The sequence below is a fragment of the Caulobacter sp. GW821-FHT12D05 genome, assembly GCF_058807295.1.
Window position 1 is genome coordinate 170,941 of record NZ_JBXAQO010000002.1, and the last position, 53,962, is coordinate 224,902.

The window sequence follows — 53,962 nt, forward strand, 5'->3', positions numbered from 1 at the left end:
TGGCCGCGCGCAGCCGCTCGTCGATTGAGTAGTGAATCTCGAGCTCACGCGCGATCTCGGTGCTGGAGTGGCTAAGATGGTCGCGTTGAGGCCAGCGCACGACCGTGCGTCCCACCACATAGCGTCGCCCCTCTACCTTCAATTGTGCGATCTCGTGCTCAACGAGAAGGCCATCGAGCTTTGCTGCGGCAAGATCTGGGCAGGTAGCTTCGCCGGATTTGAGGTGCCAGTCGCTGCGTCGTCCGTCGTAGACGTCATACACCGTCCGCCCAAAGGCGCGTTGGCCGTCGACGTCGAAAGCATAACGCATCGCGGGGATCCGAGAGGCCTCGGCATGCTTGCGCATCGCCGCGACAGAGAGCGGACGATTGGAGTTGGACAGCTGGGTCAGTTCGCCACAAACCAGTAGAGCCGCCTCGCGCTCCTGATCCTCATAGAGGTTCTCTCGCAGATCGATCATCTGGCCAATGAACATGGCGGCCAGAGCGATCAGCCCAACCAGCAGCAAAGGCGTGATGGACAGCGCTGGCGGCCGCGGCAGGATTGAACGCATGAGTACGCAGGTTCCCCTTTCCGCGTAGAGCCTCAATTTACAGCCGGGCCGCGTGGTGGCAACCTGTGCCTGCGAGGGGGCTCGTATGCACGGAAAACGGATTAGTCGCCGAACACTTGCCGTCCTGGCCGTCGCGGGTCCGGTGCTCGGCGCACAGACCTGGGCGCAGGAGCGAGCGCCCGATCCAGACGATCAGGCCGAAGACTTCAGCCTGATGCGCGATCTGGTTGATGAAGGGCGCGACCAAGCCGATCCTCTGGCTCTGTTGGCCGGCCTGCGGGCCGCCCGTTGGGCCGGCTTGGCCGGCGCTCCGATCACGCCCTACGACTTCGCAGCCGTGCAGGCTGAAGCACGCGGGCTGGTTGACCCGCACTCGCGCCTGCGAGGGGCGGTGGATGCTTTGAACCTGCCAGGGCGGAAAGGTGTTCTCCAGGGCAGCTACGGCAGTTGCATTCGGCTGGCGGCGAAAGGTTCTAGCCGCATCGGGCCGATCTTTTTCGAGCCGAAAGTCGCCGTCACGCTTAATGCCTGGTTGGAGCGGCCGCGGTTGCGTGAGGTCAGGCCTGGCGGTCCAGGGGCCGCCCTACGTGTGCGGCTCGAAAGCCGCAGCCTGACGCGCGACATCAGCGGCCCTTTGGTCAGTATCCCACCCTTTACGCCACGGGGCGGGGAGCCATTCCATCTGACGCTATTCAATCTTTGTACTCGGCCTGTCGACGCATGCTGGCAGGCCGAATGATGGAAGACCACCCAATCGCCGGGCGCCAGCCCGCAACGTCCCTCGAGCGCCTGGATCTGGCAGCTCGCGCCGCGTTGGCCGGGCGGCGTCGGCGTGATCCGATTTTGCTGGCGGCGGCCGCCAACATTGTCTGGCGTCTGAACCCGCGGTTCGTTCCTGCGCCGGCGGGTCTGCGTGGCAAGGGCCCACGGCGCGCCGCCGCTCCTCCAGAGGGCAACGCCCTGCTCGACTGGTCCAACTTGTTCGCTGAAGCGCGGGCAGTGTCTGCCGGGGAAGCGGCCCTGCTCGGCGAAGCGGGCGGGGCGTTGTTGCGCACGCCGCCTCAGGTGCAGGGGCCTACGATCTGGAGAGGCGAGGTCGCCGCGGGCGAGAGCCTGACTTTTGTTCGTCATGCCAAGGCTGGAACGGCTTGCGAACTCTGGGCCGCCAGCGACGGCGGGGTGAGGGTTGAGGTTGCGCGGGGCCTTCGCGAGCTCGTCGATCCACGCGGCTTGGCGACCACCTACCTTTGGTGGCGTGCCGGCCGATGGCCGCGCTATGCGACGAGATTGATCAATACGAGCACGCGGATCGCCCGCTTCGAACTGGCGATTGTCGATGGGGCAGAGCAATGACAACCGTGGGACAGCGCCTCGTGCTTTGGGCGATCGTTATGGTTCTGGCCGCACCAAGTTGGGCGCTGGGCGCCGAGCGGCGGCTGGCCTTGGTCATCGGGGTCGGCGACTACGCTAAAAGCGCGGCCCTGAAGAACCCGGTGGCCGACGCCACGGCCGTTGGAGACGCGCTGGGCGCCATCAAGTTCACGGTCACGCCCGTCATGGATCCGGGCACGCGCGCGGATCTTGGGCGGAGCGTTGACAAGTTCGCCGCTGACGCGCGCCAAGCCGTGGCGGCGGGTGACGATGTCACGCTCTTTGTCTATTTTTCGGGCCATGGCGTGGCCGGCGCGCGCGATCAGTTTTTGATCCCGGCCAAGAGCAGTCTCTTCGACGGCGCCAGCAAGGACGATTACGACTACGAAGCCCAGGCCTATGGCGCCGGCGTATTGCGCAACAAGTTGATGGAGACCAATGCGCGCCGGATCGTGCTGGTGTTTGACGCCTGTCGCACGCCGCCGATCGCCACTGGCCGCAAGGACGCGCCGCCACAAGGAGTTCAGGCGCTGCCTCTGGCCCCGAGTTCGGCCACCTCTGTGATGGTCATCTACGCCGCCCAACCGGGACGAGCGGCGTTGGACGATGTCAACGGTGACAACATCTTCGCCAAGACCCTGGTTCGTCTGCTCGCCAGCGCCACGACCCTCGCTGATCTCTATGGGGAGCTCGAAAGCGCCGTGCAAGCGGGCACGCAAGGTCGCCAGAAGCCCGATGTTCAGGGCTTCGTGAGGTTTGTTCTGGCGCCGACGGGAAGTTTGGCCGTCAAGGAAAACGCCGGTGTCACGGCCGGCGCGCCTGCGATCGAAGGCCGCGCGGTTCGAGACATGCCTTACGTGGACGCGATCAAGGAGACGCGCCAGTTTATCCAGGCCAACGGTGTTGCGGAGCTGCGCCGCCGCGCTGAGGCGCGTGATGCACGCGCCAGCTACTACCTGGGCTTGGCGCTTGTCGAAGGCATCGAGATGCCGATCGACAAAACGGAATCCGCGCAATGGCTGCGCCGAGCCATAGTTTTGGGCGAAGACCGCGCGCTGAACAGTCTAGGATACATGTATTACAACGGCGAGCTTGGGCCCAAGAACGAGGCCGAGGGCGTCAATTGGTTCAGGCTTGGCGTCGAACGGGGCGTGCCCGGGGCTATGAACAACCTCGCCCTGTCTTATCGAGACGGCGACACGGTCGTTAAACGCGATCCCAAAAAGGCTGCGGAGCTCTTCCGGCGCGCGGCGGATCTCAATCATATCGGCGCGATAACGAACTTGGCGATCATGCTACGCGGAGACGTGCTTGGCTCGCCAGATCCGACCGCGGCGCTGCGGCTCTATGATCGTGCCATCGCGCTGGGAGATGCAAGTTCCGCGGAGGCAAAGGCGCGGATGTACGCGACCGGCGACGGTGTCCAGGTCAATCCGGTGGAAGCCAACACGCTCTACGCGCAGGCGGCGAGTCTAGGTTCGGCAGCGGCCGCGAGGGCTCTGGCCGAGCGCTACGATCTGGGTTTGGGGGTGGCTGAATCGTCTCCCGCCATGGCGTTTAAATACTATGCTTTGGCCTCCGATTTGGGCGACTTGGACGCCACGCGCCTCTATGCGCTGCGTCTGCAGAAAGGACACGGCGTGGCCGCCTCACCGACAGCCGCCTTCTCTGTGCTCGAAAAGGGCGCGGCTGGCGGCAGCGTGGCGATCCGAAGCAGCCTCGCCGAGGCCTATTTCAAGGGCTTGGGCGTGAAGAAGGATACGGCGCACGCCTTGAATCTCTATTTCGAGATTATCGATGAGGAGAATGCGGGCGCCAAGCCAGCGGTTTGGCCGATGTACTACTATGAGGCTGGCCGTATGCTGTTGAAATTGCTGGACGAAGAACCGGGTGTGGCCCTGCCGCGTGACCGCAGTCTGAAAGATCTTGAAAAGCGCTATGGACGGGGAAAAGAAAGAAACTTCAATGTGCCGATCGACTGCTCGCCCCGAGGGTCAGGCGCGCCACCCTTCCTGTTTGACGTCTTCGTGTTTGATTGGTCACGCGAGGTTGACCCAACCTTGGCGCAGCTGGATTGGGTTGAACGCGAACGCGGGTGCCGCGCGCCCAAGGACGTCAAGGAAAGCTTCGCTAAGCTTTACAAGATCGCTGGCGAGAACAAGGTCAACTATGTTGATCTGGCCATATACGCGCTCGGTAATACTGAATCTTTAGAGAAGTTCAAAGCAGAAAACAAAGATATTGATACGAAGCCGATCGAAAAGACTGTCGCGACGCAGATGCCGATAGATGAGGCGCTCCTTCAGGAGAAAGTCGTCTTGCTTTTACAGGGAAAGAGCAGCGCGGGCGCGCCCATATTTACCTATCTTCAGCTTTCACTCGCCCAACTTGTCGGTTTGCGCGATACGATGCGCTCGCAGAAGGATTTCGAGCCAAAGGATTACGGAACGGTGCTGGCGGAAGGCGACGGTGATCCGTCGCCGGAGCTGGTCGAGCGCATGAACAAGCAATATAATATGCAGGTCGTGCCTAAGAAGGCTTCGCCCCCTCCGCAAGCAACCTCAACCGCCCCACCCTCCTAAGAAGGCGCGCTAGAACGAACCGGTCGACAAACCCTGCAATAGGCCCGCGTCCAGGCCCCAGCCGCGGTCAAGTTCGCGGGCCAGTTTCGCATCGTCTTTGTCCAGGCCGGAAAGGTCGCCGGCCGCCCCTTCGATCGTCCGCGTGACGATGACGCCATCCAGGCCCTTGTCTTTGAGTTTGCCGCGTAGTCGCGCCAGAGTGACATCGACAACGCCGCCGGGATTGAAGACGCGAGTCTGACCGTCTGGCCACACGCGCGTATTGTAGCGCCAAACCTTCAGGAGCAGTTCGCCCAGGGTGACTGGTTCGGGATGCCGTAGCACGAGCAGACTGAGGATGCTGAGCGGCGCAAGCGCCAATTCGAGATCGCGCCCGCGAAAGAACGCCTTGTCATGCGCAAAGTGGATTTCCAGGCGCCCAAAGTGCAACACGTCGCTCGCCTCGGCGCGACGCATCACCGCTTCCATGCGCGCCTGCATTTCGGCAGGTCGGAAGGGCTTCACCACGTAGTCGTCGGCGCCGTTGCGCAAGCCGGTGACCATGTCGGTTTCGCCGCCCATCGCCGTCAATAGAATAACCTGAGTGACAATGCGCTCGGCCCTCAGGGCGGCCAGGATTTCAAGGCCATCGTCGGGACCAAGTCCGCGATCGAGGATCACAAGGTCGAAACGGCGCGCGCCCAGCAGATGCTCTGCAGTCTCACGGTCTGGGGCGAGGAAGGCTTGCCAGCCATCGGTCTGGCCAATGAGGCCAAGGATCGCCTCGGCGTAGACGGGTTCATCCTCGACGACCAGAACCTGGCGGATTCGCGCGCGGCGCAGATCGTCGAGCTCGCGGAGCGAGCTGAGCGGTTGGCTCTTCATGAGACCCATGATCGTCAAGCATACCCTCGGCGTCCAGCTTCGGAACCGACTTACAGCCAACGTAAATTGAGACGAGCGTCGTTCTGGGGACCTCTGTCGCGGCGGGACACAACCCGCTTGCCCGCGCCGGGGGCCATGCCGGGCCAGAGGATGCCAGCCATGTTCAAGAAGCTCGTTTCCACCACCCTCGCCGCCCTGATCTTGCTCGCGTCGCAGACGTCGGCTCAGGCCTCCAGCGGTTGCTACGGCTGCAACATCGCCGATGAAGTCGGCGTCTCCAGCGCCCTCGTTGGCCGTACGATTTATTTGAACCGCACGCGTTTCGTGGTCCGCCAAGTCGACCTGAACAGCGGGCAAATCTACGTCGTCGGCGAAGATGGCCGGGTCGGTTGGGCCAATCCACGTGAGTTCTATTCGCCAGAGGCGCGCGGTGAGCGTGACATTGGCTGGGGGGCGGTGGCGTTGGGCTTTCTAGGCTTGCTGGCGGGCGGCTCTAGCAGCAGCGCGAACACCTCGTCTTCATCGGCAGACAGCGGTTCGCGAGCAGCCTCGCAGCCCGATCCGTATACTGTACGCTGCTACATGCGCCAGAACGGAACCAACGCCTGTTGAGCATGCTGGTTGGCCATACGAGCAAGCCCCAACCGCCGCTCGAGGCCATAGACGGCCGACTTTGACCGCCGACGTTTGGCTCTTTCGTCCAGATGCGCAATCGGGCCAGCGTACTTTTTTGTGAAGGATCGGCGACGGGCCGGATCTTACCCCATGAGACCCGCGAACGGCGGGCGCAGGAGGGGTTTGGAATATGGTCGGTTCTCGTGGTCTGGGGGTTCGGGCGTGGATGTTGGCGGGGGCGGCGGTCGCGGTGATCGGCGCGCCCGCCTGGGCAAACGAGATCCGGCGCTTTGACATTCCCAGTCAGGCTCTGTCGGGAGCGCTGGAGACCTTCGGGCGTCAGAGCGATCAGGACATCGTTTTCGATGCGGGGCTCGTGCGGGGCAAGCGCGCGCCGGCGGTGATCGGACCCTATCGTCCCGACGACGCTCTGCAGCGTCTGCTCTACGGCAGCAGCCTTGGCGTTCGGCGGATCAACGCCACCAGCGTCATCGTGGAGGCCGCCGCCCCCCAGGACGTCGCGCCGGCCGCGTCCGCTGAGCCGGCGATCGTCGCCGAGGTGGTCGTCACCGGCTCGAGGATCCGCGGCGCACCGCCGGCCGCGCCGGTGATCGAGATCACCGCCAAGGACGCACGAGTCGCGGGCCAAAGGGATCTCGGCGAGCTCATCCGCAGCGTGCCCCAGAACTTCACCGGCGGACAGAACCCCGGCATCGGCTCGGGCGCCCAGGCCTTTGGATCCCAAGACCTCAACGCCGCCTCGAACGTCAATCTGCGCGGCCTTGGTCCGTCGGCCTCCCTGACGCTGCTGAACGGTCGCCGGCTGGCCTACGGCGGCGCCAACCAAGGCGTCGATATCTCCGCGATCCCCCTGGCGGCGATCGAGCGTGTGGAGATCGTCGCCGACGGCGGCTCGGCGCTCTATGGTTCGGACGCCATTGGCGGCATCGCCAATGTCATCCTCAAGCGCGACTATGACGGCGTGCGGACCGATGTCTTGGTCGGCGGGGCCACCGAAGGTGGCTATTTCCGGCGTCAGGCCAGCGGCACGGCCGGCGACGCTTGGGGCTCGGGCGGCGTGGTGGTGTCGGGCGTGGTCGATCGTTGGAGCGACGTGACGGCTGGGCAGCGCGACTATGCGCGCCCGCTCAACGCTTCAGCCATTCTTTATCCGGCGGTCAGGACCTGGGGCGCCCTGGGCAGCGCGCACCAGGATCTCGCCGCCAGCGTAACGCTCAACCTGGACGCGCTCTACAATCATCGCAAGAGCACCAAGGCCGAACCCTCGACCACGACCGGCGCCGCCTCCTTCAACGGCAGCGTCTCGCGCATCGACACCCGCTCGTTCCTGCTCTCGCCGCACCTGGACTTCACCTTGCCTGGACGCTGGCAAGGCTCGATCGCCGGCACCTACGGCGAGGACAAGACCGCCACGGACGCCACCTTTGCTTCGGCGGGCGTCACCTCCCGCACCAAGCTCGACTATGCGAACCGGACGCGGGTCATCGAAGCCAATGCCGAAGGACCGCTGTTGACATTGCCTAGCGGCGACGTGCGCCTGGCGCTCGGCGCGGGCTATCGCGATGTTGAGCTGACGCGCACCAATCAGAGAATCCCGCAAGCCGGCGTCGTCAATGCCTGGTCGCGCGGCAGCGCCTACGGATACGGCGAACTCTTCGTACCCCTGGTTTCGCCCCAGCAGGCGATGCGCGGCGTCGATCGCCTGACGCTCAGCGGCGCGGTCCGGTATGAAGACCACGACGGCATGGGGGCGGTGACCACTCCGAAGGTCGGGCTGATCTACGCCCCCATCCAGGATCTTCAGTTCAGCGCGACCTGGGGCCGGTCCTTCAAGACCCCCACCCTATTTGAACAGTATCAAGGCTATCGCGCCGTCCTGCTGTCGCCGGCCGTCTTTGGATCGCCGCCGTCGACGCCAGGCGCGACCGCGCTTTATCTCGAAGGCGGCAATCCGGCGCTAAAGGCCGAACGCTCGACCAATTGGACGGCGACACTCACCTACAAGCCGGCGGTCGTTGATGGGCTGCGGTTGCAGGTCAGCTATTTCGACATCGCCTATCGCGACCGGATCATCGCGCCGATCTCGTCGATAGGCTCTGCCCTGACCAATCCAGTTTATGCGCCCTTCATCGTCCGCGCCCCCACCGTCGCACAACTCGACGCCGGCATTGCCGGATCGACGAGCGGCCTGCAGAACGCTAGCGGCGGAACCTATGTCCCGGCCAATGTGACGGCGATCGTCGATGCCCGTCTTGAGAATGTCGCGCGGCAATGGGCCCGCGGCGCGGATTTCCTGCTGGCCTATCAGGCCGATCTGGCTGACGGCCAGAGCCTCCAGACCTCGCTTGGCGCGACCTATCTCGATCTGAGCAACCAACTGCGGCCGGCCGATCCAACGATCCAGCTCTCGGGCACGCTGTTCAATCCGCCCCGTTGGCGCGGCCGCGGGGCGGTGACCTGGGCGTCGGAACGCACGACGCTCGGCGCCTTCGTCAACTATGTCGGCCCGCTCGATGACGTGCGCCCAGGGTCACTGCGCAAGCACATCGGCTCGCAAATGACCCTGGACCTGTCGGCCTCGACGCGGCTGCCGGCGATCAAGCTGGCGCAAGAGGTCGAGCTGCGATTGGCGGCGACCAATGTCTTCGACGCCAAGCCCAAGGCGATCTGGACGACGAGCGCGATCTCGACGCCGTTCGAGTCGGTCAACTACTCGGCCCTGGGACGGCAACTGACGCTTTCGCTCGGGATCACGTGGTGACGAGGGCGAGACGTATGCGCCAGAGCGTGATGATTGCGCTCTGGAGCCTCCTGGGCGCGGGCGGTGCGGCGCAAGCTGAGGAGGTCTGCGCGGACCTGCTGGCGCCGGTAGCGCCCGCCGAGCCCAGCCAAGCGCGGCACGCGATCACGGCCGATGACATCCTGCGCCTGCGCGACTTTGGCCAGCTGCCGTTTTCGACCATGCCCTCCCCCTTCGCCCTGTCGCCGGATGGACGGTCGATCGCGCTGATCGTCCGCCGCGCGGATCCGCGGGCCAACGCCCTGTGCATCGGCGTGGTGGTGATGGCCGCTGATGGCTCGGGAGGGCGAATCGTCGACCGGCAAAGCGCCACCGACACAACGGACGCCGGTTACGCCTTCAGCGCCCGTGCGGCGTTTCGCAACCCCTTCTATCTGACGACCACCCAGGTTCCCCGCTGGTCGCCCGATGGCGCCAGCGTCGCCTTCCTGAAGCGAGATGGCGGGGCGACCCAGATCTGGCTGGCCAAGGCCGATGGGGCGGGATCACGGCGCCTGTCGACGTCCCCCGTCGATATCGAGACCTTTGCGTGGACCAGCGACGGACGGGCGCTGATCTACGCTTCGCGGCCAGCCTTGCTCGAGGCCAATCGTAAGATCGCCGACGAGAGCCGCGCGGGCGCCCATGTCGACGCGGAGTTTCGCGCCTTGCCGCCGAACGGCGCTCGCCGTGTTCCCCCCACCACCCTGCCCTTGGCCTATACCGCCGTCGAGGCCCTGACGGGGGGCGAACGTCCCGCCGCCCCGGCTGAACGCCAAATGCTCATCGACGCTGCCAGCGTCGATCCGCGGCTGGGTCCGGCGCGGGTGCGAAACGATGGCGTGACCGCCCAGGTGGTCCGCGACGCGACAGGCTTTCTGGCCTCGCCCCGCCGGCTGAAGGTTACGACGGCCGCGGGCGCGCCGATCGCCTGCGACGCGCCCGCCTGCCGCGATGTGTCTGGCGTCTGGTGGATCGGTGAGGATCTCTATTTCATGCGCCTGGAAGGCTGGGCGCTTAGCAAGACAGCCCTCTATCAATGGCGACCGGGCCGGCAGACGCCTCGACGGATCTTTGCGACCGACGACGTCGTCGCCGGATGTCAGGCGCTGGACAGGCGGCTACTCTGCGCGCGCGAAGGCGCCACGACACCGCGCCGGTTGGTGGCGATCGATCCGGCCAGTGGTCGCATGACGGTGCTGTTCGATCCCAATCCTCAGGTGGGTCAATGGGATTTCGGGGCGGTCGAGCGCCTGACATGGTCAAGCGACCGCGGCACGCCGGCCTTTGGCGATCTGGTGCTGCCGCGGGGACATCGCCCCGGGCAGCGCCATCCCCTGATCGTGGTGACCTACGAGTCCCGGGGTTTTCTGCGCGGCGGGACGGGCGATGAGTATCCCATCCACGCGTTCGCCGCCCGTGGCTTTGCGGTCTTGAGCTTCGAGCGTCCCAAGGACGTTGGGCTGACCGATCGCGCCACCAGCGTCCTGGAGGTCGAACGCGCCAACCTCGCCGACTTCGCCGATCGGCGAAATGTCCAATCGGCGCTTGAAAACGGCGTACGGCTGGCGGTCGCGCGTGGCGTGGTCGATCCCGCGCGGGTCGGCGTCACGGGGCTGAGCGAAGGCAGCGCCATCGCCCAATGGGCGCTGATCAATTCGAAGCTCTTCGCCGCCGCCGCGATCAGTTCAGGGCCAATGGGGCCAGGCGTGCTCGCTCTGAGTGACACCCGTAGCGCCGAGGCGTTTCATGGCTTCGGCTATCCCAAGCTCGCCGACGATGACCGCGCCTTCTGGCGCCCGCTGTCTCTGGACATGAACATCGAGGCAATCCGCACGCCGGTTTTGTACAATCTTCCGGAGTCGGAATATTTGCTCGCCATGCGCGCCGGCGCCCTGGCGCGTGAGCTTGGCCGGCCGCTGGATCTCTTCGTCTTCGCCAATGAACAACACTTCAAGTGGCAACCGGCGCATCGTCAGGCGATCTATGACCGTAACCTGGACTGGTTCGATTTTTGGCTTCGAGGCGTGGCGTCGACGTCTCCCGAGAGAACGGCCGATCTCACGCGTTGGCGCGCCTGGCGCGCGACCCTGGACGGTTTAACGAGCGACCGCGCGCAGTAGGGAAGGAGTCTGGGACGCGCGATCGGTCCAGGTCCGCGCCCAGACCTCGGCGTCCAGCAACTGCAGCAGCCGGACATAGTCGGAGTCGCGATAGCTCCCAGATCCCGAGACATAGGCGGCGACCGCGGCAGCGTCGACGATGCCGTTGGCGGCCAGCAGGCCGTCCGACAAGGTCTGGGCGATAAAGCCTCGAGCCCCGTCGAAGACGCGATACATCTCCTCGTCGGGACCGCCTTTTGACGAACGGTCGATAACGCCCTTGGGCAGATGATCTTGAAAGGCCATCCGGGCCAGGGCGCGATCGCGCCCATCGGCACACCACATCCAGGTCGGAAACCGCGCGCAAAGCTCGACGATCGGCTGGGAAAGCAGCGGTGAAACCGTGGAGACGCCGGGCGCGACACTGGCTTCGGTGAAATTGTGGATGGTCTCGATCATACGGATATGAGCGATCTTGCCGGGCAGCCGATCGCCCGCAGAGTGCATCCAGCTCGTCGCCGGTACTGGCGGGCGCAGCGCCTTGACCTCCGAAGACAGGAAGCGATCGTCGACGCCCAGGCGAGGCGATCTGGCTTTGCGCAGGCGCCGCACGGTCTGGCTTATCGCCTGACCATAGGTGCAATGGGTCAAGGTCACGATGTCGTTGAGCGTGGTCCAGGCGCCCAAGGCGGGGCCTTGGACCCTCAGCCGATCGACCAGCGGCAGGACCGAGGTCATGGCGCAGAAGACGTTGTCGCCGCCGCCGCCGGTGAAAAGAGCGTCAAAGCCCTCCGTGTCCCGCAGCTCCGTGAGTGTCTGTCCGAAGGCCTGAGCGATGGCCCGGCCGTTGGGACGGGGCTGCAAGGCGGTATTGGTCTTTGACAGATCGATCCGGTCGAGCGGGTAGGCGCGCGCGACGAGCGGCAGGTTACACCACTTTGCCACCGCTTGGGCAAAGACGCGCTCATCGCCGATCGGATCATCCGACACCATGGTCAGGGCTGTGGTCGGTTTTGGCGGGTCGGCCAGGCAGGCGGCGATGATCGAAGAGTCCAGCCCGCCCGAGAGGCTCAACAGAATACGATCATGCGCCGACGCCCAGGCGCGGACGCAGCGCCGTGTCACAGCCTGCAAGGCTTCGGCGGCCTCGGCGGACGTGCGACTCCAGCCGCGATCGGCGAAGTCCCAAGGCGACCACAGGGGCGTGACCTGGGGAGCGGCGCCGGTGTCCAGACGCAATCGGCAGCCACGCGGCAGTTCGCGCACGCCAAGCAGACAGGTGGCGTCGCGCCAGGCGCCGGGCGTTTTCAAACGCAAGGCCAGATGATGCCAGTCGATCGATGGCGTTGCGCAACCAGCCCTCACCATCAGGTCGGGATCGGAGGCCAGGACCAGAGACCCGCCATGCCATGTCCAATAGCAGGGCATAGCCGCCGAAGGGTCGCGTACGACTGTGACAGCCTGATCATGGGTCTGGAACGCGACGTATCCGCCCCAGAAGCGTTCGAGCAGGGATCGGCCGTCCGACCGCCGCATTTCGAGCGTTTCGGGGCGTGGTAGGGTTTCGAGCCGCTCGCCCGCCGCGTCGAAGAGCGATCCCAGGATGACGCCCGAACCATCGGCGAGACGGCAAGGCGGTCCAGGAGCCTGACCGTACACCGATAGCGTAGGGTCATGATGAAGCAGGTCCATGCCCGCGGGCGGCCGTAGCGGCGCGGCGCGCTCGGGTCGGTGAATGGCCAAATAGCGCCACATCGTCAGACCGCCAGAATGGGCGTGTAGGCCCGCACATTGCTCCAGCTGTCGGTCAGGACGTAGCCGCAGGCCTGCACCCAGCTATGGGCCATGAACGGGTTTATGCGCACGCCGATGACCAAGGTCGCGGGGCAGCCGCGCTCACCCAGCGCCTCCATGACCGCCAGCGATCGTTGCAGGCAGCGGCCATTGGCGCTGGCCAGCCGATCGGTCCATCGGAACGCCCAGGCTGTTTCGAGCGCAATTTGGCGCGTCTGGACCTCTTCCAGCCTGGCCCGCGCCTTGCGTTGACCCGCGCGGGCCAGAAGGCTCTTGAGCGGGCGCGCGCGAAGCTGGCGGCCCGCGGCGAGATGATGGCGCAGGGTCCAGAATATCGACAGGAGATCGGTCTTGCGATCGGGCGACGGGAGCGTTGTGGCGGGGGCGAGAATGTCGACCGCGCGGATGCCAGATCCGTCGCGTTGGGATGGTCGCAAGACGCCTTGTCTCACCAAGGCCGCGAACGCTGGGTGATCTTCATCGGTCAGCGGTCCTCGCGACGCTAGGGCGCCGAACGCGGCGTTCGCCTCCGGCGGCAGGCAGAAGTAGCGATCCTGATCCACGTCCAGAAATACGGCCTGGGACCCGACAAAACAGACATGAAGGCCTGGGCGAAGGTCAAAGTTCATGAGGGGGGTCCGCCACAAGGGGATGGGCGCCGGCGAGCGTCGGCGCCCATCTGAGCCTTAGTCTTGGCTGAGGCCTTCGGGCGTGTTGCGCTCGCCGACCAGCGGGCTGTCGCTGAAGATGGCGACGTCGAGCGGGCCGCGGGTCTCGACGCTCGCGGCGCCCAGGTCGATCAGGTCTTCGGTGCGTTCCATGACAAGTCCTCCTTCTGAACATCGCGAACATTCGCGACATCATCAGGTTGGTCTCGGCATTGTCGAACGACAACGATGATAATCTAATAATAATCTTAACATCTTTGTTTATAATCAGATTATAATCTTAAAGGGATTGAGGGGACGGCAAATCGCCCAGCTGGAAGCTTGGCGATAGCGGCGCGGCAGGCTATACCAAGGGTAGTATTTTGGTCCGCCCTTTTCACGCGAGCCGGGTATTTCAGTGCGCCCCGCCCTAAAGTCCGATCCAGCTGCGCCACCAGCCGACACCGAGGCGGCCGCCACCTACTGGTCGGCTCGCCGGCGGTTGGGCCTCAATGATGCGGTCGATGAGGAAGCCTTCGCCGCCTGGCGCGCCGATCCGCGCCATGCCCACGCCTTTCAAACTGTGGAGGCGACCGTCGAAGCGGCCGGCGCCCTGGCCGATGATCCTGAGGTGACGCGTCTGCGGCGTAGAGCCCTGCGGGTGGCGGGACGTCGACGCCGCTGGATTGGGTTGGCCCTGATCTTGACGGGCCTGATCTTAGCCGCAGCCTTGATCAGGGTGACCCTTCACTAAGTTGTGAGCTGGCAAGGATGGCTGGCAGACGGCGCGGGATGCGCTTGAGCATCGCGCCCCTGTTCCGATCGCGATGAATTCTACCGAGGGTGATGGATGCGAGGCCTTCGCATTATGACCAAATGTGAACGCCGTTACGCGGGCGGGCATTTGGGGTGTGGGCTAAACAACCATCGGTCGAAAATGGTTTTCCGGCGCTGAAGTGCGCCGTGCTCGATGTCTGGATTGAATATGCCGCAAGACGAGATATTCGATTTGGTCATTTCAACTTAGCGGCGAAATCTGTGCTGCTTTTTCAAGCCGAAAACAACCACCTGCATGATCGCGGGGACACATGGCATTGACAGGCGTCGCACCGGCGCAACTCATGCCCGCTCGGATTCACGCCTGAACGACCGCCAATACAACTATGCCCAATACGGCTCTCGATGACCGCGCCCGGCTAGAACAGCTGGCCGGTGACTATGGCGCGCCGGTCAAGGTCTACTTCCGGCGCCGGGTGACCAACCCTGCGGACGTCGAGGATCTGGCCCAGGAAGTTTTCGCGCGCCTGCTTCGCCGCGCGGATCTGGGGGCGATCGACAATATCGAGGGCTATATCTTCCAAACGGCGGCCAATGTGCTGCGCAGACACTACGAGCGTGATCAACGGCGGACGGCCGTCGGGTCCGACGCCTTGGCCGAACTCGACGAAGATGTTGCACGCGGCGATGAGGATTTCTCGCCGGAGCGGATCTTACTCGGTAGGGAAGCCTACGGTCAGCTGCTCAGTGGCTTGCGTGCGCTTCCCGAGCGCGCTCGTATGATCTTCGTTCTCAACCGCTACGAACAGCTGCCCGCCCGCGAGATCGCCAAGCGGATGGGTCTGTCGATCAGCTTGGTCGAGAAAGAGATGATGCGAGCGGTGGCGTTTTTGCGCGACCGGGTGAAATAGAGGGCATGACCCTTTTGTGGTTCGACAAACGGCGGGGCCAGCCCGCCGCGCCGCGTGACGTGGCCGTTCAATGGGCGGCGCGACGGCGCCTGGGCCTGACCGCCCCATCCGACGAAGCGCGCTTCCAGACCTGGCTGGCCGATCCGGCCAACGCTGCGGCCTATGCCGAAGCCGATGGCCCTGCGGAGATGGCCGGTGACCTGGCGGGCGCCGACGAGATCCTGGCCCTTCGTAACATGGCGCTGACGCGCTATCCGGCTCGCCGCAGCGCGCCGGCCTGGGCGCTGGCGGCCGCAACGCTGCTCGCCGTCGTCGGAGCGGCGGGAAGCTGGGCCTGGATGCGCGAGCGGCCGGCGACCTTGACGCCACCCCCCACGCCGGCGAGTGCGGAGGCGCCTGCAAATGGACGCCGATACGCCAGCCGGGTCGGCGAACGACTGAGCGTACGTCTGGACGACGGCTCACGGGTCACGCTCAACACCGCCAGCCTGATCGAGGTGTCTTATGACGACCGCCAGCGTCTGGTGCGGCTGCTGCAGGGTCAAGCCTTGTTCGAGGTCGCCAAGCATCAGGCGCGCCCGTTCGTGGTCGCCGCTGGCGATCGTCGCATCACCGCCACCGGCACGGCCTTCGATGTCCGTCTCGACCACGACCGGGTCAAGGTGCTGTTGATCGAGGGCCGCGTGGTGGTCGATCCGCTGCGGCGCTCGGGCCTGGCCGGCCTTGTCCCGCTCGATCGGCAGGTTCTTGAGCCTGGTGAGGCGCTGAGCGCCGCCTCTGGACAGGCCATCAGCGTCGCCGCTGCCGATATCGACCGTGAAACCGCCTGGAACCGTGGACAGCTCGTCTTCCGCGATGAGCGTTTGGCTGACGCCGTTGCCGAGATGAACCGCTACGGCGCCCCCCTGATGATCGAGGATCCCCGCATCGGCGACCTGCGGATTAGCGGCGTCTTCGCCACCGCCCGCCCGGAGAACTTCCAGGCGGTTCTTACCGCCTACTATCCCCTGACCGTCACGCCCCGCGGCGCGTACGCGCGCGTCCTGGCCTGGCGCGACGATGCGGCTGGCCAGGCCAGGCCCTAGGAGCCGTTGATGAGTTTGCCTGCGAAGACATTGGGCCCCAACCCTGTGGATATCCACGTCGGCGCCCGCCTGCGCATGCGCCGCAAGATGCTGGGTCTTAGCCAAGACCAGTTGGCAACGGCGCTCGGCCTGACCTTCCAGCAGGTGCAGAAATACGAGCGCGGCGCCAATCGTGTCAGCGCCAGCAAACTCTACGAGACGGCTAAGGCCCTTCAGGTCCACCTGTCGTTCTTCTTCGAGGGGCTGGCCGACCCCTGCGCCGAAAATCCCGATCCCGCCGCCGAGGAGGCCGGACGCATGATCCAGGCCTTCCTCTCCACCCCCGAGGGCCTGGAACTGGCCGAACTCTTTCCACGGATCGGCCGCAACACCGTTCGTCGGCAGATCCTGGACCTCACCCGCGCTCTGGCGGCCGAGAGCGAACAGGACTGAACCAGCGGCCCACATAGTGCGGCCGCCCACCGTTTTCGCTACAGCCCAGCGCCATCGGCCCGGTCCTCCGGGATCTCCGTACGCAGCAATCTGCCAGCCGCCAAGCGCCGCCCAAGCGCCTCGAGAAACCCCCGATACCGCTCCTGGCCTTTGGCGGTCTGGGCCTTTTGGTCAGCCTCGGCCAGGACCGGCGTGGCGCTGAGCCAGGCCTTGATGAACAGGGCCGTCGCCTCATTGGTGATGGTCACATCGCGCTGAATGCGCTCGAGTTCGCGCGCCATGCGATCCAGCCGACGACTGATCGCCGCCTCACTGGCTTCGGCGCTGTCGGGTGAAAGATAACTGGCCAGCGCCGCCTGCATGACTTCCGACTTCGAACGCCGAAGGCGTTTGGCTGCCCCATCCAGCGCCAGGACGAGATCGCGCGACAGGAAGACCTTAGTCTGAACCTTCATGGGTGGACCTCAAAGCGGAATGCCATCGTCGGGATCCAGAGCCGCCTGGCGGGCGAGCGCGCTTTGGCGTTGGGCTTCACTGGCCTGCGAGGTCTCATCGCCCCCCTCCTCGACCTCGTCCCACGGCGTCTCTTCCACCGCTGTTTTCGGCGCGACCGCCTCGTCGCCCAGCAGCATCGGCTCCAGTTTCAGTCCGCCTTCGTCCCGCGGTCGCCCGCCCGTCTCAGGACGGCTGGCGCCGCCCGTGACCTTGGTCCAAGGACTGCCGACATCGCTCGCGATCGCCGCGAGCGCCTGTGGCGGCGCAAGCACCCGCTCGGCCAGACGCGCGTCGGTCCAGTAGCGGATCTTGTGGGCGCGGATGGGCGGCAGTCCCGAGACCAGCACCAGCGCCTGATCGGCCGACAACTGCATCACCTCGCCCGGGGTGAGCAGCGGCCGCGGCGTCTCCTGGCGGCTGACCATCATATGGCCCAGCCAGAGCGCCAGCCGGTCCCCGGCATAGTTCTTCATCGCGCGGAGCTGTGTCGCCGTGCCGAGCATGTCGCTGACGCGCCGCGCGGTCCGCTCGTCATTGGTCGCGAACGCAACCCGGATGTGACAGTTGTCGAGGATGGAATTGTTCTCGCCATAGGCGTCGGCGATCTGATTGAGGCTCTGGGCGATCAGAAAGGCCTTGATCCGATAGCCCGCCATGAAGGCCACGGACTGCTCGAAAAAGTCCATACGCCCAAGCGCCCGAAACTCGTCGAACATGAGCAGGAGATGCTGGCGCCTTGACACGTCCGCCAAGCCTTCGGTCAGGCGACGCCCGATCTGGTTCAGGATCAGGCGGATCAGCGGTTTGACCCTGCTAATGTCGGACGGCGGCACCACGAGGTAGAGGCTGACGGGCCGCCCCAGCCCCACCAGATCCTCGATGCGCCAGTCGCAACGCGAGGTCACGGCGGCCACCACCGGGTCGCGATAGAGCCCGAGGAAACTCATCGCCGTCGACAACACGCCCGAGCGTTCATTCTCCGACTTGTTGAGCAACTCCCGCGCCGCGCTGGCCACGACCGGATGAGGGCGATCACCCAGGTGCTTGGTGGTCATCATCGCCGACAGAGCAGCCTCGATCGGGCGCTGTGGGTCGGAAAGGAAGTTGGCCACGCCGGCCAAGGTCTTGTCCGCCTCGGCATAGAGCACGTGCAGGATCACCCCGACCAAGAGGCTGTGGCTGGTCTTTTCCCAGTGATTGCGACGCTCGAGCGCGCCTTCGGGATCGACCAGGATGTCGGCGATGTTCTGGACGTCCCGGACCTCGGCCTCGCCGCGCCGCACTTCCATCAGCGGATTGTAGGCGCTCGAGCCTGCGTCGGTGGGATCAAAGCGCAGCACAGGGCCAAGCCTGGCGCGCCAGCCCGCCGTCAGCGTCCAGTTCTCGCCCTTGATGTCGTGGACGATGACCGAACCCGTCCAGGTCAGCAGTGTCGGCACGACAAGCCCCGCGCCTTTGCCCGACCGCGTGGGCGCGACGACGATGACGTGCTCAGGTCCGTCATGTCGAAGATAGCGATCGCCCAGGCGGGCCAGGACGACGCCGTCTTGACCAAGCAAGCCGGCGCGCCGAACTTCCGCCGTGCTCGCCCATCGCGCCGAGCCATAGGTCGTCACATTCGACGCCTCGCGGGCGCGGCCGATCGACATCACCATGGCCGCCGCGATAGCCGCCAGCACGCCGCCGGCGGCCATCAAGGCGCCGCGTAGGAAGATCGCCGGCGCATAGGCCTCATAGACGAACCACCAGACGAAGAAGGCCGGCGGCGGATAGATCGGCCACTCGCCCAGTTCGAACCATGGCGGCCCCAAGCCGGCCTGGAAGCCCAGCCGCCAAGCCGTCCACTGCGTCGCGCCCCATACGCCAGCCAGCGTCAGCGCCAAGACGACGATCATCTGGCCCCATAGGACCTTGGTCCCGTTCATCGGGCTGGACCTTCTTTCAAAGACTGATCCCCCGCGTGCGCCCCAGCGCCCAATCGATGCCGCCGCCCGGCCGCGCGGTTCCGCGCACGACCTGGCCGCGCAGGCGTTCCAGCCCGCGCGTCCAGGGCACGAGCTGGAAGCCCAGACTGTCCTCCAGCATGGCAAAGCGTCCCGATGCCAGATCAAGCCGCCGGCTGTAGAGGCCGCCCACCGCCTCGCCCGCGATGGGCGTCTTGGCCGCCAGGCCCGTCTCACGCGCCAAGGTCTCTCGAGCGGCCGTAAGGTCCTCGCGCCGAAGCCGTCCTAGAAGGTCGGCGGCCGGTCGGCCCGCTTCATCAACAAGGCCGCGTTGCGCCAGCACGCCACGGCGCGCCTCCAAGGCTTGCCGCACCGTGCGCGCAAAGCCGCCGCCGATCGGCGCCGGCTCACCTGAGACCAACCGCCGATCAAGCCAGGTCGCGCCCCGCGCGGTCACCTGCCGGTAGATCGGAAGGTCGGCGCGATGGACAAGATCGGGCCTCGGCGCCTGCCCTTCCCGGCTCCAGGATCTCACCTCGACAAGCCCATCGAGACGGGTGTCGCCGGTCTGGTCTAGATTCGCAAACCGGATATGGTGCAGCCGGCCATCCAGGCCGTCGATGACGACATAGGCCTGGCCGCTGAGTTCATCCTGCAGACCCCGATCGGCGAGGCGGCCCAGGATCGCCGTTGCCGGCGGCTGGGCGTGCATCACCAGCTGAGCCGGGTCGCGCGCCTCGCCGCGCATCGCCGCGTGCAAGGTCTTGATGATGTCGCCCCGCAGCGCCAGGCCGCGTAGCTGCTCGGAGAGATCTTCGGCCAGTCGCCAGACGCCGCCCTGCTGCTGGGCCAGGCCCAATCGCTCCAGATGGGCGGCCCGGCCGATCAGGCGCGTCGGGGCGCCATCGCCATCCGGCCGCAGATCGATCTGGCCGTCCGGCCGCGCCATCGCCTGCAATTGTCGGTCAAGGCTCGTCCAGCGCTCGGCGGTGACCTCGCGGTCGAGACTGGCGTCGATCTCGGCTTGCGTGCGCGGCCCAAGCTCCAGCCCCACCAGCCGCTCAGCGGCCTGACGCAAACCCGTGGCGATGTAGTCGCGGTCGATGACGAGGTCGGTCCCGTCGTCGGCGCGGCCGCGGACCAGGACATGGACATGGGGATTGTCGGTGTTCCAGTGATCGACCGCCACCCAGTCCAGCCGCGTCCCAAGATCACGTTCGGCCTGGGCCATCAGATCGCGGGTATAGGCCTTGAGGTCCTCCAGCCGCTCGGCGTCCTGCGGCGAGACGATGAAGCGAAAGTGGTGGCGATCGTTCTCGCAACGCTGCGCGAACCCGTTGTGGTCAGCCGCCCCGGCGCGATCGAACATCTGGGCGGGGCGATCATCCCTGGTCACGCCCTCGCGCCGCAGGTAGCGCATGTGCTGGCCCAGGGAGGCGGCCCGATAGCGCGCGCCACGGTGACGGACGATACGCGCCTTGACGATCACCCGGCGCCCGCCGTTCAGCCCGGCCCGGACCGTTCGGCCCCGCCCGCCGCTACGCGGACGCCCAGCGGAGCCCAACGCCCCCTGCCCGGTCTTGCTTGCGCTCCCGAGCACCTCGCCCACAAAGCCGCGGGCTTGGCCGCCCGAGGCGCCACGATCGCCAATACGGCCAAGACGGACAAAGAAGTCGTCCTCCCGGTTCATGGCCGCCGATCCCGGCGGCAGGTCCCGGTCAAGTCATTGTCGGCAAACGAAATCAGCGAAAACCCGGGACCCGGCCGCATCGACAAGTCCCGGAAATTGGCCAGCACCATCAACGACCTGGGGCCGCAAGGTCCCGGTCCTTTTATCTTGCCAAGCCCCCAGCCACCCAGAACCGGCGCGCAGATCCCCTCGCAATTCCCTCTGCCCCCGCGACCCAGACGATGACGGCTCATGGCGACACCCGCCCTGGGGTCACCGGAAAGCCTGGGGTCACTGGAAAGAACGGCGCGGCCGTCTCGTCGGCGAAGGCAGCCTCGGTCTCGACGAACAGCCCCGCCGCGCGCCAATCGATCTTGGCCGGCGCTCTGAACGTCACGCCCGTCCCATACTGGGCCGCGATCAGCCGCTCGACCCGGCGCACATAGAGGAGGGTTTCGGACGGCAGACGGCGACGTCCCGCGCGAGCCTGGCCATAGCGCCCCGGCCCGGCATTGTAGGCGGCCAGGAAACCGGTCTGACCGAACTGGTCATGGAGCTGACGCAGATAGGCCGCGCCCGCCAGCACGTTGTCGCGAGGGTCGAAAGGATCAGCGCCTAGTCCATGTTGCGCGCTCATCGCGCGCCAGGTGCCTGGCATCAGCTGCATCAGCCCCATGGCGCCCTTGGGGGAAACCGCGCGCGCATCGCCGCCGCTTTCGGCCGTGATCACCGCCTTGATCCAGATCGGCGGCACCCCGAACCGCGCCGCCGCCTGGTCGATGATCGTCGCGATCGCCTGCGCGTCAGGCGCGCGCGCCGCGCTCTGCGCGGGCGCGGTCAGAGCAAGACTGATACTCATCGCCAGGCCGCCAAGCGCGCGCGTCAGGCGTGACGGATGGCCATGTCTGGAATGAAGAACGAGCGCCATCTTCAGCGCCCCCAGGTCCAAAGCGGCGTCAGGCGTCCGGCGACACAGCGCTGCGAGAGCGGCCCGAAATAGCGTCCGTCCAAGCTCCTGGGCGCGGCGTTGAGCAGGAAGATCTCGCCGTCCGCCAGACGCCGGCAAACCCTCGCAGCGCTCAAGGGCCGGCCCACCATGTCATGGTCCAGCACGGCGGCGACCATCGCCCCATCGATCGTTACCACGCCGTCCTTCACGCAGACGGCCTGTCCCTCGACGGCCGCGACGTGCTTGATGAGCCGTACGCCACGCGGCAGGTAGCCGCGCGCCGCCATCCAGCGGGCCAGATCCTCCGGCGGTCGCACCAGCGCCAGCGCCCCGACCTCAGGGCGTCGATAGGCCAGCCAGTAGACGCCCAGCGGCGCGCTGGCCGTGGTGTTGAGGATCAACCGCTCGCGCAGCGGCAGCACAGCGGGCGCAACGACCAGCGCGCAGCCCGTGATCAGGCTGGCCGCCGTCCACGCACGCCCGGTCACAGGGCCAGCTTCCGACGCAAAAGAAAGGCGCGATGGCGCGCGCGATCATAACCGCGCGGCGGCAGGCCAACCCCGATCCGCGCGCCGACATGGCGCCAATGGTCGGGCGCGATCGCGCCGGGCGCCAGCCCCAGGCGCTCGACCGCGCCGATCGCCTCCAACACCGCCTGGACCTTCGTCCCGCCGTGAAGGTTCAGCAGGACTTCCGCGCCCGGCGCGACGAAGGGATAGGTCGTGAAGGCCTGGCCCGGCGCGGGCGCGCGCAAGATGGCGATGCGCGCCTCGACCGATCCGCGCTCGCCGGCGCGCAAGCGAACGAAACCAAAGACGCTCCCCGGCGCGAACGCGACGATGCGCCGGCGCGCATCGATGATCCGTTCGGCGGCTTGGCGACCAAACCGGATCGAGCGTTCGATGCGCCCCTCGAGCCACAGGAGATCGACCTCCGTGTTCATGGCTGGCGCCCGCCGGGGCCAGTCGATTGGGCGGCATAGGCCGGCGCCAGGGCGGCGTGGCGCTTGGCCGGCGGAAGGACCTCAGCGTTTGGATCGCTGGTCGAAGTGCGCGCGCCGCGCGCCGACCAGGCTTGCAAGTCCTCGAGGGTATAGACCACCCGGCCGCCGATCTTGCGATAGACCGGGCCGGTGCCGTAGCAGCGATGCTTCTCCAGGGTTCGGTCCGACAGGCCCAAGAACCGTGCGGCCTCCGGCGTTCGCAGATGACGTTGGGGGACAGATGAGGTGTTGTTGCTCATGACAGATCCTCGGCGACGCTCGGCTAAGCCCGGCGTCGTCGGGATAGGCTGGCGCGGCGGCGGCGCCTGAGCGGATGACGAAGACGAGGGGCGCCCTTTTCGTCACCCCCTCTAGAGGCCTCCCCGCAGGATCTTCAGGTAGCCGCCGCGCATCATCTGGCGACCGGCCTGGACCAGGCGGATGGTCGAGGCTCTCACCGAGGAGGTTCGCCAGACTTCGCGATCGACCGCCTCGGCGCCGAACAGCAACACCGCGATGGTCCGATAGCTGGCGCCCGCCTGGGCGGCGTCCAACGCCAGGAGGCTTTTGGCCAGGCGCTCACGTTGGGCGGCGGTGAGGTGTGACGGCGGCGCGGCAAGGCCCGTCACGGCGCGGTGGAACCGCTCGACGGCGCGCACTCGAAGGCCAAGGTCCTGGTCGAAACCCAGCACCACCACGAGCGCCCCGCCCGGCCGCGCGCGGCCGCGATACTGCAGTTGGAGGCCCTCCGGCAGGCGGACATGGAGCCCGTCATCGGCTTGGCGCGCCCGGCCGGCCGGCCGCCAGGACCGGGCTTCAGGCGCAGGCCGCGCGCTGTCCTGGGCAAGTGGCACGACCAGGCCAGGCGCGGCGTCGGCGCGCCAGAAGACCTCGGCCAGCGGCGCGGCGACCGCCGGATCGGCGCCAAACCGCAGGCCCCAGCGCGGATCCACCTGGTCTGGCGCGCGCGCCACCCGCGCAAACTCCAGGTGATAGTCGCCATTACGGCGCAGAAACTCCCAGGCCAGCTCGGGCGCGCTGAGCTCCAGCCGCGCGCGCCAATCGCCCGCGGCGCGATCCGGTCTCGAAGGATCGAGCGGCGCGGCCATGACGCGCATGGCGCCAGAGGCGCGCGCCTCATGGACAGCGTAGCCATGGGCCAAGCTGTCCGCTTGCGGATGAAATCAGGCGCTCAAGGAAAACCCCGCGCGACGTCAGCCCATCCGCCGCGCGCCAAGGAACGGCTCGACGCTGGAAAGGTCACGCCGGCGTCTTGCGCCCGTTGGTCTTTACGCTTGGGTCGCGAGCGCGTTTCAGAACCGGACGCCTTGGTTCAAGCAGATCATTTTTGTGCTCGCGTCGACGGCGCGCGATATATTGTACTGAAGAAGATCATCGGTCTTTCGTATCAGCATGCGCCCGACCGGTTGGGCGCCGACGACACGCCTCTACCCTCCCGCGACGTTGGGCCTATGGAATTGTTCTTAGCGCGATGCGACCGGAGCAGCCGCGATGATTGAGGCGCCCAGCGAACCCATGAGCGTCGAACAACAGGCCGCGCAGTGGTTCAAGCGGCTCTTGAAGTCGTCCGTCGAGAACGAGGATCTGGCCGCGTTCGAGGCCTGGCGCTGCGACCCCGACAATCTCGCCGCCTACAATCGAGTCGAGGATGTCAGCCGCCAGGCGCTCTTGGCGCGAGACGATCAGGTCTTTGGCGACAGCCCCGAGGCAAGACTCCCCGAGCGCGCGCCCAGCTAGAAGCCCCGGCTAGAGACCCAAGACCGCGCACGCGCCTGTCTTCCGCCGTCAGCCAATTCCACAGCCAGGTCCAAATCGCCATAGGACGGCGCGGAGAAGCGCCCGTATCCGTAAGATCGGCCGCGCGCCCTTTGGCCAAACCCTGCCGAAAAGGACGCGGAAAATCGCCCCGCGTCCACGCGCGTTGCGACCTGCGCAATGCAATGGATTGCTGCGCGGGCAAATTCGTCATCCAGGCCGCACCCCACCTCGACGGCAGCGAGCGGCTCGCTATAGTCGCCCATAAGTTGTTTGCTTAAGTTGGAGCGTCGCATGGACGGTTCGCCGTCGAGACCGCTTGTGCGTCAAGCGCGACTGCTCTCCAAAATCCTCAGAACGCTGCGCAAGGACGAACGGCGCATGACGGTCGATGAGACCGCGCAGAAGATGGGCGTCGCCTCGCGCACCTATCAGGATTTCGAAGCCGGCGTGGGCCGCCTTGATCTCTACAAGGTCCGACAGTTCGCCACCGCCACGCGCAGCGACGCTATCGGCGTCGTCCTGGCCGTGACCTTCGAGGACCCGGACCTGGCGATCCAGACCATGGACAACAAGCTCTTCTCGACCTTCTGGGTGGCGTTCAAGGAGTTTCGCGAGCGGGTCGGCGCGCGCTTGGCGCTGGTGCCGCCCGCTCTGTTGTTGGCGGCGTTTCGGCGCGCCTTCGAAGAGATCGAGACGTATCTGACCAAGCGCACCGAAAGCACCGAGGAATGGCTGGAACGGGCGATCGCCGAGGCCTATCACCCCGCCCCACCACAGTCCGGGGATCCTTAAGGCCCCAGATCCTTAAGACCTCGAGATCAGCTGGGCGGCGGCTTGTCGACTGACGGCTTGAAGCGCCAGCGGCGCGGTCTGGCGGCGGCTCGAGGACATGCCCGGGGGAGGAAAGCAGGCCGTTCGAGCCGCCGCCTCACCGCACGCTCAAGGCGGCGAGCGTGGGCGACGGCGCGGATTTGCGAAACGGACGCCTGGGCGGGCGGTTGGAAGCGCCCTCGCGGAACCCGCAGGGCTGTTCTGAGCCGCCCAAACACCGGCCTCAAGACGCCTGGCGGGTCGGTCGGACAACGACAAACCCTGGCGCAACAACGGCGGACCACCTTGAGAATGAAGGGCCATCGCCGCATCCTCAAAAACAACCCGCGCGTCGCGCCCGCCCCGCCGGATCGGCGGGGCGGGCTGACGGCTAGTCTTCCTTGGGCGGCGTCCCGCGCGACCAGACCAGGGTGTGGACACCGTCGATGACGACGAGCGCGGCGTTGATCGCTGCGCCGAACGAGGGGTCGTCCATCCGAACCGACAGATATTCGTTCTGCTCCTTGCTGGTCTTCTTCCAGGCCGCGCCCAGGTCGGCCAGGCCGCAGGTGACGCGGTAGTCGGGGCTCTTGCTGCTGGCCTTTTCGGCGACGGGGCGGATCTGAACCTTCTTGAGGTTGATGGCCAGGGTGGCGATGTCGCCGGTGAACGAGCCGTCGGCATGGGCGGCGAAGGTTCCGATGGTCGTCATGATTGTCTCTCCGATCGTCTTGCGGGCCGCGCCGATCGCGGCCTCGATGGCGATCCAAGATCGGGGTCGATGTCGGCCCCGCAGTGCGCGCCCTGCCCGCAAGCTTGTGGGCGCGCTCCCGAAGCGTCAGCGAAGGACCGAAGGCCTTGAGTTTCTTGCCTCGCGAGGAATGGGACGCCCCGTCCCAGGGGAAGAAAGGAAGAGGCCAAGGTTGCGGGGATGGACCGATCCCCGGTCAGATCAGGCCAGAAGAGGCCGCGTTCGACGCGACCGGGCGATGATCTCTTGGAGAGACAGCCGTGACGACCATCGAAACCTTCGCCCCTGCCGACGGCGTGTTCACCGGCGACATCGCCACCCTGGCCATCAACCTCAAGAAGGTTCAGATCCGCCCCATGGCCGAAACGGCTGGCAGTAAGCCCCGACTACCCCGTCACCCGCAGCTGGCCGACCGAGGCGCGGCCAGGAAGAAGACCAAGGAGTAGAACGAATATCTGTCGCTCCGGATGGACGTCCCCTCGTTTGGCGCGGCGATCAATGCCGCCTTCGTCGTCATCGACGGCGTTCACACCCGGGTCTGGTCGCACGGCGGGCCTCCCAAGGAAGACTAGCGGTCAGCCCGCCCGCCGATCCGGCGGGGCGGGCGCGACGCGGGCTCTTCTCCAGGGCCTTGGCCATGGCGAGCGCGCCAAAGCACCCTATACCCGCGCCATGACCGCTCTTGCCTTGCTCGCCGCCGGCCTGATCGCCTGCACCGCGCCGACCGTTCACGACGGCGACACCCTGCGCTGCGGGCCTGATCGCATTCGCTTGTTCGGGGTCGACGCGCCCGAGGTGCGAAACGGACAAAAGCCGGCCGAACCGCTGGCCTACGAGGCGCGCGACCTGCTGATCAGCCTAACGCGCGGCCGGGTCGGCTGCCGGGTGGTCGAGGAAGACCGCTACGGTCGCCACGTCGCCAGATGCTGGTCGAGCGCCAGCCCTGACGTCAACGCCGCCATGATCCGCTCGGGCCTGACCACCGAATGGCGCGCCTTCAGCAAGGGCGTCTATGCGGCCGCGCAGGAAGAAGCCCGCACCGCCGGTCGCGGTTTGTGGGCGCCCGGCGCTCCGGCCCGCCGCCTTCGATAGACCTGAGGTCTGGCCCGAGCGCTCACGCCTTGGGCCTGATCACAAGCGGTGGCAGCCGCCGCGCCAGCAACGCGGCGGCCGCCGTTTCAATATTCCTGCGCCAACATCAGGGTCAGCAGGCGCCGGGTGACAGCCTGGTCAGCCGGATCTGGCGAAGCGTGGACAAGGTCCAGGTCGTAATAGTCGATCTTCCAAAACAGCTTGGCGCCGCCGACGTCGATCGCCCCAAAGTCCCGTTCGCCATGCGGGTCGTTGTCGGCGTTGAAAGCCGTGAAGCCACAGACGGCGGCGATGACTTGGGCAAGGGTCCTTTCGTCCAGGGCGTTGACGCCCGACGTCATCACCCAGCCGACGTTGACGCTGCTTCGATGCCTATCGTTGAGCATCGCGATGGCTGCGGTGTGTTCTTCCTCGGTCATAACAGGAGCTCCTTTGGGGTCAGGGGGCCGGCGCAAAGCGCGCCTGCCTCCTTGCCCGTCGGCGAGACCGGGGGTGCAAGCGGAGGGGCGCCTTCGCGGGGACCCGGCTGCAGGGCGTCCCTGTCCATTGCCCAATCTTGCCCGCCTCGCCCGAAGCTGGGCGGAAGGCGATCCGAAGCGCGCCGGGGGCAGAGCCCCAAGTCCCGCGGCCGCCAGGCCGCCAACCAAGATGAAGCCTGCAAGGAGCCAGCGCACCGCGCGGGCGGGAAGCGGCGTCGAGCGGCCGGCGGCAGGCCCCAAACCCTTCTGGGGCCTGCCCGCCAGGCGTCGCGCCCGAGGGAGCGGCGAAAGCCGCGGGACCGAGCGTGACCGCCGGCCGCTCTCCGGTTCGGTGGAGCCGGCCGCGCAAGCGGCCGGCGGGAACCCCGCCCCCGCGCCCCCGGAACGGGGACCGTCATGCCTCATCAAGATTGACTCCCACGCGCCCCACGATGAGAACATTTGAAGAACGATCAGAGAGCCAATCATGCCACCCAAACGCGCCAGTCCGCGCGCGACGACACACGCCCCAAGGCTGCCCAGGGTGTTCCTGAAGACCAAGGCCCGCCTGACCCGCATCGCCGTCGACGAAGGCTACGGCGATGCGAAGACCCGCCGCACCCTGTACTTCCTGCTGCACACAGCAGGCGGCCTGAACAGTCCGGCCGGCTATGTGAACCCCGAACATGTTCCGGCCTTCGAGGGGGACGTGGCCTGGTTCGAGGTGGAGAAGACCGAGCGCGGCGGCGAGCACCGTTGGCCTTGGTGGCGGGCGGTCCGACAGATCGATCCGCCAGCCGAGGCGTCAGTGGGGTGACGGACACAAGGCCGCCAAGGAGGGCGTGTCGTCGATCGCCTGCCTTTGCCCCCGCCGCCACGACAGGGATCATCATCCCCTTTGCGCGCGAGACCCGCAACGCCAGGCTCCTTTTTCGAGGAAGGAGCCGCCGCGATGCCGCCCGAGAGTTTCCCGTCCGAACCGGCCCGAATTGAGAGGCTTGCCTACCGCGTCAAGGAGGCGGCAGACGCCTTGGCGATCAGCCGCAGCCGCTTCTACGAACTGGTGGCGGCCGGCGAGATCCGCGTCCTCAAGGACGGCGCGCGCACGCTCGTGCGCCGCAGCGAGCTCGAGGCGTTCCTCGAACGCCTCGAGCTGAACGCCAAGCCCGTCGCCCCTAAACCCCGGTATTGCCGCCGGCCAGGCCGATGATCTTCCGCGCTCAACCCTTGGCGGGCGCGCAGGCCTTGGCCCAGTCGGCCATCAGGGCATGGCGCTTGGCGAACTGGTCGCCGCGCCGGTAGGCGGCCTCGGTCTTGCTGGCGATGGCGTGGGCCAGGGCCATCTCGATCATCTCGCCGGGATAGCTGGTGGTCTCGGCGGCCCAGTCGCTGAACGTGCTGCGAAAGCCGTGGGTAGTCAGGTCGCCGCGCTGGAGGTTCTTGAGGACCTTGAGCATGCTCATGTTGGAGAGGCTTTTGCCCGCCCGCTGGCCGAAGAACACCGGCCCGTAGGGAGCCACCGGCTCCTTGGGCGCGTCCTTGCCTCGCCAACGACGCCCATCGACCTCGAGCCACCGCGCGCGCATGGCCTCCAGGATGACGATGGCCGGGGCGCTGAGCGGGATCCGGTGCTCCCGGCCCGCCTTCATCCGTTCGGCCGGAACGATCCACACCTTCCTGTCGAGGTCGAACTCCTCCCATTCGGCGCCCAGGACCTCGCCGGTCCGCGCCACGGTCAGGATCGTGAACTCCAAAGCCCGGGCCGAGACGCCCCCGACCCTGGCCAGGGTCTTCATGAAGGCCGGCAGCTGGGCGAACGGCAACGCGGCGTGGTGGCGAACCTTCTTCACCTTGGCCTTGGCCGGCAGGACATTGTCCAGGTGACCAGTCCATCGGGCCGGATTGTCGCCTGCGCGCTGACCCTGGACGGTGGCCCAGTCCAGGACGGTCTCGACGCGCCCGCGCACGCGACTGGCCGTTTCGGTTTTGGTCTGCCAGATGGGCTGCAGCACCGAAATGACATGCTGGGTTTCGACCGCGCCGACGGGCAACTTGCCTATCTTGGGCGACGCATAGGTCGTCAGCGTGTTCTTCCACTGCTGGCGATGCTTATCGTTGGCCCAGGCGGCCTTGTTGGCGGCGATGTAGGCGTCGACGGCGTCGTCAAAGGTGACGCTCTTGGACCGTTCGAGCTGTTGTGCGACCTGCGCCTTGCGCCGCTCGTCGATCGGATCAAGCCCCGCGGCCCGTTGGCGGCGCGCGTCACGCGCGGCGTCGCGCGCCTCTCCAAGTGAAACGGTATGGGTCGCGCCAAGACCCATCTGCCGTTCGCGGCCATCGGTCCAATAGCGGAAAATCCACGACCGGCCCGCCTCCCCCGTGACCTGGAGATAGAGGCCGCCGCCATCGGGGTGCAGGCCCTCTCCGAGTCGGCGCACCTGAAGGGCGGTCAAACGCTCTAGAAGCCGGGCCATTTTACCCCAGTTCCTACCCACGGTCTGTGCGTCGACAGTGCTGGATCAGGCTGGACGCGTCCAAACACGATTTTGCGATTATCCCTTACGGGACAAGGGTTTGCGGGACCTGCTCGGACACCGCTGGACAGCCATGGAAGGGGGGATGGCGGAGACGGAGGGATTCGAACCCTCGATACCCTTTTGAGGTATGCCGCTTTAGCAAAGCGGTGCCTTCAGCCTCTCGGCCACGTCTCCTCCTGAGAGGGAGCGGTCAGATAGCCTGTTCGCTTCGGGATGACAACGGCGGATGTCGGAAAATTCCGATGTTAACGTGACGCTCAGACGGCAGCGCTAGGTTGAACATGGTTTTCTCAATGAAGAGCGCCATGCGTCCTGCCTCTCCGACCACCGCCCACGCCGAAAACGCCTCGGCCTTCGTCGCTTCGACGGAGGGTTCCGCGCGCGTTGGCGGCGGCGGTGGGGGCGATCCTGGACGGGCGCGGCGGGGGCCGTTCCGGCCTGGCCAGCTGATCCCGACGCGGGCCCGGCTGGAGGCCCGTGTGCTGGCCCGCGCCTTCCGCGTCGCCGACATCCTGGCGATCGCCGCCTTCGCCGTCACGGTCACGGTCGAGGGCCATCCGATCGCCGCCGCTCTGTGGGCCGTGGCCACCCTGATCAGCCTGCGCGCGCTGCGCGGCTATGCCTTCCCCCGCAAGCAGACCCTGGCGCGTCACCTGGGTGAAGTCGCCCTGGCGCTGGGCGCGGGCCTGCTGGCCGCCGCCGTGGCGCTGCTGCCGCCGGGCAATGTCGACACGGTCACCGTCTGGACGCTGCTGGTCGCCGCCGGCACGCTGGCCGCCCTGCACGGCGCCTGGTGGAGCGTCATCGCCCGCGGCCGCCAGCAAGGCCGCCTGACCCCCAACATCGTCGTGGTCGGCGCCACGGCCAATGCCGAGCGCCTGATCGACGCGGCCATGCGCACGGGCGAGGTCAATGTGCTGGGCGTGTTCGACGACCGCCTGGATCGCGCGCCCGAAAACATCATGGGCGTGCCGGTGCTGGGCGACACGACCGCCCTGCTCGACCACCGCATCATGCCCTATGTCGACCGCGTGGTGATCGCCGTGCAGTCGACCGCCCAGAGCCGCGTGCGGCAGTTGGTCGAGAAGCTGGGCGTGCTGCCCAATCCGCTGAACCTCTTCATCGACGTGGGCGGCCAGGGCGACGACGACGCGGCTGTGGCCCGCATCGCGGCCGGCGGCGAGAACGAACTGTCGGGCGCCTCGGCCAGTATGCGCCACGCCTGGATCAAGCGCGCCCAGGACCTGGTCGTGACCCTGGCGGGCCTGCTGGTCGCCGGTCCGGTCATGCTGATCGTCGCCCTGGCCGTGAAGCTGGACAGCCCCGGCCCGATCTTCTTCCGCCAGCGCCGCCACGGCTTCAACAACGAGGAGATCCTCGTCTGGAAGTTCCGGTCGATGCGCCACGAGATGGCCGACGCCCAGGCCGCGCGCCAGATCAGCGCCAATGACGACCGCGTCACCAAGGTCGGCAAGTTCATTCGCAAGACCAGCCTCGACGAGCTGCCGCAGCTGTTCAACGTGCTGCGCGGCGAGATGTCGATCGTCGGCCCCCGCCCCCACGCCATCGGCATGAAGACGGGTGGCGTGGAGTCGGCCAAGCTGGTCGCCGAATACGCTCACCGCCACCGCATGAAGCCCGGCCTGACCGGCTGGGCGGCCATCAAAGGCTCGCGCGGCCCGGTCGATACGCCTGAGAGCGTGCGCCTGCGCGTCGCCCTGGACGTCGAATATATTGAGCGCCAGTCGTTCTGGCTGGACCTGTACGTCATCGTCATGACCATCCCCTGCCTGCTGGGGGATCGGTCGGCGGTGCGCTAGGCGGCCGGCGATGTTCTGGCGCGGCGTCCTTGGCTACTTGCCGGTCAACGTGGTGCAGGGCGTGGTGGGCTTGCTCACCATCGTCCTGTTCACGCGCGTGCTGGATCCCGCCCAATACGGCGTCTACGCCCTGGCCTTCTCGGTCGGCAGCCTGACCCAGACCATCCTGCTGACCTGGACCGAGGCCGCCATGGCCCGGTTCCTGGCGACGCGCAGCGAAGACGGCCGCCTGGCCGATCACTTCGCCACCCTGTTCAAGCTTTGGATCGGCGCGGCCGTGGTCGTGCCCCTGGCCTGCGCCGTCGTGGCGGTGCTGCCGCTCAACGCGCCGCTGAAGGTCGCCGTGGTCGCGGCCCTGGCCTCGACCCTGGTCAACAGCCTGATGAAGCTGGCCCTGGAGCGCCGCCGCGCCGCCGGCGAGGTGTCGGGCGCGGCCATGCTTACTATGGCCCAGAACCTGGGCGGATTCCTCGTCGGCCTGGCCCTGGCCTTCACCGGCCTGGGCGGCGCGGCGCCGATCCTGGGCGTCGGCGTGATCTCGGCCCTGCTGGTCGTGCTGGTGCTGCCGGGCGAGCTGAAGCGGATGGCCGGCGGCAAGTTCGACAAGAGCTTGGCCCGCGCCTACGCCGCTTATGGCCTGCCGGTGTCGCTGTCGCTGATCCTGGCCCTGGTGCTGGCCAGCACCGACCGCCTGTTGCTGGGCGCGTTCCTGGATGAGGCGACGGTCGGCGTCTACCACGCGGGTTATTCCCTCGGCAGCCGCACCCTGGACGTTGTCTTCATCTGGCTGGGCATGGCCGGCGGCCCTGCCCTGATCTCGGCGTTGGAGCGCGGCGGCCAGCCGGCCCTGACCGAGGCCGCCCGTGAGCAGGCCGGTTTCATGACCTTGCTGACCCTGCCCGCCGCCGTCGGCCTTGCCCTGGTCGCCCGCCCCTTGGCCGAGCTGATGGTTGGCGAGGACCTGCGGGTCGGCGCCAGCCACGTGACGCCCTGGATCGCCGCCAGCGGCTGGCTGTCGGGCGTGACGACCTACTACCTGCTGCAAGCCTTCACCCTGGCCCGCCGCACGCCGCTGCTGATTGTCAGCATGAGCGCGCCCGCGATCGCCAACGTCCTCCTCAACCTCGTCCTGATCCCGCGCATGGGCCTGGACGGCGCGCTGTGGGCCACCACGGTCAGCTACGGCCTCGGCGCCGTCGCCGCCTGGGCCCTGGGCCGCCGCGCCTGCCCACTGCCGATCCCGTGGGACGTGCTGGCCAAGGCCGGCGCGGCCTGCGTCGCCATGGCCCTGGCCGTGCGGCTCCTGCCCTCGCCCGGCGGCGTCCTGGAGCTGGCCCTCAAGGCTGGCGTCGGGGCGGCCGTCTATGGCGTGATCGTGCTGGGCCTGGACGTCGGCGGCCTGCGAGCCAAGCTTTCTGTAATCCTCCACCGGAGGGCCCAAGCGTCATGACCGCGCCCATCACCGAAATCCGTATCGAGAACGCCGCCTGGGCAACAGCGCAGCCGCGCCTGTCGGTCCTGATCCCGACCTTCCGCGATGACCCCGTCGCCCTGCTCAAGGCCCTGGACGATCCCAGCGCCGGGGCCGAGATCGTGGTGCTGGACGACGGCGGCGGTGACGACGCCCTGGCCGAACGCATCGCCCGCCGGGTCGAGAAGCTGCGCGTGCCCGTCCGCTTCGTGCGCCTGTCCAGCAACGAGGGCCGCGCCAAGGGTCGCAACCGCCTGGCCAGCCATGCGCGCGGCGGTCACTTCCTGTTCCTGGACAGCGACATGCTGCCCGATACGCCGGACTTCCTCTCGCGCTGGGCCGCCGTGGCGGACAGCGACGCGCCCGTGGCCTTCGGCGGCTTTACCCTGGACCAGACGCCACAGCGCCCCGAACACGCCCTGCACCGGGCCATGGCGCTGAAGAGCGACTGCACCCCTGCCCCCGAGCGCGCTAAGGAACCCGAGAAGCACGTCTTCACCTCGAACCTGCTGGTCCGTCGCGACGTGTTCGAGACCATCGGCTTCGACGAGGGTTTCTCCGGTTGGGGCTGGGAGGATGTCGAGTGGGCGATGCGGGTCGTGCGCCAGCATCCGATCCTGCACATCGACAACACCGCCACGCACTTGGGGTTGGACGCCGCGCCGACCATGGCCGCCAAGTACGAGCAGTCGGCGGCCAATTTCGCCCGCGTGGTGGCCAGCCACCGCGACATCGTCAGCGCCTATCCCAGCTACAAGGTCGCCAAGGCCTTGAAGCCGTTCCCCCTGCGCGGGGTTTGGCGGCCGATGCTGAAGAGCATCGCCCTGGCCGAGGCCGCTCCCATTTCCCTTCGCGCGTTCGCCATGCGGCTGTACCGCGCGTCCCTCTATATCGAGGCCGTCTGATGCAGACTTCGTTCGAGAAGGTCGACGCCTACGAGCCCGACCGCAGCCTGAAGGGCAAGCTGCGCCGCCGCCTGATCCGCCTGGCGCATCGCCGGCCGGCGAAGGTGGCGCTGGAGCGGCCGATGGTCTCGTTCAGCTTCGACGACGCCCCCGCCACGGCCTGCGAGGCCGGCGCCAAGGCGCTGGAGAAGCGCGGCCTGCTCGGCACCTATTACTTCGCCGCTGGCCTGGCCGGGCGTGACGGCCCCATGGGCCGCTTCGCCACCGGCGCGGACGCTCGCCGCCTGCACGACGCCGGGCACGAGATCGCCTGCCACACCTTCTCGCACCTGGACTGCGGCCAGTCGTCCAAGGCCGTGACTCTGGCCGATGTCGACCAGAACGCCGAGAGCCTGGCCCAATGGGGCACGCCCGATCCGGTCAGCTTCGCCTATCCGTATGGCGACGTCGGCGCGCCGGCCAAGACGGCCCTGGCCGGCCGCTTCAAGACCCTGCGCGCCCTGCACCACGGGCTGATCGCCGACGGCGCCGACCTCAATCAGGCCCCGGCCGTCGGCATCGAGGGCGAAGACGGCGAGAGCGTCGCCAACGCCTGGCTGGACAAGGCCAAGGCCCGCAAGGCCTGGCTGATCCTCTACACGCACGACGTGGCCGAGGAGCCCTCGCAGTGGGGCTGCACGACGAGCGCACTGGAACGGCTGATCGACCGGGCGGTGGCGGAAGGCTTCGACGTGGTGACGGTGGCCGAAGGGGCCAAGCGGATCGGGCTCTAGGCGGCGTCCTGCGCCCGGTCCGAAAAGGCGAGCTTCGCTGCCAGAGCCACGAATACGGCCCAGCGGAAGTCGTTGTACACGACCGCGATGCTCTCGGTCAGGCTGACCAGGGTGAAGACGATCAGGAACGGGAAGGCCAGCATGGCGCCCCGGTCGCGGAACACCGCGATCAGGGCCACGGCCATGGTCTGCAAGTAGAAGAAGCCCCAGGCGGTCAGCCCGACGACGCCCATGCCGACCAGCTGCTCGATCCACGAGTTGTGAGCGTGCTGCGGGGTGAACTTGGCGTCGTGGACGATCCAGGCCAGCGGGCCCCAGCCGGACTTGTCGCTCCACACGGCGGCGTAGCCATAGCCCAGCCAGGGCCGTAGCTCGATCTGGCGGAAGGCGGCCTCCCAGATCTGGGTCCGGCCGGTCAGGGTGGCGTCCTTGCCCAGGATCCCGAAGAAGACGTCCGAGGCGAAGACGATGAACGCCAGCAGCAGCAGGAAACCGGTCACCCCGGTCCAGGTCGCCGCCGCCGCGTAGGCCGGCCCACGCTGGCAGATCCAGACGAAGCCCAGCGCCATCAGGCCCAGCATCAGCGAGGCCAGCGAGGTTTTGGACTGCGACATCAGCACGAGGCCGATCGACAGGGCCGCGAAGCCCAGCCAGATCTTGGCCTTCGGCGGGTCCAGCAAGGCCGTGGCGCACAGCAGGCAGCAGCCCAGGGCCATCATGCCGCCTAACGAGTTCTTCTCCAGCCACAAGCCGCGCCAGGCGCCGGGGAACAGCTCGACCATGATACCGATCTTGGGAAAGGCGATGCAGGCGATGTAGCAGGCGACGATCAGCACGCAGAAGGTGATCGAGAACACCCGCGCCAGCTCCACCCATCGGAACCGGGCGGCCAGGGCCAGGCCCGACAGCGTGGTGCAGCCGACGGCGAAGCCCCGACGGATCGAGACGTCGGGCTGGATCGACCACATGATCGAGGCGGCGACCACGCCCATCAGGATGATCAGGAACGGCTGGCGCACGGTGGCGCGCACCACGTTCCAGGGCCGCCCCAGGATCAGCAGGAAGGCCAGGGCGTAGGCCGGCAGGAAGGCCACGCGCAGCAGGCCCGAGGCGGACTCGTCGGCCTTCTCGCCAAACAGCGGCAGTTGCCAGCCGCCGGTGTAGATCAGCAGCATGACCACGGCGCAGAGGATGGTCAGCAGCGAGGGCTCGAGCGTCCGGGCCTCCTGGCGGTCCCAGGTCGCGCCGGAGGTGACGCTGGTCACGGCAGGATCGCCTTCAGGAAGCCGGGCGTCTGGACCGTGACCTTGTTGAAGAACATCCCCGCGCAGCGGCCGCCGGCGGCGGTGATGGCGTCGCGCAGCATGGCCGGTTGGCGCACGTCAGCCTGGTCGGCTGAGACGACGAGCACGGTCTGGTCCATGTGGGCGGCCACGGTCGGGCCGGCCTGCGAGCGGTCGATGGCCGGGCTGTCGACGACGATGACCTCGGCGTGCTTGCGCAGCGCCCGCCAGTAATCCGCCGACGGAATGATGTGCGCCTGCTGGCGGCCGCGCAGGGCCTCGCGGTTGAAGCGGGCGACCCACAGGCGCGGACCGCCGACGCTGTGGCCGGTCAGGAACTTGGCGTCCGGCCACACGCCGCCTTCCGCGCGAGGCGCGGGCGGCTGGACGGTGAAGAAGACCGAGCCGTCGGGCGACGCGGCGACGGGCGGTCCCATCGGCCCGAAGCGGCTGGGCTCGGAGGCCATCTCGCGGAACTGGCTGGGGCTGTTCAGATCCAGGTCGATCAGCCAGGTCTTGCGACCGGCGCGGCGCGAGGCGAAGCGCGCGAATTCGCGGGCGACCGTCGAGGTCCCCTCGCCCCGTCGGGCGGACACGAACTGGATGACGTGCGGACGGCCGGCCGGCGGTGCGCCTAGCGCCCCCCAAAGCTCGGTCATCTCGACGTTCAAATCGACCATCTAACGAATCGCCGCGTACTCAGAAGCCCGCAACTTGCGACATTAACCCTGTCGGCGGAAGGCGACGAAACGGCTCACCGCTTGACCCCGGCCGTGGCCAGGACGGGCATGCCCAAGGTGCGCGAAGCCGATTCCGGCGTCTGCAGGCCCGGACGCAGGAACATGCGGACCAGACCGATGCACAGGGCGCTGAAAGCGCCGAACAGGATGGCCAGGATCAGCACCGGCTTCTTCAGGCTCTTGCCGGTGGTCGGAGCCACGGCGCGCTGGACGATGCGGATGTTGTCGCTGCTCTCGGCCGACATCTGCCGCTGGGCCTCGTCCTGCTGTTCCTTGACCGTGAAGTCGCGGACGTTCGAGGACAGGACGTCGCGGTCGCGCGACAGCTCGTTGAACTGCGGCTCCAGCCCGGCCAGGCGCAGCAGGCGGGTGTTCACGTCGGTGACCTGCTGGGCGTAGGCGGCCTGCGACTGCTGCAGGGCCGCGACTTCCGCGCGCAGATCGTTGCGGGTGGTGGTCAGGGTCTGCCAGATCGGGTTCGGGCCGCTGCGACGCGCGCCCTCCCCGTTCGTCCGGCCGGCGGCCAGACCCGCCTCCAGCTGGGCGATCTGGGCGTTGATGTCCTGCACCGGCGCGGCGCCGGGCGTGTAGCGGGCCAGCAGGCCTTCGCGGTCCAGCTTCAGCGCAGCCAGCTTGGTCGAGGCCGACATGTCGACGTCGCGATAGAGGATGGCTTCGGGGGGCGTGCGCGACAGCTCGGACTCCACCGAGGCCAGGCGCCCCACGCGGTCCTGCAGCTGGGCGTCGATCGAATACTTCTGCTGCTCGACCTGGGCCTGCAGCTGGGTCAGGGCCGTCTTCTGGGCCGTGAAGTCGCCGATGTCGTTCGTGGTCAGGAACGACTGATAGGCCGTGTCAGCCTCGGCAAGCTTCTGCGAGAAAATGTCGCGCTGGCGCTGGAGGATGTTGCTGTCGCCGCCGATCAGCAGGCTGCGGCGATAGACCAGATATTCCTCGAGCAGGGTGTTGAGCACCTTCTCGGCCATCTCGGGATCGTCGCTCTGGAAGCCCAGGCGGATGATCGAGTTGTCCGGCGCGGTCTGGATCTTCAGGCTTTTGCCGATGGCGTCGCGGCCTTCCATGATCAGCTTGCGCTTACCCTCAGGCGTTGCGCTGGCGTACTTGGCGGCGTGTTTCGGAAAGATCTTGGCGAAGCCGATCTTGCGGATCACCCGCTCGCGCAGCTCGCCGCTGCCCAGGATCTCGGCTTCCGACTGGATGACTTCGTCGATGTTGGGCACCGCGCCGCGACCGGCGTCGCCGGCGCGGGGTTCGTAGACATATTCCTGGCCCAGACGAACGAAGAGGCTGCTCTCGGCCGTGTAGTTCTTCTTCAGCGTCGTGGCGAAGGCGAAGCCCGCGATCACGATCACCACGAAGACGATGAGCATCAGGAATCGCTCACGCCAAAGCAGCGTGACGAAGTCGGTCGGGGCGTATTTCGGACGCGCGCCACCGAGCCCCGCGGCCATTCTAGGCGGCGGGTCGTGAGGCACGCTGGTCCAGGCGCTCGTCGACATACGAATCCAAGCGGTTCAATCTGTCTCGCACCCTGGAGGGACCGGCCTTAAGGGTTCGTTACCCATTCCTGTTAAGACTTGTCGCATGCAACGTCGCACGCATCTCATGACGGCCCTGGCCGTGGTTCTGCTGGCTGGCGGAGTTTCCGCCTGCGGCCACATCGACGCCGAGCCGATCACGCCAGGTCCCAGACCTAGCGCGAACTTCTCTAATATCGGTTACGCCGATTGGAGCGAGGAAGAGCCGTCGTACCGGTTCTATCCGGGCGACGAGGTCGAGGTGACGGTGCCGTCGGCCCCGGAACTCAGCAAGACCGCGACGGTGCAGCCGGACGGGCGGATCAGCCTGCCCCTGGCTCAGCCGGTGATGGCGGCGGATCGCACGATCGACGAGCTGCAAGGCTCGATCAGCCAGGCCTATGCCGGCACGCTGCTGCGGCCGCAGGTCCAGGTGGCGGTCAAATCGACGCAGCCGCTCAAGGTATTTGTGGGGGGCGAGGTCAAGAACCCCGGCGTGTTCGACATGGCGGGCGACAGCGACGCGCTGCGGGCCGTCATCCAGGCCGGCGGCTTCACCAATGGCGCCAAGCGCAATCAGGTTGTGATCATTCGCCGCGGCACGGACGGGCGGGCGATGATGCGGACGGCGGACCTGCTGGCAGGCATCACGCGTCCGGGCGGAACGGATCTGGTGCCTCTGCGCCGGTTCGACGTGGTCTATGTCCCACGCAGCGGCGTGTCGGAGGCTGGTCTCTTCATGCAGCAGTACTTCCGCGACCTGCTGCCCATCAGCTTCAGCTACGCGATCAACGGCAACATCAACGGCGGCAACTGAGCCGATCCTCCCACAGGATCGGCTAGCAGTAGAACCCGGCGGACCGGGTTCAGCCGTGGGCGAGCCATTCGCGAGCTTGACGCTGAGCTTCGGCGACGTCGTCGCTGGCCATCTCTTGCGACAGTTCCTTGCGGTAGGCCTTGGCCTCGATCGAACCGCGCATGGCGGCCAGATTGAACAGCATGTGGGCCGAGACGTAGTCCAGCGGCGCGCCGCCCTGACCGGTCGAATACAGCAGGCCCATGCGGAACAGTTCGTCACCGGTGGACTCAGGCGTCGGCAGGGGCAGCATCACCACGGCGGCCGGCGGTTCTTGCATCATCATCATGGCTTGATCTCCTCTCTCGAGCTCGCCCCGACGTTTTGTCGGTTTTGAGCTTGATGAGAGGAAAGTCCCCCGCGACTGAACATATAGTTAAGCGCGCGGAGAGCATAAATGCCGCCCCCCGTTACTCTTTATTGACCCTGATTACTGGGCGTAAATCACAGTATACAGCGCCTTAACGCGCACGCTGTCCGAACAGGACTCTACGGGCGTCTTCGGCCGCTTTTCCCGAGGATTGCAGGCCTCCAGCCCGTAACTCGGCGCCGAGCTTAAAGCCTTTCTGCACGTTTTCCCGCGCCCCGACCCGCTCGAACCACGTCCTCAAATTGGGGAACTCATCGAGAATAATGCCCTGGTTCTTCCAGGGAACGATCCAGGGCCAGATCATGAAGTCGGCGATAGACAATTGGCCGCAGACGAAATCGCGGCCTTCCAGCTGCTTGTTCAGCACCCCGTACAGGCGGTGCGTCTCGTTGGTGTAGCGGATGGCGCCGTAGGCGATCTGGCGCTGGTCGGCGATGATCGCCGGCGCGTACTGACGGAAATGGTGGGTCTGGCCGGCCATCGGCCCCAGCCCGCCCATCTGCCACATGACCCACTGGTCGATGTTGACGCGGTCCCGCTCGGTCTCGCCGTAGAACTTGCCGGTCTTGCGCGCCAGGTATTGCAGGATGGCCCCGGACTCGAAGATCGAGATCGGCTGGCCGTCCGGACCTTCGGGATCCACGATGGCCGGCATGCGGTTGTTGGGGCTGATGGCCAGGAACTCGGCCTTGAACTGCTCGCCAGTCCCGATGTTCACCGGGATCATCTCGTAGGGCAGCCCCATCTCCTCCAGGGCGATGGACACCTTCCAGCCGTTCGGCGTGGGCCAGTAGTGCAGCTCGATCGGACGGCTCATCGGCCTTCCCTCCCCGGTCATCGTCGTTGTTACGGAACATGGTCGCGACCGTTCGCCGCGCCAAGTGTGACCCGACGAAAAGCCTGACCGCGCCGTTCAGCCTGGGTTCAGCCGAAGACGGACATTCTGCGTTTCAAGGTCGAGGGAAGTTTCTAGGCGAGGCTCCGCAAGCATCGCCCGACCACTAGGAGAAGACGAGATGAAACGTCTGCTGCTCACCATCGCCGCCGTGGCCTCCGTGGCCGGGCCGCTGGCCTTCACGGCCACCGACGCCGCCGCCCAGGATCGCGGCCGCTGGGAACATCGTGACCGTGACCGCGGCGACCATGGCCGTGATTGGGATCGCGGCCGGGACCGTGACCGTGGCCACTGGGACCGCGACGACCGTCGCGGCGGCTGGGACCGCGGTGATCGCTGGGATCGCGGCCGTCACAACGGCTACTATTATAACAATCGCTGGTCTTACGGCCCGCCTCCGGCCGCCTATTACGGCCGTCCGGGCTTCCGCCCTGGCTATTCGTCGTGGCAGCGCGGCGCTTATCTGCCCGGGTACTATCGTGACCGCGGCTATGTGGTGAACGATTACTACCGCTACAACCTGCGCGCCCCGCCCCGTGGTTACTATTGGTACCGCACCGGCAATGACTACGTGCTCGCCGCCATCGCCAGCGGCCTGATCTTCGACGTCATCGCCAATCACTAGACCTGACTGCTCTACAGCAGTTGAAGACGGCGTCCTGGGCTCTGCCTGGGGCGCCGTTTTGCCGCCACGAGCGCCGCAACCTCGCCGCGTGTGAGGCCTAAGCGCCCGATTGCGAAGTCATTTCGACCGCATTGCCAAGCCAGCGTTGGGCTCGCGTCACACTTCGACGCTGCAGCAATACGGTCCCAAGCCCATGAAGACCCTGCGCATCACGACCGCCGCGCTCACTCTGGCCGCCGCCGCCTTTGCCGGCTCGGCTATGGCCCAGACGACGGCCCCGCAGACCACGCCGGCCGACCCGCAACCCAGCATGACCAGCCCGGCTCCGGCCACGACGCTGCCACCGGCCAGCGATCCGTCGACCCAGGCCGCGCCGCCGGCCACCGAAAGCGCCGCGCCGGCCGACAGCGCCGGCACGCCCAGCTCGGCCACCGCGCCGGCGACCCAGGAACCGACGGCCCCGGCCGCCGACGAGAAGGCCGCCAAGAAGAGCAAGAAGCACAAGAAGCCGGCCGAAGAGCCGACTGCGCCCCAATAACAAAAGTTCGCATCAACGAAGAAGGGCCCGCGGTTTCCACCGCGGGCCCTCGTCATTTCTGGATAGTCGTAACGCCTATTCGGCGATGCCCAGCTTCTTGCGGAGAAGCTCGTTGACCGTGCCGGGGTTGGCCTTGCCGCCCGTGGCCTTCATGACCTGCCCGACGAACCAACCCAGGGCCTGCGGCTTGTCCTTCACGGCCTCGGCCTTGTCGGGATTGCCGGCGATCAGGTCGTCGATGGCCTTCTCGATGGCGCCCGTGTCGTTGATCTGCACCAGGCCGCGCTTCTCGACGATCTCCGAGGGACGACCTTCGCCGGCCCACATGTGCTCGAAGACCTCCTTGGCGATCTTCGACGAGATGGTGCCGTTCTCGATCAGCTCGACCAGCTGGGCGATGTCCGACGACGGCAGCGGCGAGTTGGCGATCTCGTGGCCGCCCGACGACAGCTTCGACAGCAACTCGTTGGTCACCCAGTTCGACACCAGCTTGGCGTCGCGGCCCTTGGCGGCCGCTTCGAAGTAGTCGGCGCGGTCGCTCTCGATGATCAGCACGCCGGCGTCATAGGCCGACAGGCCGTACTGGCTCTGCAGGCGCGCCTTCTTGGCGTCCGGCAGTTCCGGCAGGGTCGTCTCGAGTTCCTTCACCCACGCCGGGTCCAGGACCAGCGGCAGCAGGTCGGGATCGGGGAAGTAGCGGTAGTCGTGCGCCTCTTCCTTCGAACGCATCGAGCGGGTCTCGAGCTTGGTCGGGTCGAACAGGCGGGTCTCCTGGTCGATCTTGCCGCCGTCTTCCAGGATCTCGATCTGGCGACGGGCCTCGTATTCGATGGCCTGCTGGATGTAGCGGTACGAGTTGACGTTCTTGATTTCGCAGCGCGTGCCCAGGTGCTTGAAGTCGCCGGTCTCGCGGAACTTCTCGTAGGCGCCCGGACGGCAGACCGAGACGTTGACGTCGGCGCGCAGGTTGCCCTTCTCCATGTCACCGTCGCAGGTGCCCAGGTAGACGAGGATCGTGCGCAGCTTCTTCACATAGGCCGCGGCCTCTTCCGAGGTGCGCATGTCGGGTTTGGAGACGATCTCCATCAGCGCCGTGCCCGCGCGGTTCAGGTCGACATAGGTCGCGTTCGGATCCTGGTCATGCAGCGACTTGCCCGCGTCCTGTTCCAGGTGCAGGCGCTCGATACGCACGTCGAAGGTCGTGCCGTCGTCGCGTTCGACGGTGACAACGCCTTCGCCGACGATCGGCTGGTCGAACTGGCTGATCTGATAGCCCTGCGGCAGATCGGGATAGAAGTAGTTCTTGCGGTCGAAGCGGCTCTTCAGATTGATCTGCGCCTTCAGGCCCAGGCCCGTCTTCACCGCCTGCTCGACGCAGAACTTGTTCAGGACCGGCAGCATGCCCGGCATGGCCGCGTCCACGAGGCTGACCTGCTCGTTCGGACCCGCGCCGAAACCGACGGCGGCGCCCGAGAAGAGCTTGGACTTGCTGGCGACCTGAGCGTGCACCTCGAGACCGAGGACCATTTCCCAGGGGCCGGTGCGGCCTTGGATCACTTTGGAATCTTGCGTCATGGCCGTCTCTCTACATCAAGCGGGCCGGGCCGGAAAAGCTCTGGGACGTCATCCGAAGCATCTTCTCCGCTCCAAGGCCCACAAGGCTTTGCGCTAGCTCAGGGTAAGCGAAACCGTTCGATTTGCGACTTCTTTGAATAAGGCCGGATTGAGTCAAATCCGGCGCCATTGCGAGGCAAGGGAACCGCTGAGTTATCGCACCGTTCATTTTCTCGAACAGCTCACTCACGGAGGTAGAAATGCCCACCGCTCGCACCATTCGCCCGACTCTTAATTTCGACGCCCCGGAACCGGTCGTCGCGACCGATCCGAATGCTTCGGCTCTGTTTCCCGCGCAGCCGATCTATGCTCGCACGCCCAAGAAGAAGGCGAGCAGCAACCTGCCGCTTCTGGTCGGCGCGCCGATCGTCGCCGTCGTCGCCGGCGGCATGATCTGGGCCATGACGGCCAATCGCACCGAGGCTCCGACCGATCCGGCCTCGCTGAAAACCGCCGCCGCCGAAAGCCCGCCCCCGGCTAGCGCCACGCCGGTCCCGGCCAGCGCCGCCGCGACCCCGGCCCCGATCCCGCAGCCGACCGAACTGGCGGCGGCCACGCCGGCCCCGGCTCCGGTCGCCCGCTCGACCCCGGCCCGCTCGTCGGCTCCGGCCCGTCCGGCCGCTCGCCGCGCGGCTCCGGTCGAGAGCGCCCCGGCCGCCGAAAGCGCCTCGGCCAATGTCAGCGCCACCGTCCCGGCCGCCCCGCCGGCCGTGAGCGCCCCGATCGCCGAGCCGGCGCCGCTGGTCATCCCGGCCCCGGCCGCTCCGGCGCCGGCTGAACCCGCCGCGCCGATGTAAATCAGGGTCCCACACCCCGATAACGAAGAAGGGCGGCTCCGCGAGGAGCCGCCCTTTTCAATTCACCACCACTTCTGGGCCTTGGCCGTGAAGCCCGCGGCCTTCTCGACCGCCCCGGCGACCGAGAACACCGTAGCCTCGTCCAGAGGCTTGCCGATGATCTGCAGACCCAGCGGCAGGCCGTTGGCATCCAGACCGGCCGGCAGCGACAGACCCGGCAGGCCCGCCAGGTTCGTCGTCACCGTGAAGACGTCGTTCAGGTACATGGCGATGGGATCGTTGCTGTTCTCGCCCAGGCCGAACGCCGCCGAGGGCGCGGTCGGGGTGAGGATCGCGTCGCACTTCTGCCAAGCGTTGTCGAAGTCCTCGGCGATGCGGCGACGCACCTTCAGGGCCTTCAGATAGTAGGCGTCGTAGTAGCCGGCGCTCAGGACATAGGTGCCGATCAGGATGCGGCGCTTGACCTCGTCGCCGAAGCCCGACGCGCGGGTGTGCTCGTAGATCTCGGTCAGGTTGGCGCCGTCTTCGCGCAGGCCGTAACGCATGCCGTCATAGCGGGCCAGGTTCGAGGACGCCTCGGCCGGGGCCACGATGTAGTAGGCCGGCAGGGCGTACTTGGTGTGCGGCAGGCTGATGTCGACGATCTCGCAGCCGGCTTCCTTCAGCCAGGCGATGCCGTCGGCCCAGAGCTTCTCGATCTCGGCCGGCATGTTGTCGACGCGGTATTCCTTGGGGATACCGATCTTCAGGCCCTTCACCGACTTGCCCACGAACTGGGTGAAGTCCGGAACGGCGATGTCCAGGCTGGTCGAGTCCTTGGGGTCATGACCCGCCATCGAGGTCAGCAGCAGGGCCGCGTCCTCGACGGTCTTGGCGATCGGGCCAGCCTGGTCCAGCGAGCTGGCGAAGGCGACGACGCCCCAGCGCGAGCAGCGGCCATAGGTCGGCTTGATGCCGACGGTGCCGGTGAACGCGGCCGGCTGACGGATCGAGCCGCCGGTGTCGGTGGCCGTGGCGCCCAGGCACAGGTCGGCGGCGACGGCCGCGGCCGAACCACCGGACGAACCGCCGGGCGTCAGCGCCTTGTTGCTGTTGCTGGCGCGCCAGGGGTTGGTGACCGGGCCGAAGTAGCTGGTCTCGTTCGACGAGCCCATGGCGAACTGGTCAAGGTTCAGCTTGCCCAGCATCACCGCGCCGTCGCGCCACAGCTGGCTGGTCACGGTCGACTCGTAGGTCGGCACGAAGTTTTCCAGGATCTTCGAGCAGGCCGTGGTCCGCACGCCGTCGGTGCAGAACAGGTCCTTCACGCCCAGCGGCGCGCCTTCCAGCGGGCCGGCTTCGCCCAGCGCCCGGCGGGCGTCGGACTTGGCGGCCATGTCCAGCGCCTTGTCCGGGGTTTCCAGGATGTAGGCGTTCAGGCCGCGCGCGGCTTCGATCGCCTCGATGTGGGCCTGGGTGAGTTCGACCGAGGAGAACTCGCGCTTGGCCAGGCCGTCGACGGCGGCCTTCAGGGTCAGCTTCGTCAGCGAACTCATTATTCCACGACCTTCGGCACGACGAAGAAGTTGTTGATCGACTTGGGGGCGTTGCTGGTCACGCGGGCTGGATCGCCGCCCATGGTGACGACGTCCTCGCGCAGCGGCAGGCCGGCGGCCACGACGCTGGTCAGCGGCTCGCAGCCGTCGGTGTCGACCTCGGCCAGCTGCTCGATCCAGGTCATGATGCCGTTGAGCTCATTGGCCAGGGCCTCGATGCGCTCTTCGGGTTCGGCGATGCGGGCGAGCCGGGCGACCTTCCGCACCGTGGCGGCGTCAATGGCCATGGGGATCTCCTGAAATTCGAGAGCGTGGGTTAGCGGTCCCCGCGCGAGGTTTCAAGCACGCCGGCTACTGTATAAGGAGAGACATGCCCGTTCTCGACATCGCGGACTTCGCCGCCGCCCTCCCCGAATATGCGCCGATCGTGGGTCTGGACCCCGGCGAGAAGACCATCGGGGTCGCCGTCTCCGACGTCACCCGCACCGTCGCCAGCCCCCTGGCCCTGATCGAAAAGACCAAGTTCACCCAAGACGCCGAGGCCCTGTTCAAGCTGATGGACAGCCGCGGCGCGGTCGGCATCGTCGTCGGCCTGCCGATGAACATGGACGGCACCGAGGGTGTCCGTTGCCAGTCCAACCGCGCCCTGGCCCGCAACCTGCTGCGCATCAAGCCCGACCTCCCCATCACCTTCTGGGACGAGCGCCTATCGACGGCGGCGGTGACGCGAGTGCTGATCGACGAGCATGACATCTCTCGCAAGCGCCGTGACGAGGTCGTGGACAAGATGGCCGCCGGCTGGATCCTGCAGGGCGCGCTGGAGCGACTGCGGTCGCTCTGAGCATCCCGGTAGCTGTGGAGCGAACGGCGCCACAGCTTCCCTTCCCCGCCAAAGCCGCCTATGACGCGGGCTCATGACGGCTTCAGCCCATGACCCCGCCCGCGCGGCCATCGATACGATCCGCGCCCGCGTCTTCGAATTCCCCAAACGCCACTTCCTGTCCGCCGGCGACCTGAACGCGCTTCAGGCCACCGACCTGCTGGACCTGGCCGACGCCTTCGTCGCCTTCAACCGGCAGACGTCCAAGAGCCTGGACCTGCTGCACGGCCGGACGCTGATGAACCTGTTCTTCGAGAACAGCACCCGCACCCAGAGCTCGTTCGAGCTGGCCGGCAAGCGGCTGGGCGCCGACGTCGTCAACATGAACCCCAAGACCTCGTCGGTCGCCAAGGGCGAGACCCTGATCGACACCGCGGTCACGCTGAACGCCATGCGACCCGACCTGCTGGTCGTGCGCCACGCCTCGTCGGGCGCGGCCAGCCTGCTCTCGCAGAAGGTCAGCGGCCACGTGGTCAACGCCGGCGACGGCCAGCATGAGCATCCGACCCAGGCCCTGCTAGACGCCCTGTCGATCCGCCGCGCCTTCGGCCGCGTCTCGGGCCTGACCGTGGCGATCTGCGGCGACGTGCTGCACAGCCGCGTGGCGCGCTCGAACGTCGCCTTGCTGCACACCCTGGGCGCCAGCGTGCGCCTGGTCGGTCCGCCCACCCTGATGCCGGCCCAGGCCGAGCGCTGGGGCGTCACCGTCCATCACGACATGAAGTCGGGCCTGGCCGGCGCCGACGTCGTCATGATGCTGCGCCTGCAGCTGGAGCGGATGCAGGGCGCTTTCGTGCCCTCGACCCGTGAATATTTCCGCTTCTATGGCCTGGACCGCGAAAAGCTGGCCCGCGCCGCGCCGGGGGCCAAGGTCATGCACCCGGGGCCCATGAACCGGGGCGTCGAGATCGACAGCGACGTCGCCGACGATCCGGCCGTCAGCCTGATCCAGGACCAGGTCGAGATGGGCGTCGCCGCCCGCATGGCCGTGCTGACCAGCCTCGCCGCCCGTATCGAAAAGGTCGGCCAATGACCGCCCCGCAACCTCTCGCCCTCGTCAACGCCCGCCTGGTCGATCCGGAAAGCGGCTATGACGGCCCCGGCGGCGTCATCGTCTCGGAAGGCGTCATCGCCGACGTCGCCAAGGGCCGCGAGTTCGGCAAGCTGTCCAAGGCTGTCCGTGTCGTCGACTGCGGCGGCGCCCTGCTCGCCCCCGGCCTGATCGACCTGCGCGTCCGCACTGGCGAGCCCGGCGCCGAGACCAAGGAAACCCTGGCCTCGGCGGCCAAGGCCGCGGCGGCCGGCGGGGTGACCTCGATGGTCGTCCAGCCCGACACGGCGCCCGCCATCGACGATCCCAGCGTCGTCGACTTCATCCTGCGCCGGGCCCGCGACATCGACAGCGCCCGCATTCTCGTCGCCGGCGCGGCGACCAAGGGCTTGGCCGGCGAGCAAATGGCCGAGATCGGCCTGATGCGCGAGGCCGGCTGCGTCTATGTCACCGACGCGGGCAAGCCGATCGTCGACAGCAAGGTCATGCAGCGCGTCCTGATGTACGCGAAGGGCTTCGACGCCCTGCTGGCCCACCGTCCGATGGATCCTTGGCTGGCCAAGGGCGGCGCGGCCACCGGCGGCGAGTTCGCCGGCCGCATGGGCCTGCCCTCGATCTCGCCGATGGCCGAGCGGATCATGCTCGAGCGCGACGTCGCCTTGCTGGAAGCCACCGGCGGCAAGCTGCTGGTCGACCAGATCACCTCGGCCCAGGCGCTGGAAACCCTGGACCGCGCCAAGAAAAAAGGCCTGCGGATCAGCGCCTCGGTGTCGATCAACCACCTGTCCTTCAACGAGTTGGACATCGGCGACTACCGCACCTTCGCCAAGCTGAACCCGCCCCTGCGCGGCGAGGACGACCGCCAGGCGCTGATCGAGGCGCTGGCCTCGGGCCTGATCGACATCGTCGTCTCGGCCCACAACCCGGCCCCGGCCGAGGACAAGCGCCTGCCGTTCGATGAGGCCGCCCCCGGCGCCGTGGGTCTGGAAACCCTGCTGCCGGCGATGCTGAGCCTCTATCACGACGAACGCATCGCCCTGGTCGACCTGATCCGCGCCGTCACCCTGGCGCCGGCCGAACTGCTGGGCCTGCGCGGCGGCCGCATCGCCCCGGGGGCTCCGGCGGACCTGGTGCTGTGCGACATCGACGCGCCGATCATCATCGACGCCGCCCGCCTGCTGTCGAAATCCAAGAACTCGCCGTTCGACGGGCGCAGGCTGCAGGGCCAGGTGCTGATGACGGTGGTCGACGGCCGCGTGGTGCATCGGGCGGAGGGGTAAGCCCCTCCGCTTTTGCCCTGCCCCCGAGTCTGCACTACACCTAACGCCACAACTCTCGCTTGCGCAGCGGTTGAATTCGCGCGCAACTCGCCTTAGGGTCGAAACGTGCAAGATCTCGTCGCCGCCACCTATCTGACGCTCGCCATCACCATCGTCGGCGGCTACCTGCTCGGGTCGATCCCGTTCGGGCTGATCGCCACGCGGCTGGGCGGGGCTGGCGACATCCGGCAGATCGGCTCGGGCAATATCGGCGCGACCAACGTGCTGCGCTCGGGCCGCAAGGACCTGGCGGCCATCACCCTGCTGGGTGACGCGGGCAAGGGCGTGGTCGCGGTGCTGCTGGCCCGTTATCTGACCCACGGCAATCCAGCGGTGATCGCCCTGGCCGGCGGCGCGGCGTTCCTGGGCCACCTGTTCCCCGTCTGGCTGAAGTTCAAGGGCGGCAAGGGCGTGGCCACCTTCTACGGCGTGCTGCTCAGCGCCTGCTGGCCGGTGGGCGTCGCCGCCGGCGCGACCTGGCTGGCCATGGCCTTCCTGTTCCGCATCAGCTCGCTGGCGGCCCTGACCGCCGCCGTGCTGGCCGCGCCGTTCGCCCTGGCCTTCGACCAGCCCTATCCGATGGTGGGCCTGGGCCTGTTCATGGCCGTGCTGATCTTCATCCGCCACCACGAGAACATCGCCCGCCTGCTCAAGGGCCAGGAGCCCAAGATCGGCAAGAAGAAGGACGCGGCGCCCCCGCCCGTCGCCGACGCGCCGTGACGGTCGGCCGGCTCTCGGACATCCAGCGCTTCGCCTGGCTGCGCCTGGCGCGCACCGAGACCGTCGGCCCCGTCGCCTTCGACCACCTGATCGCCCGCTACGGCACGCCCGAGCGGGCCCTCTCCGCCCTTCCCGATCTCTCCAGACGCGGCGGCCGCGCCGTGCCGCTGTCCCTGCCGCCGCGCGAAGCAATCGAGCAGGAGCTGGCGGCCGGCGCCAAACTCGGCGCCCGCCTGATCTGCGGCTGTGAGCCCGACTTCCCGCCGCGCCTGGCCGCCCTGGACCCGCCGCCGCCCGTCCTGTGGGCGCTAGGCCGAGCGGAGATGCTCTCCGAACCCAGCCTGGCCATCGTCGGCGCCCGCATCGCCTCGGCCGCCGGCCAGCGCTTCGCCCGCCAGCTGGCGACAGACCTGGGGACCGCCGGCTATGTCGTCGTCTCCGGCATGGCGCGCGGCATCGACGGCGCGGCGCATGAGGGCTCCCTGACCACCGGCACGATCGCCGTGCTGGGCGGCGGGGTCGGCGACGTCTATCCGCCCGAGCACGACAAACTGCACGCGCGCCTGGCCGCCGAGGGCTGCGTCGTCTCCGAGAGCGCCCCCGACCGCCGCGCCCAGGCCAAGGACTTCCCGCGCCGTAACCGCATCATCTCGGGCCTGTCGTGCGGCGTCATCGTGGTCGAGGCCGAGCTGAAGTCCGGCTCGCTGATCACCGCCCGCCTGGCCGCCGAGCAGGGCCGCGACGTCTTCGCCGTGCCAGGATCCCCTCTGGATCCACGCTCTAAAGGCACGAACGATCTGATCCGCCAGGGCGCGATCCTGTGCGAGGGCGCCGAGGACGTGCTGCGCTCGCTGTCGGGCCAGATCCATCTGCGCGAGCGCGAGCGCGGCTACGAGTCCCAGCCGGACACCGACATCGACCACGACGCCCTGCGCGAGCGGGTCGCCGCCCTGCTCTCGCCCACGCCCGTGTCGCGCAACGACCTGGTGCGCGCCGCCGGCGCCCCGGTCTCGGCCGTGATGGCGGCGCTGGTCGAGCTCAGCCTGGCCGGCCGCGCGGAACTGCTGGACGGCGGCATGGCGGCTGGCGTTTAACCTCCTTCCGAGTCGGAGGGAGCGTCCATGGAAGCCCAGGCCATCGAAGACATGTTCGGCGTCGCCGTCGCCGCCAGCGCCGAGGGTCGGTTGGACGACGCCGAGGCCGCCTTCCGCGCCGTGCTGGTCATGAGCCCCGGCCACGACGAGGCCCTGTTCGGCCTGGGCCTGGCCTTGATGCAGACGAGACGCTTTGCAGAAGCTGTCGAGCCGCTGGCTCGGGCGGCTGACGCCTCAGACGATCCGATCCGCCGCCAATGCCTGGCCCAGGCCCAGTTCCTGACCGGAGACTTCGCCGGCGCCGCCGCCACCTTCGCCGCCGCCGAAGCGGTCGAGCCCGTGCCGGAAGGCGCCCGCCTGACCTGGGCCCGCGCCGCCGCCTATGCCGCCCTCGACGGCGCCTCGGCGCAGGAGGCCCTCGACCTCTACGCCCGCATCGCCGGCCCCGACGCCGAGGATCCGGAGACCGTGGCCCGCGAGAGCTTCGGCATCCTGGTGGCCTTCCAGCGTCTGGACGCCGCCCGCGCCCTGGGCGCCTGGCTGGAGGCGCGCAACCCCACCGACACGATCCGGGCGCATGAGCTGCGGGTGCTGGTCGAGCCCGGCATCGACAAGGCCCCGGCGTCCTACGTCGAGGCGCTGTTTGACAGCTTCGCCGAGCGCTTCGACCACCAGCTGGTCGACATGCTGGGCTACGAGGCCCCCGCCCTGCTGGCCGACATGGTCGCCAGCCATCGCCAACAGTTCGACCGCATCCTCGATCTGGGCTGCGGCACGGGCCTGGCCGGGCCGCACCTCAAGCGGTTCGGCGGCCGGCTGACCGGCGTCGACCTGTCCTCGGGCATGCTGGCCAAGGCCGCCGAGCGCGGCGGCTACTACGCCCTGGTCCAGGACGAGGCCGTGGCCTTCCTGGAGAGCAACCCCGGCGGCTTCGACCTGATCTTTTCCGCCGACGTGCTGATCTATTTCGGCGACCTGGCGCCTTTGTTCGCCGCCGCGGCGGCGGCGCTGCCGCCCGGGGGTCTGATGGCGGTCAGCACGGAGCTTGGCCAAGATGGCTGGACCCTGCTGCCCTCCGCCCGCTACGCCCACGGCGACGCCTATGTCCAGGCCAGCGCCTCCGGCTTCAAGGTCCTTGAGCGCCAGGAGATCCCGCTACGCCGGGAGGGCGCGGACGTCACCGCCGGCTGCCTGTACCTGCTCGAGCGGATCTAGCCCCCGCGCCGCGCGCCCTTGGCGAACAGCAGGTCCGACCACTTCCAGTGACCGCCGCCCAGCACGAAGCGGGCGCCGCCGGGACCGTCGTTCAGCGAGATCAGCACCAGGCCGCGCACCGGCTCGGCCTTGCAGGCGGCCGGGGCGAAGGCGACCTCCATCATGATCATCTCGCGCAGGCCGGCCAGCCCGTCACCCTCCTCGCCCGTGACCCGCGCCCAGTCGCCGCTCCAGACCAGGGGCGCGCGGCCAGCGCCGACCGTGGCGCTGTGGGCCCGCATCAGCGAGGCGCGAGCGCGCGGGTTCTTGCGCAGGCCCTCCTGCAGCAGCCGGACCATGTCGCAGCCATCCCCGCCGCCGCCCCCGCCACTACCTGAACCGGCCCTCGCCGCGCCCTGCAGCTCGGAATCGCCCAGGCCCATGACCGGGCTGGGGGCCGGATCACGGCTGGCCACCAGGGTCGGGACGTTCTTGGGCGGCGCCTTGGTCACCCGCAGCGGCGAGCGCGGCGCGGCCTTGGGCTTGTCCTGGGGCTTTTCGGGCGACGGCGGCTTGGCCGGGGCCTTCACCGGCGACTTGGGCGCTTCATGCGGCGCGGGCGGTGGCGGAGGGGGTGGCGGCGGTGGCGGAGGCGGAGGCGGCGGATCGACCAGCGTCACCATCACCGACGGCGGCTCGGGGGCGGGCGGCGTCACATGGGCGGCCATCAGCACCGCCACGGCGGCGACGTGCGCGCCAACGCTCACGATCAAGGCCACGCCTTTCCGGCCGCGTCGTTTCCACTGCGCCATCAGTCCGCCGCGTCACAGGCCGAAGCGCCGACCCAAGCCACCACTTTGGCCACGCTCCCGCGTCAGGAACGTGGCGATTGGTCTAGCTTGAAGGGAGGGTTCTTAGACCGACAGATCCACCAGCAGCCCGGTCCCCGCGGCCGGCGCGGCGCGCACGGCTTGCTTCAGCCGATCGGCGATTTCCGCGCGTTCGGCGTTCGAGGTCACGGCCTTGATCGGTTGGATCGGCGAGACATAGGCCTCGGTGGCGATCCGGTTCACGCTCAGGTCCATCGGGATCCGGTCATAAAACGACGTCCCGATGCTCACACAACGGTCTTAACAAGCGGCTAAGCGCTGCCGTTTCTACCGGCCTGCGTTGACAGACCCCTAGCCGGGCCCCACTTTCCCGGCGCTCGCCTCCAGGGCGATCGCTTTACTTGCAGCCCAGAGTCAGAATGAACGTCGTCGTCGTCGAGAGCCCGGCCAAGGCCAAGACCATCAACAAGTACCTCGGGTCCGACTACACGGTTCTCGCCTCGTACGGCCATATCCGCGACTTGCCGTCCAAGGACGGTTCTGTCGAACCGGACAACGACTTCGCCATGAGCTGGGAAGTCGACGCCAAGGCTTCCAAGCGGGTCAGCGACATCGTCGACGCCCTGAAGAAGGCCGACCGCCTGATTCTGGCCACCGACCCGGATCGCGAAGGGGAAGCGATCAGCTGGCACGTCCTGGAAGTGCTGAACAAGAAGAAGGCGCTGAAGGACAAGGCCGTCCAGCGCGTCACCTTCAACGCCATCACCAAGACGTCCGTGCTGGAGGCTATGGCCAATCCGCGCGACGTCGACATGGAGCTGGTCGAGGCCTATCTGGCCCGCCGCGCCCTGGACTACCTGGTCGGCTTCACGCTGTCGCCGGTGCTGTGGCGCAAGCTGCCGGGCAGCCGCTCGGCCGGTCGCGTGCAATCGGTCTGCCTGCGCCTGATCGTCGACCGCGAGATCGAGATCGAGCGCTTCAAGACCCAGGAATACTGGACGGTCGACGCCGATGTCTCGGCCGGCGCCGATCCGTTCCTGGCCCGCCTGGTCAAGCACGAAGGCAAGAAGCTCACCAAGTTCGACCTGAACAACGAGACCTCGGCCCTGGCCGCCA

Annotated in this window: 56 protein-coding genes, 1 tRNA gene and 1 pseudogene (2 of these 58 running past the window's edge); 31 read left to right on the forward strand and 27 right to left on the reverse strand. The window is 67.4% G+C overall.

Going from position 1 to position 53,962, the window contains the following annotated elements; genetic code table 11:
- On the reverse strand, positions 1-553 hold the 5' portion of the coding sequence (locus AC1RRR_RS08150; protein ID WP_492812071.1) for a sensor histidine kinase. It extends 845 nt beyond the left edge of the window; only the first 553 of its 1,398 coding nucleotides appear in the window; its start codon is at positions 551-553; the stop codon falls past the left edge of the window.
- An 85-nt stretch (positions 554-638) separates the two neighbouring features.
- Between AC1RRR_RS08150 and AC1RRR_RS08155 the strand changes: the two genes are divergently transcribed.
- Genes AC1RRR_RS08155 through AC1RRR_RS08165 form a run of 3 tightly spaced genes read left to right on the forward strand, consistent with a single transcriptional unit; the run spans position 639 to position 4,506 of the window.
- A complete protein-coding gene (locus tag AC1RRR_RS08155; protein ID WP_492812073.1) occupies positions 639-1,292 on the forward strand; it encodes a hypothetical protein in 654 nt (217 codons plus the stop codon).
- Positions 1,289-1,906: a hypothetical protein gene (locus tag AC1RRR_RS08160; protein WP_492812075.1), complete on the forward strand. Its 618-nt coding sequence runs from the start codon at positions 1,289-1,291 to the stop codon at positions 1,904-1,906. Before AC1RRR_RS08155 ends, AC1RRR_RS08160 begins: the two co-directional genes overlap by 4 nt.
- A gap of 38 nt (positions 1,907-1,944) precedes the next feature.
- The gene (locus AC1RRR_RS08165; protein WP_492812077.1) at positions 1,945-4,506 is read left to right on the forward strand and encodes a DUF2610 domain-containing protein; all 2,562 of its coding nucleotides are present in this window, start codon (positions 1,945-1,947) and stop codon (positions 4,504-4,506) included.
- Between the two features lie 9 nt (positions 4,507-4,515).
- Here AC1RRR_RS08165 and AC1RRR_RS08170 read toward each other — a convergent pair whose 3' ends face one another.
- A complete protein-coding gene (locus AC1RRR_RS08170; protein ID WP_492813519.1) occupies positions 4,516-5,379 on the reverse strand; it encodes a response regulator transcription factor in 864 nt (287 codons plus the stop codon).
- 150 nt (positions 5,380-5,529) lie between these two features.
- Between AC1RRR_RS08170 and AC1RRR_RS08175 the strand changes: the two genes are divergently transcribed.
- The 3 genes from AC1RRR_RS08175 to AC1RRR_RS08185 all read left to right on the forward strand — a co-directional run bounded on the left by AC1RRR_RS08175 (position 5,530) and on the right by AC1RRR_RS08185 (position 10,908).
- Entirely contained in the window at positions 5,530-5,982 is a 453-nt protein-coding gene (locus AC1RRR_RS08175; RefSeq protein WP_492812079.1) for a hypothetical protein, read from the forward strand.
- A gap of 193 nt (positions 5,983-6,175) precedes the next feature.
- The gene (locus tag AC1RRR_RS08180; protein WP_492812081.1) at positions 6,176-8,767 is read left to right on the forward strand and encodes a TonB-dependent receptor domain-containing protein; all 2,592 of its coding nucleotides are present in this window, start codon (positions 6,176-6,178) and stop codon (positions 8,765-8,767) included.
- A gap of 14 nt (positions 8,768-8,781) precedes the next feature.
- A complete protein-coding gene (locus AC1RRR_RS08185) occupies positions 8,782-10,908 on the forward strand; it encodes an Atxe2 family lasso peptide isopeptidase (RefSeq protein WP_492812083.1) in 2,127 nt (708 codons plus the stop codon).
- Here the strand turns inward: AC1RRR_RS08185 and AC1RRR_RS08190 are convergent.
- The 3 genes from AC1RRR_RS08190 to AC1RRR_RS08200 all read right to left on the reverse strand — a co-directional run bounded on the left by AC1RRR_RS08190 (position 10,885) and on the right by AC1RRR_RS08200 (position 13,502).
- Positions 10,885-12,579, reverse strand: coding sequence for an asparagine synthase-related protein (locus AC1RRR_RS08190; RefSeq protein ID WP_492812085.1), 1,695 nt, complete (start codon positions 12,577-12,579; stop codon positions 10,885-10,887). The genes AC1RRR_RS08185 and AC1RRR_RS08190 overlap by 24 nt on opposite strands.
- A 65-nt stretch (positions 12,580-12,644) precedes the next feature.
- Positions 12,645-13,310: a lasso peptide biosynthesis B2 protein gene (locus AC1RRR_RS08195; protein ID WP_492812087.1), complete on the reverse strand. Its 666-nt coding sequence runs from the start codon at positions 13,308-13,310 to the stop codon at positions 12,645-12,647.
- A gap of 57 nt (positions 13,311-13,367) precedes the next feature.
- Positions 13,368-13,502: a benenodin family lasso peptide gene (locus AC1RRR_RS08200; RefSeq protein WP_492812089.1), complete on the reverse strand. Its 135-nt coding sequence runs from the start codon at positions 13,500-13,502 to the stop codon at positions 13,368-13,370.
- 244 nt (positions 13,503-13,746) lie between these two features.
- Between AC1RRR_RS08200 and AC1RRR_RS08205 the strand changes: the two genes are divergently transcribed.
- The 4 genes from AC1RRR_RS08205 to AC1RRR_RS08220 all read left to right on the forward strand — a co-directional run bounded on the left by AC1RRR_RS08205 (position 13,747) and on the right by AC1RRR_RS08220 (position 16,533).
- Entirely contained in the window at positions 13,747-14,082 is a 336-nt protein-coding gene (locus tag AC1RRR_RS08205) for a FecR/PupR family sigma factor regulator (protein ID WP_492812091.1), read from the forward strand.
- Between the two features lie 409 nt (positions 14,083-14,491).
- Entirely contained in the window at positions 14,492-15,016 is a 525-nt protein-coding gene (locus AC1RRR_RS08210) for an RNA polymerase sigma factor (RefSeq protein WP_492812093.1), read from the forward strand.
- A gap of 5 nt (positions 15,017-15,021) precedes the next feature.
- A complete protein-coding gene (locus AC1RRR_RS08215) occupies positions 15,022-16,101 on the forward strand; it encodes a FecR family protein (protein ID WP_492812095.1) in 1,080 nt (359 codons plus the stop codon).
- A 9-nt stretch (positions 16,102-16,110) separates the two neighbouring features.
- A complete protein-coding gene (locus tag AC1RRR_RS08220; protein ID WP_492812097.1) occupies positions 16,111-16,533 on the forward strand; it encodes a helix-turn-helix domain-containing protein in 423 nt (140 codons plus the stop codon).
- 38 nt (positions 16,534-16,571) lie between these two features.
- Here AC1RRR_RS08220 and AC1RRR_RS08225 read toward each other — a convergent pair whose 3' ends face one another.
- The 8 genes from AC1RRR_RS08225 to AC1RRR_RS08260 all read right to left on the reverse strand — a co-directional run bounded on the left by AC1RRR_RS08225 (position 16,572) and on the right by AC1RRR_RS08260 (position 23,734).
- The gene (locus AC1RRR_RS08225; protein ID WP_492812099.1) at positions 16,572-16,988 is read right to left on the reverse strand and encodes a CopG family transcriptional regulator; all 417 of its coding nucleotides are present in this window, start codon (positions 16,986-16,988) and stop codon (positions 16,572-16,574) included.
- Between the two features lie 9 nt (positions 16,989-16,997).
- Entirely contained in the window at positions 16,998-18,953 is a 1,956-nt protein-coding gene (locus AC1RRR_RS08230) for a conjugal transfer protein TraG (protein ID WP_492812101.1), read from the reverse strand.
- 16 nt (positions 18,954-18,969) lie between these two features.
- Complete coding sequence (locus AC1RRR_RS08235; RefSeq protein ID WP_492812103.1) at positions 18,970-20,661, reverse strand: relaxase/mobilization nuclease domain-containing protein; 1,692 nt, start codon at positions 20,659-20,661, stop codon at positions 18,970-18,972.
- A gap of 229 nt (positions 20,662-20,890) precedes the next feature.
- The gene (locus AC1RRR_RS08240; RefSeq protein ID WP_492812105.1) at positions 20,891-21,499 is read right to left on the reverse strand and encodes a lytic transglycosylase domain-containing protein; all 609 of its coding nucleotides are present in this window, start codon (positions 21,497-21,499) and stop codon (positions 20,891-20,893) included.
- 71 nt (positions 21,500-21,570) lie between these two features.
- Positions 21,571-22,077 carry a S26 family signal peptidase gene (locus AC1RRR_RS08245; protein WP_492812107.1) on the reverse strand — a complete coding sequence of 169 codons (507 nt, stop codon included), beginning with the start codon at positions 22,075-22,077 and terminating at the stop codon, positions 21,571-21,573.
- Complete coding sequence (locus AC1RRR_RS08250; RefSeq protein ID WP_492812109.1) at positions 22,074-22,532, reverse strand: DUF2840 domain-containing protein; 459 nt, start codon at positions 22,530-22,532, stop codon at positions 22,074-22,076. Before AC1RRR_RS08250 ends, AC1RRR_RS08245 begins: the two co-directional genes overlap by 4 nt.
- Positions 22,529-22,831, reverse strand: a complete 303-nt coding sequence (locus AC1RRR_RS08255) for a helix-turn-helix transcriptional regulator (RefSeq protein ID WP_492812111.1) — start codon at positions 22,829-22,831, stop codon at positions 22,529-22,531. The genes AC1RRR_RS08250 and AC1RRR_RS08255 overlap by 4 nt, the downstream gene beginning before the upstream one ends.
- 111 nt (positions 22,832-22,942) lie before the next feature.
- A complete protein-coding gene (locus tag AC1RRR_RS08260; RefSeq protein ID WP_492812113.1) occupies positions 22,943-23,734 on the reverse strand; it encodes a DUF2285 domain-containing protein in 792 nt (263 codons plus the stop codon).
- 373 nt (positions 23,735-24,107) lie between these two features.
- Between AC1RRR_RS08260 and AC1RRR_RS08265 the strand changes: the two genes are divergently transcribed.
- Together AC1RRR_RS08265 and AC1RRR_RS08270 are read left to right on the forward strand one after the other, a co-directional pair.
- On the forward strand, positions 24,108-24,329 hold the full coding sequence (locus AC1RRR_RS08265; RefSeq protein WP_492812115.1) for a FecR/PupR family sigma factor regulator: 222 nt from the start codon (positions 24,108-24,110) through the stop codon (positions 24,327-24,329).
- A gap of 399 nt (positions 24,330-24,728) precedes the next feature.
- On the forward strand, positions 24,729-25,142 hold the full coding sequence (locus tag AC1RRR_RS08270) for a hypothetical protein (RefSeq protein WP_492812117.1): 414 nt from the start codon (positions 24,729-24,731) through the stop codon (positions 25,140-25,142).
- A gap of 409 nt (positions 25,143-25,551) precedes the next feature.
- Here AC1RRR_RS08270 and AC1RRR_RS08275 read toward each other — a convergent pair whose 3' ends face one another.
- Positions 25,552-25,872, reverse strand: coding sequence for a DUF736 domain-containing protein (locus AC1RRR_RS08275; RefSeq protein WP_492812118.1), 321 nt, complete (start codon positions 25,870-25,872; stop codon positions 25,552-25,554).
- Positions 25,873-26,171: 299 nt separating this feature from the next.
- Between AC1RRR_RS08275 and AC1RRR_RS08280 the strand changes: the two genes are divergently transcribed.
- Together AC1RRR_RS08280 and AC1RRR_RS08285 are read left to right on the forward strand one after the other, a co-directional pair.
- A complete protein-coding gene (locus AC1RRR_RS08280; protein ID WP_492812120.1) occupies positions 26,172-26,357 on the forward strand; it encodes a hypothetical protein in 186 nt (61 codons plus the stop codon).
- Positions 26,358-26,583: 226 nt separating this feature from the next.
- Positions 26,584-27,003, forward strand: a complete 420-nt coding sequence (locus AC1RRR_RS08285; protein ID WP_492812122.1) for a thermonuclease family protein — start codon at positions 26,584-26,586, stop codon at positions 27,001-27,003.
- A gap of 86 nt (positions 27,004-27,089) precedes the next feature.
- On the opposite strand, the gene AC1RRR_RS08290 is transcribed toward AC1RRR_RS08285, so the two are convergent.
- Positions 27,090-27,422, reverse strand: a complete 333-nt coding sequence (locus tag AC1RRR_RS08290) for a DUF3768 domain-containing protein (RefSeq protein WP_492812123.1) — start codon at positions 27,420-27,422, stop codon at positions 27,090-27,092.
- A 526-nt stretch (positions 27,423-27,948) separates the two neighbouring features.
- Here AC1RRR_RS08290 and AC1RRR_RS08295 point away from each other — a divergent pair.
- Together AC1RRR_RS08295 and AC1RRR_RS08300 are read left to right on the forward strand one after the other, a co-directional pair.
- Entirely contained in the window at positions 27,949-28,278 is a 330-nt protein-coding gene (locus AC1RRR_RS08295) for a hypothetical protein (RefSeq protein WP_492812125.1), read from the forward strand.
- A gap of 135 nt (positions 28,279-28,413) precedes the next feature.
- Positions 28,414-28,671: a helix-turn-helix domain-containing protein gene (locus AC1RRR_RS08300; protein ID WP_492812127.1), complete on the forward strand. Its 258-nt coding sequence runs from the start codon at positions 28,414-28,416 to the stop codon at positions 28,669-28,671.
- A gap of 10 nt (positions 28,672-28,681) precedes the next feature.
- Here AC1RRR_RS08300 and AC1RRR_RS08305 read toward each other — a convergent pair whose 3' ends face one another.
- On the reverse strand, positions 28,682-29,935 hold the full coding sequence (locus AC1RRR_RS08305) for a tyrosine-type recombinase/integrase (protein WP_492812129.1): 1,254 nt from the start codon (positions 29,933-29,935) through the stop codon (positions 28,682-28,684).
- Positions 29,936-30,081: 146 nt separating this feature from the next.
- Positions 30,082-30,172, reverse strand: a tRNA-Ser gene (locus AC1RRR_RS08310).
- Positions 30,173-30,303: 131 nt separating this feature from the next.
- Between AC1RRR_RS08310 and hfsE the strand changes: the two genes are divergently transcribed.
- From hfsE to hfsH, 4 genes are read left to right on the forward strand one after another with little or no spacing between them, the layout of a single operon-like run.
- Complete coding sequence (hfsE, locus tag AC1RRR_RS08315; RefSeq protein WP_492812131.1) at positions 30,304-31,818, forward strand: polysaccharide biosynthesis protein HfsE; 1,515 nt, start codon at positions 30,304-30,306, stop codon at positions 31,816-31,818.
- Positions 31,819-31,828: 10 nt separating this feature from the next.
- Complete coding sequence (gene hfsF / locus AC1RRR_RS08320; RefSeq protein ID WP_492812133.1) at positions 31,829-33,268, forward strand: polysaccharide biosynthesis protein HfsF; 1,440 nt, start codon at positions 31,829-31,831, stop codon at positions 33,266-33,268.
- Positions 33,265-34,194 carry a polysaccharide biosynthesis protein HfsG gene (gene hfsG / locus AC1RRR_RS08325; RefSeq protein WP_492812135.1) on the forward strand — a complete coding sequence of 310 codons (930 nt, stop codon included), beginning with the start codon at positions 33,265-33,267 and terminating at the stop codon, positions 34,192-34,194. Before hfsF ends, hfsG begins: the two co-directional genes overlap by 4 nt.
- The gene (gene hfsH, locus AC1RRR_RS08330; protein ID WP_492812137.1) at positions 34,194-34,967 is read left to right on the forward strand and encodes an oligosaccharide deacetylase HfsH; all 774 of its coding nucleotides are present in this window, start codon (positions 34,194-34,196) and stop codon (positions 34,965-34,967) included. Before hfsG ends, hfsH begins: the two co-directional genes overlap by 1 nt.
- On the opposite strand, the gene AC1RRR_RS08335 is transcribed toward hfsH, so the two are convergent.
- From AC1RRR_RS08335 to AC1RRR_RS08345, 3 genes and pseudogenes are all read right to left on the reverse strand, one after another.
- A complete protein-coding gene (locus AC1RRR_RS08335; protein ID WP_492813521.1) occupies positions 34,964-36,142 on the reverse strand; it encodes an O-antigen ligase family protein in 1,179 nt (392 codons plus the stop codon). The genes hfsH and AC1RRR_RS08335 overlap by 4 nt on opposite strands.
- An 86-nt stretch (positions 36,143-36,228) precedes the next feature.
- Positions 36,229-36,930 (reverse strand): P-loop NTPase family protein, encoded by a 702-nt coding sequence (locus AC1RRR_RS08340; RefSeq protein WP_454716943.1) that lies wholly within the window; start codon positions 36,928-36,930, stop codon positions 36,229-36,231.
- Positions 36,931-36,972: 42 nt separating this feature from the next.
- Positions 36,973-38,510 (reverse strand): annotated as a pseudogene (locus AC1RRR_RS08345) (Wzz/FepE/Etk N-terminal domain-containing protein).
- An 85-nt stretch (positions 38,511-38,595) separates the two neighbouring features.
- On the opposite strand from AC1RRR_RS08345, the gene AC1RRR_RS08350 reads away from it, so the two are divergent.
- Positions 38,596-39,345, forward strand: coding sequence for a polysaccharide biosynthesis/export family protein (locus AC1RRR_RS08350; RefSeq protein ID WP_492812139.1), 750 nt, complete (start codon positions 38,596-38,598; stop codon positions 39,343-39,345).
- A 49-nt stretch (positions 39,346-39,394) separates the two neighbouring features.
- On the opposite strand, the gene AC1RRR_RS08355 is transcribed toward AC1RRR_RS08350, so the two are convergent.
- Entirely contained in the window at positions 39,395-39,673 is a 279-nt protein-coding gene (locus AC1RRR_RS08355) for a sel1 repeat family protein (RefSeq protein ID WP_492812141.1), read from the reverse strand.
- Between the two features lie 172 nt (positions 39,674-39,845).
- A complete protein-coding gene (locus AC1RRR_RS08360; protein WP_492812143.1) occupies positions 39,846-40,571 on the reverse strand; it encodes a glutathione S-transferase N-terminal domain-containing protein in 726 nt (241 codons plus the stop codon).
- Positions 40,572-40,770: 199 nt separating this feature from the next.
- On the opposite strand from AC1RRR_RS08360, the gene AC1RRR_RS08365 reads away from it, so the two are divergent.
- Both AC1RRR_RS08365 and AC1RRR_RS08370 read left to right on the forward strand, forming a co-directional pair.
- Positions 40,771-41,274 carry an RcnB family protein gene (locus AC1RRR_RS08365; RefSeq protein WP_492812145.1) on the forward strand — a complete coding sequence of 168 codons (504 nt, stop codon included), beginning with the start codon at positions 40,771-40,773 and terminating at the stop codon, positions 41,272-41,274.
- Between the two features lie 193 nt (positions 41,275-41,467).
- On the forward strand, positions 41,468-41,812 hold the full coding sequence (locus tag AC1RRR_RS08370) for a proteophosphoglycan 5 (RefSeq protein ID WP_492812147.1): 345 nt from the start codon (positions 41,468-41,470) through the stop codon (positions 41,810-41,812).
- Between the two features lie 75 nt (positions 41,813-41,887).
- Here the strand turns inward: AC1RRR_RS08370 and gatB are convergent, their stop codons facing one another.
- Positions 41,888-43,387 carry an Asp-tRNA(Asn)/Glu-tRNA(Gln) amidotransferase subunit GatB gene (gene gatB, locus AC1RRR_RS08375; protein WP_492812149.1) on the reverse strand — a complete coding sequence of 500 codons (1,500 nt, stop codon included), beginning with the start codon at positions 43,385-43,387 and terminating at the stop codon, positions 41,888-41,890.
- A gap of 239 nt (positions 43,388-43,626) precedes the next feature.
- Here gatB and AC1RRR_RS08380 point away from each other — a divergent pair, with 239 nt between their 5' ends.
- Positions 43,627-44,223: a hypothetical protein gene (locus tag AC1RRR_RS08380; protein ID WP_492812151.1), complete on the forward strand. Its 597-nt coding sequence runs from the start codon at positions 43,627-43,629 to the stop codon at positions 44,221-44,223.
- 62 nt (positions 44,224-44,285) lie between these two features.
- Here AC1RRR_RS08380 and gatA read toward each other — a convergent pair whose 3' ends face one another.
- Positions 44,286-45,758: an Asp-tRNA(Asn)/Glu-tRNA(Gln) amidotransferase subunit GatA gene (gatA, locus tag AC1RRR_RS08385; protein ID WP_492812153.1), complete on the reverse strand. Its 1,473-nt coding sequence runs from the start codon at positions 45,756-45,758 to the stop codon at positions 44,286-44,288.
- Complete coding sequence (gatC, locus tag AC1RRR_RS08390; RefSeq protein WP_492812155.1) at positions 45,758-46,045, reverse strand: Asp-tRNA(Asn)/Glu-tRNA(Gln) amidotransferase subunit GatC; 288 nt, start codon at positions 46,043-46,045, stop codon at positions 45,758-45,760. Before gatC ends, gatA begins: the two co-directional genes overlap by 1 nt.
- Before the next feature lie 83 nt (positions 46,046-46,128).
- On the opposite strand from gatC, the gene ruvX reads away from it, so the two are divergent.
- The 6 genes from ruvX to AC1RRR_RS08420 all read left to right on the forward strand — a co-directional run bounded on the left by ruvX (position 46,129) and on the right by AC1RRR_RS08420 (position 52,037).
- A complete protein-coding gene (ruvX, locus tag AC1RRR_RS08395; RefSeq protein WP_492812157.1) occupies positions 46,129-46,599 on the forward strand; it encodes a Holliday junction resolvase RuvX in 471 nt (156 codons plus the stop codon).
- A gap of 73 nt (positions 46,600-46,672) precedes the next feature.
- Positions 46,673-47,671, forward strand: coding sequence for an aspartate carbamoyltransferase catalytic subunit (locus AC1RRR_RS08400; RefSeq protein ID WP_295112569.1), 999 nt, complete (start codon positions 46,673-46,675; stop codon positions 47,669-47,671).
- Positions 47,668-48,969, forward strand: a complete 1,302-nt coding sequence (gene pyrC, locus AC1RRR_RS08405; RefSeq protein ID WP_492812160.1) for a dihydroorotase — start codon at positions 47,668-47,670, stop codon at positions 48,967-48,969. Before AC1RRR_RS08400 ends, pyrC begins: the two co-directional genes overlap by 4 nt.
- 105 nt (positions 48,970-49,074) lie before the next feature.
- Entirely contained in the window at positions 49,075-49,728 is a 654-nt protein-coding gene (gene plsY, locus AC1RRR_RS08410) for a glycerol-3-phosphate 1-O-acyltransferase PlsY (protein ID WP_492812162.1), read from the forward strand.
- The gene (dprA, locus tag AC1RRR_RS08415; protein ID WP_492812164.1) at positions 49,725-50,822 is read left to right on the forward strand and encodes a DNA-processing protein DprA; all 1,098 of its coding nucleotides are present in this window, start codon (positions 49,725-49,727) and stop codon (positions 50,820-50,822) included. Before plsY ends, dprA begins: the two co-directional genes overlap by 4 nt.
- 27 nt (positions 50,823-50,849) lie before the next feature.
- Entirely contained in the window at positions 50,850-52,037 is a 1,188-nt protein-coding gene (locus AC1RRR_RS08420) for a methyltransferase domain-containing protein (protein ID WP_492812166.1), read from the forward strand.
- Here the strand turns inward: AC1RRR_RS08420 and AC1RRR_RS08425 are convergent.
- Positions 52,034-52,828, reverse strand: a complete 795-nt coding sequence (locus AC1RRR_RS08425) for a hypothetical protein (protein WP_492812168.1) — start codon at positions 52,826-52,828, stop codon at positions 52,034-52,036. The genes AC1RRR_RS08420 and AC1RRR_RS08425 overlap by 4 nt on opposite strands.
- A 102-nt stretch (positions 52,829-52,930) precedes the next feature.
- Positions 52,931-53,101 carry a hypothetical protein gene (locus AC1RRR_RS08430; protein WP_492813523.1) on the reverse strand — a complete coding sequence of 57 codons (171 nt, stop codon included), beginning with the start codon at positions 53,099-53,101 and terminating at the stop codon, positions 52,931-52,933.
- A 164-nt stretch (positions 53,102-53,265) separates the two neighbouring features.
- Between AC1RRR_RS08430 and topA the strand changes: the two genes are divergently transcribed.
- On the forward strand, positions 53,266-53,962 hold the start of the coding sequence (gene topA, locus AC1RRR_RS08435) for a type I DNA topoisomerase (protein ID WP_492812170.1). The gene runs 2,000 nt beyond the window's last position; only the first 697 of its 2,697 coding nucleotides appear in the window; the start codon lies at positions 53,266-53,268; its stop codon lies off the right edge, out of view.

What these genes read in the sequence shown, in the direction of transcription:
- AC1RRR_RS08170 (WP_492813519.1), bottom strand. Translation starts at nt 5,379, where the DNA reads ATGGGTCTCATGAAGAGCCAACCGCTCAGCTCGCTCCGCGAGCTCGAC.
- AC1RRR_RS08350 (WP_492812139.1), top strand. Translation starts at nt 38,596, where the DNA reads ATGCAACGTCGCACGCATCTCATGACGGCCCTGGCCGTGGTTCTGCTG.
- AC1RRR_RS08255 (WP_492812111.1), bottom strand. Translation starts at nt 22,831, where the DNA reads ATGAGCAACAACACCTCATCTGTCCCCCAACGTCATCTGCGAACGCCG.
- AC1RRR_RS08335 (WP_492813521.1), bottom strand. Translation starts at nt 36,142, where the DNA reads ATGCTGCTGATCTACACCGGCGGCTGGCAACTGCCGCTGTTTGGCGAG.
- AC1RRR_RS08365 (WP_492812145.1), top strand. Translation starts at nt 40,771, where the DNA reads ATGAAACGTCTGCTGCTCACCATCGCCGCCGTGGCCTCCGTGGCCGGG.
- AC1RRR_RS08195 (WP_492812087.1), bottom strand. Translation starts at nt 13,310, where the DNA reads ATGAACTTTGACCTTCGCCCAGGCCTTCATGTCTGTTTTGTCGGGTCC.
- AC1RRR_RS08265 (WP_492812115.1), top strand. Translation starts at nt 24,108, where the DNA reads ATGAGCGTCGAACAACAGGCCGCGCAGTGGTTCAAGCGGCTCTTGAAG.
- AC1RRR_RS08190 (WP_492812085.1), bottom strand. Translation starts at nt 12,579, where the DNA reads ATGGACCTGCTTCATCATGACCCTACGCTATCGGTGTACGGTCAGGCT.
- AC1RRR_RS08175 (WP_492812079.1), top strand. Translation starts at nt 5,530, where the DNA reads ATGTTCAAGAAGCTCGTTTCCACCACCCTCGCCGCCCTGATCTTGCTC.
- AC1RRR_RS08370 (WP_492812147.1), top strand. Translation starts at nt 41,468, where the DNA reads ATGAAGACCCTGCGCATCACGACCGCCGCGCTCACTCTGGCCGCCGCC.
- AC1RRR_RS08215 (WP_492812095.1), top strand. Translation starts at nt 15,022, where the DNA reads ATGACCCTTTTGTGGTTCGACAAACGGCGGGGCCAGCCCGCCGCGCCG.
- AC1RRR_RS08250 (WP_492812109.1), bottom strand. Translation starts at nt 22,532, where the DNA reads ATGAACACGGAGGTCGATCTCCTGTGGCTCGAGGGGCGCATCGAACGC.
- hfsG (WP_492812135.1), top strand. Translation starts at nt 33,265, where the DNA reads ATGACCGCGCCCATCACCGAAATCCGTATCGAGAACGCCGCCTGGGCA.
- AC1RRR_RS08275 (WP_492812118.1), bottom strand. Translation starts at nt 25,872, where the DNA reads ATGACGACCATCGGAACCTTCGCCGCCCATGCCGACGGCTCGTTCACC.
- AC1RRR_RS08160 (WP_492812075.1), top strand. Translation starts at nt 1,289, where the DNA reads ATGATGGAAGACCACCCAATCGCCGGGCGCCAGCCCGCAACGTCCCTC.
- hfsF (WP_492812133.1), top strand. Translation starts at nt 31,829, where the DNA reads ATGTTCTGGCGCGGCGTCCTTGGCTACTTGCCGGTCAACGTGGTGCAG.
- AC1RRR_RS08270 (WP_492812117.1), top strand. Translation starts at nt 24,729, where the DNA reads ATGACGGTCGATGAGACCGCGCAGAAGATGGGCGTCGCCTCGCGCACC.
- AC1RRR_RS08180 (WP_492812081.1), top strand. Translation starts at nt 6,176, where the DNA reads ATGGTCGGTTCTCGTGGTCTGGGGGTTCGGGCGTGGATGTTGGCGGGG.
- AC1RRR_RS08235 (WP_492812103.1), bottom strand. Translation starts at nt 20,661, where the DNA reads ATGAACCGGGAGGACGACTTCTTTGTCCGTCTTGGCCGTATTGGCGAT.
- AC1RRR_RS08230 (WP_492812101.1), bottom strand. Translation starts at nt 18,953, where the DNA reads ATGAACGGGACCAAGGTCCTATGGGGCCAGATGATCGTCGTCTTGGCG.
- gatB (WP_492812149.1), bottom strand. Translation starts at nt 43,387, where the DNA reads ATGACGCAAGATTCCAAAGTGATCCAAGGCCGCACCGGCCCCTGGGAA.
- AC1RRR_RS08210 (WP_492812093.1), top strand. Translation starts at nt 14,492, where the DNA reads ATGCCCAATACGGCTCTCGATGACCGCGCCCGGCTAGAACAGCTGGCC.
- AC1RRR_RS08380 (WP_492812151.1), top strand. Translation starts at nt 43,627, where the DNA reads ATGCCCACCGCTCGCACCATTCGCCCGACTCTTAATTTCGACGCCCCG.
- AC1RRR_RS08185 (WP_492812083.1), top strand. Translation starts at nt 8,782, where the DNA reads ATGCGCCAGAGCGTGATGATTGCGCTCTGGAGCCTCCTGGGCGCGGGC.
- ruvX (WP_492812157.1), top strand. Translation starts at nt 46,129, where the DNA reads ATGCCCGTTCTCGACATCGCGGACTTCGCCGCCGCCCTCCCCGAATAT.
- AC1RRR_RS08300 (WP_492812127.1), top strand. Translation starts at nt 28,414, where the DNA reads ATGCCGCCCGAGAGTTTCCCGTCCGAACCGGCCCGAATTGAGAGGCTT.
- AC1RRR_RS08430 (WP_492813523.1), bottom strand. Translation starts at nt 53,101, where the DNA reads ATGGACCTGAGCGTGAACCGGATCGCCACCGAGGCCTATGTCTCGCCG.
- AC1RRR_RS08305 (WP_492812129.1), bottom strand. Translation starts at nt 29,935, where the DNA reads ATGGCCCGGCTTCTAGAGCGTTTGACCGCCCTTCAGGTGCGCCGACTC.
- AC1RRR_RS08340 (WP_454716943.1), bottom strand. Translation starts at nt 36,930, where the DNA reads ATGGTCGATTTGAACGTCGAGATGACCGAGCTTTGGGGGGCGCTAGGC.
- AC1RRR_RS08355 (WP_492812141.1), bottom strand. Translation starts at nt 39,673, where the DNA reads ATGATGATGATGCAAGAACCGCCGGCCGCCGTGGTGATGCTGCCCCTG.
- AC1RRR_RS08225 (WP_492812099.1), bottom strand. Translation starts at nt 16,988, where the DNA reads ATGAAGGTTCAGACTAAGGTCTTCCTGTCGCGCGATCTCGTCCTGGCG.
- AC1RRR_RS08420 (WP_492812166.1), top strand. Translation starts at nt 50,850, where the DNA reads ATGGAAGCCCAGGCCATCGAAGACATGTTCGGCGTCGCCGTCGCCGCC.
- AC1RRR_RS08200 (WP_492812089.1), bottom strand. Translation starts at nt 13,502, where the DNA reads ATGGAACGCACCGAAGACCTGATCGACCTGGGCGCCGCGAGCGTCGAG.
- AC1RRR_RS08240 (WP_492812105.1), bottom strand. Translation starts at nt 21,499, where the DNA reads ATGAGTATCAGTCTTGCTCTGACCGCGCCCGCGCAGAGCGCGGCGCGC.
- AC1RRR_RS08360 (WP_492812143.1), bottom strand. Translation starts at nt 40,571, where the DNA reads ATGAGCCGTCCGATCGAGCTGCACTACTGGCCCACGCCGAACGGCTGG.
- pyrC (WP_492812160.1), top strand. Translation starts at nt 47,668, where the DNA reads ATGACCGCCCCGCAACCTCTCGCCCTCGTCAACGCCCGCCTGGTCGAT.
- AC1RRR_RS08425 (WP_492812168.1), bottom strand. Translation starts at nt 52,828, where the DNA reads ATGGCGCAGTGGAAACGACGCGGCCGGAAAGGCGTGGCCTTGATCGTG.
- hfsH (WP_492812137.1), top strand. Translation starts at nt 34,194, where the DNA reads ATGCAGACTTCGTTCGAGAAGGTCGACGCCTACGAGCCCGACCGCAGC.
- AC1RRR_RS08400 (WP_295112569.1), top strand. Translation starts at nt 46,673, where the DNA reads ATGACGGCTTCAGCCCATGACCCCGCCCGCGCGGCCATCGATACGATC.
- AC1RRR_RS08295 (WP_492812125.1), top strand. Translation starts at nt 27,949, where the DNA reads ATGCCACCCAAACGCGCCAGTCCGCGCGCGACGACACACGCCCCAAGG.
- AC1RRR_RS08155 (WP_492812073.1), top strand. Translation starts at nt 639, where the DNA reads ATGCACGGAAAACGGATTAGTCGCCGAACACTTGCCGTCCTGGCCGTC.
- gatA (WP_492812153.1), bottom strand. Translation starts at nt 45,758, where the DNA reads ATGAGTTCGCTGACGAAGCTGACCCTGAAGGCCGCCGTCGACGGCCTG.
- AC1RRR_RS08285 (WP_492812122.1), top strand. Translation starts at nt 26,584, where the DNA reads ATGACCGCTCTTGCCTTGCTCGCCGCCGGCCTGATCGCCTGCACCGCG.
- gatC (WP_492812155.1), bottom strand. Translation starts at nt 46,045, where the DNA reads ATGGCCATTGACGCCGCCACGGTGCGGAAGGTCGCCCGGCTCGCCCGC.
- AC1RRR_RS08165 (WP_492812077.1), top strand. Translation starts at nt 1,945, where the DNA reads ATGGTTCTGGCCGCACCAAGTTGGGCGCTGGGCGCCGAGCGGCGGCTG.
- AC1RRR_RS08220 (WP_492812097.1), top strand. Translation starts at nt 16,111, where the DNA reads ATGAGTTTGCCTGCGAAGACATTGGGCCCCAACCCTGTGGATATCCAC.
- hfsE (WP_492812131.1), top strand. Translation starts at nt 30,304, where the DNA reads ATGCGTCCTGCCTCTCCGACCACCGCCCACGCCGAAAACGCCTCGGCC.
- AC1RRR_RS08290 (WP_492812123.1), bottom strand. Translation starts at nt 27,422, where the DNA reads ATGACCGAGGAAGAACACACCGCAGCCATCGCGATGCTCAACGATAGG.